The 57671-nt window shown below is 55.6% G+C and carries 49 protein-coding genes and 2 pseudogenes (2 of these 51 cut by a window edge); 31 read left to right on the plus strand and 20 right to left on the minus strand.

Going from position 1 to position 57671, the window contains the following annotated elements:
• Window positions 1-459: the start of an efflux RND transporter permease subunit gene (locus ACODS3_RS14045; RefSeq protein WP_489034822.1), read on the minus strand. The gene continues 2733 nt to the left of window position 1, outside the view; the window shows 459 of its 3192 coding nt (coding positions 1-459); the start codon lies at window positions 457-459; the stop codon falls past the left edge of the window.
• Window positions 460-471: 12 nt separating this feature from the next.
• Entirely contained in the window at window positions 472-1713 is a 1242-nt protein-coding gene (gene mexE / locus ACODS3_RS14050) for a multidrug efflux RND transporter periplasmic adaptor subunit MexE (RefSeq protein ID WP_489034824.1), read from the minus strand.
• A gap of 366 nt (window positions 1714-2079) precedes the next feature.
• On the opposite strand from mexE, the gene ACODS3_RS14055 reads away from it, so the two are divergent.
• Window positions 2080-3186 (plus strand): MBL fold metallo-hydrolase, encoded by a 1107-nt coding sequence (locus ACODS3_RS14055; RefSeq protein WP_236250237.1) that lies wholly within the window; start codon window positions 2080-2082, stop codon window positions 3184-3186.
• Between the two features lie 158 nt (window positions 3187-3344).
• Entirely contained in the window at window positions 3345-4583 is a 1239-nt protein-coding gene (locus ACODS3_RS14060; protein WP_201019602.1) for an MFS transporter, read from the plus strand.
• On the opposite strand, the gene ACODS3_RS14065 is transcribed toward ACODS3_RS14060, so the two are convergent.
• On the minus strand, window positions 4580-4915 hold the full coding sequence (locus ACODS3_RS14065; protein WP_201019603.1) for a DoxX family protein: 336 nt from the start codon (window positions 4913-4915) through the stop codon (window positions 4580-4582). The two genes, ACODS3_RS14060 and ACODS3_RS14065, sit on opposite strands and share 4 nt — an antisense overlap.
• A gap of 343 nt (window positions 4916-5258) precedes the next feature.
• Here ACODS3_RS14065 and ACODS3_RS14070 point away from each other — a divergent pair, with 343 nt between their 5' ends.
• Entirely contained in the window at window positions 5259-5813 is a 555-nt protein-coding gene (locus ACODS3_RS14070) for a TetR/AcrR family transcriptional regulator (RefSeq protein ID WP_268939678.1), read from the plus strand.
• An 89-nt stretch (window positions 5814-5902) separates the two neighbouring features.
• On the opposite strand, the gene ACODS3_RS14075 is transcribed toward ACODS3_RS14070, so the two are convergent.
• The 4 genes from ACODS3_RS14075 to ACODS3_RS14090 all read right to left on the minus strand — a co-directional run bounded on the left by ACODS3_RS14075 (window position 5903) and on the right by ACODS3_RS14090 (window position 11049).
• Window positions 5903-7054: an MFS transporter gene (locus tag ACODS3_RS14075; protein WP_489034826.1), complete on the minus strand. Its 1152-nt coding sequence runs from the start codon at window positions 7052-7054 to the stop codon at window positions 5903-5905.
• A gap of 85 nt (window positions 7055-7139) precedes the next feature.
• Complete coding sequence (locus tag ACODS3_RS14080) at window positions 7140-8375, minus strand: aromatic ring-hydroxylating oxygenase subunit alpha (RefSeq protein WP_489034828.1); 1236 nt, start codon at window positions 8373-8375, stop codon at window positions 7140-7142.
• 196 nt (window positions 8376-8571) lie between these two features.
• A complete protein-coding gene (locus ACODS3_RS14085; RefSeq protein ID WP_489034830.1) occupies window positions 8572-9948 on the minus strand; it encodes an MmgE/PrpD family protein in 1377 nt (458 codons plus the stop codon).
• Between the two features lie 141 nt (window positions 9949-10089).
• On the minus strand, window positions 10090-11049 hold the full coding sequence (locus ACODS3_RS14090) for a LysR family transcriptional regulator (RefSeq protein WP_304574051.1): 960 nt from the start codon (window positions 11047-11049) through the stop codon (window positions 10090-10092).
• A 367-nt stretch (window positions 11050-11416) separates the two neighbouring features.
• Between ACODS3_RS14090 and ACODS3_RS14095 the strand changes: the two genes are divergently transcribed.
• From ACODS3_RS14095 to ACODS3_RS14130, 8 genes are all read left to right on the plus strand, one after another.
• On the plus strand, window positions 11417-12451 hold the full coding sequence (locus ACODS3_RS14095; RefSeq protein WP_201019609.1) for a quaternary amine ABC transporter ATP-binding protein: 1035 nt from the start codon (window positions 11417-11419) through the stop codon (window positions 12449-12451).
• A gap of 50 nt (window positions 12452-12501) precedes the next feature.
• On the plus strand, window positions 12502-13455 hold the full coding sequence (gene proW, locus ACODS3_RS14100; RefSeq protein ID WP_201019610.1) for a glycine betaine/L-proline ABC transporter permease ProW: 954 nt from the start codon (window positions 12502-12504) through the stop codon (window positions 13453-13455).
• Window positions 13456-13497: 42 nt separating this feature from the next.
• Window positions 13498-14523, plus strand: coding sequence for a glycine betaine/L-proline ABC transporter substrate-binding protein ProX (gene proX, locus ACODS3_RS14105; protein ID WP_201019611.1), 1026 nt, complete (start codon window positions 13498-13500; stop codon window positions 14521-14523).
• A gap of 171 nt (window positions 14524-14694) precedes the next feature.
• On the plus strand, window positions 14695-15669 hold the full coding sequence (locus ACODS3_RS14110; protein ID WP_304574053.1) for a GlxA family transcriptional regulator: 975 nt from the start codon (window positions 14695-14697) through the stop codon (window positions 15667-15669).
• A 128-nt stretch (window positions 15670-15797) separates the two neighbouring features.
• Window positions 15798-17114, plus strand: a complete 1317-nt coding sequence (locus ACODS3_RS14115; protein WP_201019612.1) for an NAD(P)/FAD-dependent oxidoreductase — start codon at window positions 15798-15800, stop codon at window positions 17112-17114.
• 168 nt (window positions 17115-17282) lie between these two features.
• Complete coding sequence (locus ACODS3_RS14120; RefSeq protein ID WP_201019613.1) at window positions 17283-18185, plus strand: dihydrodipicolinate synthase family protein; 903 nt, start codon at window positions 17283-17285, stop codon at window positions 18183-18185.
• 1 nt (window position 18186) lies between these two features.
• Window positions 18187-19677, plus strand: a complete 1491-nt coding sequence (locus ACODS3_RS14125; protein ID WP_489034833.1) for an aldehyde dehydrogenase — start codon at window positions 18187-18189, stop codon at window positions 19675-19677.
• Window positions 19678-19863: 186 nt separating this feature from the next.
• Window positions 19864-20877 (plus strand): GlxA family transcriptional regulator, encoded by a 1014-nt coding sequence (locus ACODS3_RS14130; protein ID WP_236250242.1) that lies wholly within the window; start codon window positions 19864-19866, stop codon window positions 20875-20877.
• Between the two features lie 81 nt (window positions 20878-20958).
• On the opposite strand, the gene ACODS3_RS14135 is transcribed toward ACODS3_RS14130, so the two are convergent.
• Together ACODS3_RS14135 and ACODS3_RS14140 are read right to left on the minus strand one after the other, a co-directional pair.
• Window positions 20959-21642 carry a glutathione S-transferase family protein gene (locus ACODS3_RS14135; RefSeq protein WP_201019616.1) on the minus strand — a complete coding sequence of 228 codons (684 nt, stop codon included), beginning with the start codon at window positions 21640-21642 and terminating at the stop codon, window positions 20959-20961.
• A gap of 50 nt (window positions 21643-21692) precedes the next feature.
• Window positions 21693-22451: an SDR family NAD(P)-dependent oxidoreductase gene (locus tag ACODS3_RS14140; RefSeq protein WP_201019617.1), complete on the minus strand. Its 759-nt coding sequence runs from the start codon at window positions 22449-22451 to the stop codon at window positions 21693-21695.
• A gap of 156 nt (window positions 22452-22607) precedes the next feature.
• On the opposite strand from ACODS3_RS14140, the gene ACODS3_RS14145 reads away from it, so the two are divergent.
• Entirely contained in the window at window positions 22608-23507 is a 900-nt protein-coding gene (locus ACODS3_RS14145; RefSeq protein WP_201019618.1) for an AraC family transcriptional regulator, read from the plus strand.
• 76 nt (window positions 23508-23583) lie between these two features.
• Here the strand turns inward: ACODS3_RS14145 and ACODS3_RS14150 are convergent, their stop codons facing one another.
• The 4 genes from ACODS3_RS14150 to ACODS3_RS14165 all read right to left on the minus strand — a co-directional run bounded on the left by ACODS3_RS14150 (window position 23584) and on the right by ACODS3_RS14165 (window position 28030).
• Window positions 23584-24345, minus strand: a complete 762-nt coding sequence (locus ACODS3_RS14150; RefSeq protein WP_201019619.1) for an IclR family transcriptional regulator — start codon at window positions 24343-24345, stop codon at window positions 23584-23586.
• 111 nt (window positions 24346-24456) lie between these two features.
• Complete coding sequence (locus ACODS3_RS14155; RefSeq protein ID WP_201019620.1) at window positions 24457-25776, minus strand: MFS transporter; 1320 nt, start codon at window positions 25774-25776, stop codon at window positions 24457-24459.
• Window positions 25777-25892: 116 nt separating this feature from the next.
• Window positions 25893-27092 carry a CaiB/BaiF CoA transferase family protein gene (locus tag ACODS3_RS14160; protein WP_201019621.1) on the minus strand — a complete coding sequence of 400 codons (1200 nt, stop codon included), beginning with the start codon at window positions 27090-27092 and terminating at the stop codon, window positions 25893-25895.
• Complete coding sequence (locus ACODS3_RS14165; RefSeq protein WP_489034837.1) at window positions 27089-28030, minus strand: hydroxymethylglutaryl-CoA lyase; 942 nt, start codon at window positions 28028-28030, stop codon at window positions 27089-27091. Before ACODS3_RS14165 ends, ACODS3_RS14160 begins: the two co-directional genes overlap by 4 nt.
• Window positions 28031-28384: 354 nt before the next feature.
• Between ACODS3_RS14165 and ACODS3_RS14170 the strand changes: the two genes are divergently transcribed.
• Entirely contained in the window at window positions 28385-29311 is a 927-nt protein-coding gene (locus ACODS3_RS14170; protein WP_489034839.1) for an SMP-30/gluconolactonase/LRE family protein, read from the plus strand.
• A gap of 106 nt (window positions 29312-29417) precedes the next feature.
• Window positions 29418-30704: a CitMHS family transporter gene (locus ACODS3_RS14175; protein WP_304574059.1), complete on the plus strand. Its 1287-nt coding sequence runs from the start codon at window positions 29418-29420 to the stop codon at window positions 30702-30704.
• A gap of 79 nt (window positions 30705-30783) precedes the next feature.
• Here ACODS3_RS14175 and ACODS3_RS14180 read toward each other — a convergent pair whose 3' ends face one another.
• Window positions 30784-31812 carry an AraC family transcriptional regulator gene (locus tag ACODS3_RS14180; RefSeq protein WP_489034841.1) on the minus strand — a complete coding sequence of 343 codons (1029 nt, stop codon included), beginning with the start codon at window positions 31810-31812 and terminating at the stop codon, window positions 30784-30786.
• 340 nt (window positions 31813-32152) lie between these two features.
• Here ACODS3_RS14180 and ACODS3_RS14185 point away from each other — a divergent pair, with 340 nt between their 5' ends.
• From ACODS3_RS14185 to ACODS3_RS14210, 6 genes are all read left to right on the plus strand, one after another.
• Window positions 32153-33406, plus strand: coding sequence for a dienelactone hydrolase family protein (locus ACODS3_RS14185; RefSeq protein WP_201019626.1), 1254 nt, complete (start codon window positions 32153-32155; stop codon window positions 33404-33406).
• A gap of 2 nt (window positions 33407-33408) precedes the next feature.
• On the plus strand, window positions 33409-34194 hold the full coding sequence (locus ACODS3_RS14190) for an SDR family oxidoreductase (protein WP_489034843.1): 786 nt from the start codon (window positions 33409-33411) through the stop codon (window positions 34192-34194).
• A gap of 76 nt (window positions 34195-34270) precedes the next feature.
• Entirely contained in the window at window positions 34271-35509 is a 1239-nt protein-coding gene (locus ACODS3_RS14195) for a styrene monooxygenase/indole monooxygenase family protein (RefSeq protein ID WP_201002186.1), read from the plus strand.
• A gap of 26 nt (window positions 35510-35535) precedes the next feature.
• Window positions 35536-36078: a flavin reductase family protein gene (locus ACODS3_RS14200; protein ID WP_489034845.1), complete on the plus strand. Its 543-nt coding sequence runs from the start codon at window positions 35536-35538 to the stop codon at window positions 36076-36078.
• Between the two features lie 396 nt (window positions 36079-36474).
• Window positions 36475-37395 carry a SphA family protein gene (locus ACODS3_RS14205; RefSeq protein ID WP_489034903.1) on the plus strand — a complete coding sequence of 307 codons (921 nt, stop codon included), beginning with the start codon at window positions 36475-36477 and terminating at the stop codon, window positions 37393-37395.
• 127 nt (window positions 37396-37522) lie between these two features.
• Window positions 37523-39070 (plus strand): methyl-accepting chemotaxis protein, encoded by a 1548-nt coding sequence (locus ACODS3_RS14210; RefSeq protein ID WP_489034847.1) that lies wholly within the window; start codon window positions 37523-37525, stop codon window positions 39068-39070.
• Between the two features lie 66 nt (window positions 39071-39136).
• Here the strand turns inward: ACODS3_RS14210 and antC are convergent, their stop codons facing one another.
• The 3 genes from antC to antA are packed head-to-tail and all read right to left on the minus strand — an operon-like array spanning window position 39137 to window position 42062.
• A complete protein-coding gene (gene antC, locus ACODS3_RS14215; RefSeq protein WP_489034849.1) occupies window positions 39137-40168 on the minus strand; it encodes an anthranilate 1,2-dioxygenase electron transfer component AntC in 1032 nt (343 codons plus the stop codon).
• An 18-nt stretch (window positions 40169-40186) separates the two neighbouring features.
• Window positions 40187-40675: an anthranilate 1,2-dioxygenase small subunit gene (antB, locus tag ACODS3_RS14220; RefSeq protein WP_201002193.1), complete on the minus strand. Its 489-nt coding sequence runs from the start codon at window positions 40673-40675 to the stop codon at window positions 40187-40189.
• A gap of 1 nt (window position 40676) precedes the next feature.
• Complete coding sequence (gene antA / locus ACODS3_RS14225) at window positions 40677-42062, minus strand: anthranilate 1,2-dioxygenase large subunit (protein WP_201019631.1); 1386 nt, start codon at window positions 42060-42062, stop codon at window positions 40677-40679.
• Between the two features lie 228 nt (window positions 42063-42290).
• On the opposite strand from antA, the gene ACODS3_RS14230 reads away from it, so the two are divergent.
• The 8 genes and pseudogenes from ACODS3_RS14230 (at window position 42291) to ACODS3_RS14265 (ending at window position 50694) form a co-directional block, all read left to right on the plus strand.
• Window positions 42291-43298 carry an AraC family transcriptional regulator gene (locus tag ACODS3_RS14230; RefSeq protein WP_201019632.1) on the plus strand — a complete coding sequence of 336 codons (1008 nt, stop codon included), beginning with the start codon at window positions 42291-42293 and terminating at the stop codon, window positions 43296-43298.
• 82 nt (window positions 43299-43380) lie between these two features.
• Window positions 43381-44529 (plus strand): muconate cycloisomerase family protein, encoded by a 1149-nt coding sequence (locus tag ACODS3_RS14235; protein ID WP_201019633.1) that lies wholly within the window; start codon window positions 43381-43383, stop codon window positions 44527-44529.
• A 10-nt stretch (window positions 44530-44539) separates the two neighbouring features.
• Complete coding sequence (gene catC / locus ACODS3_RS14240) at window positions 44540-44830, plus strand: muconolactone Delta-isomerase (protein WP_201019634.1); 291 nt, start codon at window positions 44540-44542, stop codon at window positions 44828-44830.
• A 73-nt stretch (window positions 44831-44903) separates the two neighbouring features.
• Window positions 44904-45833, plus strand: a complete 930-nt coding sequence (gene catA, locus ACODS3_RS14245) for a catechol 1,2-dioxygenase (RefSeq protein WP_201019635.1) — start codon at window positions 44904-44906, stop codon at window positions 45831-45833.
• 196 nt (window positions 45834-46029) lie between these two features.
• The gene (locus ACODS3_RS14250; RefSeq protein ID WP_489034852.1) at window positions 46030-47157 is read left to right on the plus strand and encodes a hypothetical protein; all 1128 of its coding nucleotides are present in this window, start codon (window positions 46030-46032) and stop codon (window positions 47155-47157) included.
• Between the two features lie 510 nt (window positions 47158-47667).
• Window positions 47668-47781, plus strand: a pseudogene (locus tag ACODS3_RS14255) (transposase domain-containing protein); the annotation flags it as partial.
• 293 nt (window positions 47782-48074) lie between these two features.
• Window positions 48075-49283 (plus strand): hypothetical protein, encoded by a 1209-nt coding sequence (locus ACODS3_RS14260; RefSeq protein WP_489034854.1) that lies wholly within the window; start codon window positions 48075-48077, stop codon window positions 49281-49283.
• Between the two features lie 628 nt (window positions 49284-49911).
• Complete coding sequence (locus ACODS3_RS14265) at window positions 49912-50694, plus strand: hypothetical protein (protein WP_489034856.1); 783 nt, start codon at window positions 49912-49914, stop codon at window positions 50692-50694.
• 140 nt (window positions 50695-50834) lie between these two features.
• Here the strand turns inward: ACODS3_RS14265 and ACODS3_RS14270 are convergent.
• From ACODS3_RS14270 to ACODS3_RS14280, 3 genes and pseudogenes are all read right to left on the minus strand, one after another.
• Window positions 50835-51115, minus strand: a pseudogene (locus ACODS3_RS14270) (hypothetical protein); the annotation flags it as partial.
• A 289-nt stretch (window positions 51116-51404) separates the two neighbouring features.
• Complete coding sequence (locus ACODS3_RS14275) at window positions 51405-51737, minus strand: hypothetical protein (protein WP_489034858.1); 333 nt, start codon at window positions 51735-51737, stop codon at window positions 51405-51407.
• Window positions 51738-51861: 124 nt separating this feature from the next.
• Window positions 51862-52776, minus strand: coding sequence for a LysR family transcriptional regulator (locus tag ACODS3_RS14280; RefSeq protein ID WP_236124074.1), 915 nt, complete (start codon window positions 52774-52776; stop codon window positions 51862-51864).
• A gap of 309 nt (window positions 52777-53085) precedes the next feature.
• Here ACODS3_RS14280 and ACODS3_RS14285 point away from each other — a divergent pair, with 309 nt between their 5' ends.
• The 3 genes from ACODS3_RS14285 to ACODS3_RS14295 all read left to right on the plus strand — a co-directional run.
• Window positions 53086-54108 (plus strand): zinc-dependent alcohol dehydrogenase family protein, encoded by a 1023-nt coding sequence (locus tag ACODS3_RS14285; protein WP_201002348.1) that lies wholly within the window; start codon window positions 53086-53088, stop codon window positions 54106-54108.
• Window positions 54109-54693: 585 nt separating this feature from the next.
• Window positions 54694-56196, plus strand: coding sequence for a hypothetical protein (locus ACODS3_RS14290; RefSeq protein WP_489034860.1), 1503 nt, complete (start codon window positions 54694-54696; stop codon window positions 56194-56196).
• 97 nt (window positions 56197-56293) lie between these two features.
• On the plus strand, window positions 56294-57671 hold the 5' portion of the coding sequence (locus ACODS3_RS14295) for an aminotransferase-like domain-containing protein (RefSeq protein WP_201019642.1). It continues 29 nt past the right edge of the window; the window shows 1378 of its 1407 coding nt (coding positions 1-1378); it begins with the start codon at window positions 56294-56296; the stop codon falls past the right edge of the window.

Below are 57671 nucleotides of genomic sequence, written 5' to 3' on the forward strand. Positions count from 1 at the left end.
CATGTCGTAGCGGTTGTCCGGTGAGGTCAAGTGCACGACCATGGTCAGGTCGGGAGACGCCTTGTCCACCGTGATACCGATACGGGTCACTTCTTCGGGCAGTTTGGGTTCGGTTCGGGTAACGCGGTTCTGCACCTGCACCTGCGCGTTGTCCAGGTCAGTGCCCAGTGCGAAGGTGATGGTCAGGGTCAGCTTGCCGTCGGCCGTGGACTGCGAGGACATGTACAGCATGTTCTCGACGCCAGTGATGGCCTGTTCCAGTGGCGAAGCAACGGTTTCACCGATGACCTTGGGGTTGGCACCGGGGAAGCTGGCACGTACCACGACTGTGGGCGGGACCACTTCCGGGTATTCACTGATCGGTAACTGGAACAGCGAGATAGCGCCTGCGATCAGGATCAACAGTGACAACACTGCTGCGAAGATCGGCCGCGTGATAAAGAATTTGGAGAAGTTCATCGGACGAGTCCCTTAGCCGCGAGGCGCAGTTGCGCTGGCGATTTTGACAGCCGCCTTGGGCGTCACTTGTGGCAGGTTGCTGGCTTCGAGGGCCTGGCGTTGTTTAAGCAGTGCAGCCAGTGTTTCGCTGGAAGCCATTGGCGTTACTTCAGGGTCTACAGGCTGGCCAGGACGAACGCGCTGCAAGCCTTTGACGATAATGGTGTCGTCCTTGCCAAGACCGCTGCGCACAATGCGCAGGCCTTCAACCTTGGGACCCAGTTCGACGAAGCGATAGGCAGGCTTGTTGTCCTTCTCCATCACCAGTACGAATTTCTTGCCCAGATCGGTGCCAACGGCTTCGTCGTTGATCAGCATCGCGGAGTAGGTGCCGCTGCCCACCAGCTTGAGGCGTGCATACAGGCCGGGGGTGAAACTGCCATCTGTGTTGTCGAACACAGCGCGACCGCGAATGGTGCCAGTCCTCGGGTTGACCTGGTTGTCGACGAAGTTCATCTGGCCCAGGTGAGGGTTGCCGGTTTCGTTGGACAGTCCCAGGTAGACCGGAGTGGTCTGGCCGCGCTGACCCTTGCGCGCCAGTTCGGTGTACTTGAGGAATACGCGCTCGTCAGCATCGAAGTAGGCGTAGACCTTGTCGGTGGAGACCACGCTGGTCAGAGGCGTGACATCGGCAGTCACGATGTTGCCGGCAGTGATTTCCGCACGGCTGACGCGACCGCTGATGGGCGCAGTGACGCGGGTAAAGCTCAGGTTGAGTTTGGCCACGTCCAGTTGCGCTTGAATCGCCGCAACACCGGCTTTTGCTTCCTGTGCCGAGGTCGTGCGCGAGTCTGCCAGTTCAGCGGAAATCGCATTGTTGGTACGCAGACGCTCACCGCGTTCGGCTTCGTTTTCACTGCGATTGGCTACGGCGCGAGCCTGTTGCAGTTGGGCTTCAAGGCGACGAACTTCTGCCTGGAAAGGGCGTGGATCGATCTGGAACAACAGGTCGCCTTTCTTGACCAGTGAGCCGTCAGTGAAAGCCACTTGATCGATCTGCCCGGAAACCCGCGGACGAACTTCGACGGTTTCCGGCGCTTCCAGGCGACCGGTGAACTCATCCCATTCGTTGATCGGCTGCTCCAGCACTTTGGCGACACTGACTTTGGCTGCGGCTGGAGCCATGGTGGCCTCAGGTGCGCGTCCGCAGGCACTGATCACGATCAGGGCGAGGGCGGTGAGGGGATAGCGCAAATGAGAGAGAGACTGAGACATGGAAAAATCCGCCGATAGTATGAGATGGGCGGATTCTGTTGTGAGGGGGTTCTATTAACGAATCGAATAAACCGAAGGTTATTATCAGTGGGAATGATAAAGGTGATCGATGCCTCGTTTATGACCAGTCTCTTCGTCTGGTTGCTGACAGTCAACCGGCTGATGTCATAGCGTTCAACAGATTATTGAGCCGGGTAGCGGCAGTCCGTGGGACGAATTCATTTGCGACAAGACAGAAAGCAGACGCATTGTTGAATCTCATTCATAGCCGTATCAAGTAATACGGGTCTGGTTCGATACGCCTTCTCTCCCTACCATCGCGGGCAACTTTTGAACGTGGCCTGGGCCGAGATGAGAAAAATCCTGTTGCGAACATTGGCCGTGCTCACGGTCGGTATTGCCGTGCTGGTTGCGGCAGCCTTCTTCTATATGCGTCAGCCGGTTTTCGGGCAGTTGCCTCAGGGCGAGCGGCTTGCCCGCATCCAGGCGTCGCCGAACTATGTGAATGGTGCCTTTCAGAATCAGGAGGACACGCCTTTCCTGACCAATGGTGCTACCCAGTTGTCGATCCGCATCGATAACTTTTTCGCGCAGAAGGGCAAGCCTCGGCCTGCCCATGATATTCCCACGCAAAAGACCGACCTGCGCTCGCTGGACCCACAGGATGATCTGGTGGTGTGGCTCGGCCATTCTTCCTGGTACGTGCAACTGAACGGCAAACGCATCCTGATCGACCCGGTATTCAGTGATCATGCGGCGCCATTGCCCGGAGTGGTGACTGCGTTTGGCGGCACGAATATCTATTCGGTGCAGGACATGCCATGGATCGATGTATTACTGCTCACCCACGACCATTACGATCACATCGATTACCCGACGATCCTTGCCCTCAAGCCTCTGGTCAAACAGGTGGTTACCGGATTGGGCATCGGAGCGCATTTCGAGTCCTGGGGTTATGACGCGGCCAGGGTTCACGAGCTGGACTGGTATGACAGCTATGAAGTCAGCAAGGATCTGAAACTGCATGCGACACCTGCGCGGCATTATTCCGGACGCACACTGACCCGTAATCAGGCGTTGTGGGTAGGGTTTGCGCTGGAATCCCCTCAGCGGCGGCTGTTCTTCAGCGGCGACTCTGGCTATGGCAGCCACTTTGCAGAGATTGGCAAACGCTTCGGTCCGTTCGACTGGGTGTCGCTCGACAGCGGTCAGTACGATCCGCGTTGGGCTCACCTGCACATGAACCCCGAAGAGGCCGCTCAGGCTGCCAACGACCTCGGTGCCCGAGTATTGACTCCGGGGCATGTGGGACGCTTCTCCCTCGCGTCACATGACTGGAACGATCCTTTCCGACGCCTGACTGTGGCCAGCGAAGGAAGGGGCTATGCCCTGTGGACCCCCATGATCGGTCAGCCTGTTCACTTCGACGGTCGTGCCCAGACCTTTGAGGCATGGTGGAACAGCGTCGACTGAAGTGCTGACCCAGCCTCTACATACGCTTCAAGCGACTCGGCTGGCATGGGCCTGAGAATGCCCTCGGCCGAATCATCTGAGCAGGTTATGCGGATTGTGCCGACAGGTTTGTCGCGCAGTTCTCCCACTCTCTCGAAAGCCTCAGCAGGTGGAGAAATATGAATACACTGCAAACCCACCCGGAGCGACAAACGACTCCCGGCCATCCTCCGGCCTGGGGCGCCGTATTTTCAATGGCGCTCTGTGTCGTTGTACTGATCGCATCGGAGTTCATGCCGGTCAGCCTTCTTACGCCGATTGCCCAGGACCTTGGGATCAGCCAGGGGCAGGCAGGCCAGGCGATTTCGATTTCCGGCTTTTTTGCCGTCCTTACCAGCCTTCTGAATACGCCGCTGACCGGGCGATTCGACCGCAAGAAAGTGCTGCTGAGTTTCAGTCTGCTGCTGGTGATTTCTGGCGCAATTGTTACCTGGGCACATAACGGCATGCTCTTCATGACCGGGCGCGCCCTGTTGGGTATCTCGATTGGCGGTTTCTGGTCCATGTCGACCGCGACTGTCATGCGGCTGGTGCCCAAGGACTCCGTTGCAAAAGGCCTGGCACTCATTAACGGTGGCAACGCATTGGCGGCCACGGTTGCTGCGCCATTGGGCAGTTATCTTGGGCAGTTCATCGGATGGCGAGGCTCGTTTTTCCTCGTGATACCGCTGGCCGTGCTTGCATTCATCTGGCAATGGTTGAGCATTCCCGCGATGCGCAGTGAAGCGACTACCCGCTCCAGTAATCCTTTCCGTTTGCTGGGTAATCCTCAAGTCGCGCTCGGGATGCTGGCAATCATGCTGCTGTTCATGGGGCAGTTTGCAGTCTTCACTTATCTGCGCCCGTTTCTGGAAGCCGTCACCGGCGTGAGTGTCACGACGCTGTCGCTCATGCTTCTGTTGCTGGGAGCGAGCGGTGTCGTCGGTACTTACTTCATGGGCTCATTGCTGCAAACCCGTATGTACGCCTATCTCATCGCCATTCCGCTGTCGATGGCAGTCCTCGCTGCGCTGCTGATCGAGATGGGTAGCTCCATGTGGGCAGTGGGAGTCCTGCTCGCGGCATGGGGACTGGTTGCAACGCCTGCGCCCGTGGCGTGGGGGCTATGGTTGAGCAAGACTCTTCCGCACGATGCCGAGGCGGGTGGTGGCCTGATGGTCGCCACCATTCAAATGGCGATCACTGTCGGAGCCGGGCTGGGTGGCATGCTGTTCGACAGCCTGGGCTGGTGGAGTCCGTTTGCCCTGGGCGTCGTGGTCCTGCTCACATCCTCAGCCTTTGCGTGGATGGCGTTGGGGCAGGCGAGTCGGCATGAAGGTGTCGGTGGCACCGAAACTGACTCGCCCAGAGCTTGCTAGGTTGCGCTCCATCCACACACAAGGGCCAGGAAAAGCACCAGGGCAGGAAGAAGTGCATGTTTGTACTCGCGATGGAAGATCAGGGTAGCAAAGGCTCCTCCCATGATTGCAATGGCGAGGATTGAGCCTGCAATCCGTGTCTGCGGAAAAATGAAAAGTATGGCCGCGATAATTTCCAGCCCGCCAGTGACGTAATGGAACCAGCCAGGGTAGCGCCATCGCTCATAGTCTTTCCTGATCCGCGCCGGAGCGATCCAATTCACGATCCCGCCCAACAGAAAGAATGCTGCGAGCGCCCAAGGCAGAGCCTCTGTTAAATCTATGCCAGTCATTACGGTATATCCCATGAGTATCTGCTGAGCCCGGCTGATTGCGGCATGCTGAAAAATGCCTGAAAGCAGAAGCGTTAAAACAGACTGATAGTCTGTTTTTGCGATTTTTAGACTGGCAGTCTATTTTGTCAAGCTGAAGAGCGGCTCCCTCTGGCGCAGGAAGTCGTCTGTTTCGCAAGGAAGACCCCATGCGCTTGGCAAGGTAAACTGCGGGTGCTGACGGTGCGGCAGGCGCGCACAGGTGTTTTGAAATCGATTCGCGAGAAACAAATTGACACTAGAAAACGAGCCCGCTTCGAGCAAATGCACTTCCTTGCGGTCTCGCAAGCCTCAGCAACGCGGCTTGCGAAGTGCCAGGAACATTCTGGAAGCTGCGGCTGTGCTGTTTTCGGAAAAGGGAATCGCTGAAACGAGCGTGGATGATATCGTCCTGCGCGCAGGCTCAAGCAAAGGCACCTTCTATCACCACTATGAATCTAAATCGGCGCTGCTCGCGGCGTTACGCCAGAGTGTGGTCGATGAGTTCGAGGCCGATCTGGATGCCGTACTGGAAACGAGGGCAGGGCAGGACCCCGATGTCCGGCTGGATGCATGGGTCAGTGCCGCTTGTGACTGGTACATTCGCTCGGCGGACCAGTTGCACGATATCGCCTGGAGTAACTATCCCGGGTCTCGCTGGACTGTGGGAAATACCAGGATCATCACGGGGCTGACCGACCTTCTGATCCAGGGACAGAAAAAGGGAATCTTTGTCGTGAACAATCCCCACTCCACCGCGACCTTCATCCTGCGGGGGATGCTCGGTGCAATTGACGATCTCATCCTTTCTGAAAAATCGCTCAAGGAAATCAAGCCGGAGATGGTGGCGCTGGCTCGCAGGAGTGTCGGCTTGCCCTAACTGATTGATTTATATGAGTTCTGTCAGTGAAAGCTCTCTTCTGATGACAACTGTCACTCAGGCAGTGGTGGAGCAAGTTGACGGCAGATTCAAACCTTGAGTAAACGCGCGGCATAGCTGACGAACAGCAGCAGGAACACCAGTGCGCTTAACGCGATTGTCAGTGAACTGATATGTGCTGCCAGGCCAATGAATGCCGGCCCCACAAGGATGCCCGCATACCCCATGGAAATGATCGCCGGGATGGCTGCGCGCTGCGGCATATGGGTCTGTCGCCCTGCGGCGGTAAACAGAACCGGGACGATATTCGAGCAACCTGCACCGACCAGGGCATAACCGAGTAACGACGCTTGCCAGTTGTCGAATAGCAGCGAGACTGCCATGCCCGCCGCCGCGCAGATCCCGCCCAGCGCCACTACGCGAACGCCACCCAGCCTGCTGACGATCATGTCGCCAGTCAGGCGCCCGATGGTCATGGCAGCAGCGAAGCATGCATACCCCAAGCCCACGTAGCTTGGGTACATATCCTGCCGGGACGCGAGAAAGACTGCGCTCCAATCGAGCATGGCGCCCTCGGTCAGGAACACGATGAAACACAGGCTGCCCAGTAGCAGCACAATGCCTCGCGGAATCACAAACAACGGGCCACTCCTTTCAGTGCCGTAGGGCAACAGCATCGGAGCAGCCTTGTAAAGTGAGGCAAGAATCAGCGCGACCAGACACAGTACGCAGAGCAACGGCTCCAGTCCCAGGCTGAGCATGGCCGTCATCGCCCCCGCGCCGACGATACCTCCGACACTGTAGAGACCATGGAAACCGGATTGCAGGGTTTCGCCGCTGTTTTTTTCAACGATGATCGATTGGATATTGATCGCGCAGTCGAGCATGCCCATGCTGGCACCGAACAACAGTACGGATATTGCCAACCCCGGTAGCCACGCCACATGGCTCAAGATCGGCAGTAAGCTGCACAAGGCGATAGTCGAACAGATAATCACCGGGCGACAGCCAAAACGCGCAGTCAGATATCCCGCGAAGGGCATTGCGACGATCGAACCTGTGCCGAAGCCAAACAGCAGCAATCCCAGGCCGCCGTCGTCCAGCCCGGTACGCGCTTTCACCAATGGCACCAGAGGCGCCCAGGCCGACATGACGATACCAGTGATTAAAAACGTGATTCGGGTGGAAACGCGCTCGCCGTAATTGGCATTGATCGCTAAAGAAGGCGTAGAGGTACTCATTGTTGCTGACATCCTTATCTATACGGTTCCAGCTCATGGGCGTCGGTTCTTCAAGTGGAAGAACCGACGTTGCATCGAGTGGCTGTCAGCCAACGGATTTCAATGGAATCGGCCCTTTGAGCCGATCCATCATGGTGGTGCAGTACCAGTCATCAAACTGGCACACTCCGGTCTCGGCCGTTTCCGAGTACGGGCCTGGCTCGTACGACGGAGAGGTCACGCCGCGTTGGGTGCCCTCGACCAATGTCCTGTCCTGATCGTTGGTCGCAATCCAGACCTTGGTCAGGCGATCTATATCGTAGTCAACGCCTTCCACCGCCGTGTTGTGCACCAGCCATTTAGTGGTGACCAGTGTTTCAGTGGCGCTGATCGGCAGCACCCGGAAGCTCAGTGCATGGTCACCGAGGAAGTGATTCCAGGTGGACGGGTAGTGGAAATACAGCAGGGCGCCGATATCGGCTTCGCAGGTCTTGTCCAGCCGGCCGGCGACGGCTGGCTTGCCGTCCATGGTGTAGCTGACGGCACCGGATGAGAGCGGGATGCGGGTCATGCGGAACTGGCCATTGATGTCCATCACCAAACGGCTTGGCAACCCGGCTTTCTCGCACTTCGACCAGTAGGCCGACAGCTCAGGATCATCCTCGCCACTGATGCCACCCACCGAGAGGTTATCGACGAACGAATTCAGTAACTCCGGGTGGGAGCCGTCGCAGTGGTAGCATTCGCGGTTGTTTTCAAAGACCAGTTTCCAGTTGCCTTTCTCAATGATGTTCGACTCGAAGGCCACCTTGCAGTCATTAAGATAATGCGGCGCAATAAACGGGCTGACGGCTTTGCGGAAGCCTTCGAAATCCGGTGCCTTGGCGGCGACGCAAATGTAAATGTAGGTGTCGACGATTTCGCAGTGAACGCTTTTCAGGTTGTATTGCGATTTGTCGAAGTCCTGGCCCATGTTCCCGGCAAACAATAGATTGCCGTCCAGCTCATAGGTCCATTTGTGGTACGGGCAGACCATCTTCGCGACTTTGCCGTGGTCCGCCTCGCAAATCTTTGCGCCACGGTGGCGGCACGCATTGTGGAATGCCCGCACTTCACCATCTTTGCCGCGTACGACGGCCACTGGATAATCACCGACTTGCAGCGTGAAATACTGTCCTGGTTTTGCAAGCTCGAAAGTGTGGCCGGCAAATATCCAGTCCTTGTGCCAGATGTGCTCAAGATCCTGGCGATATACGCTTTCACTGCTGTAAAGAGCGCCGGGGAGCGAGTGCCATGGTTTGCGTTGTGCGATCAGGTCAAAAACGGTTTCTTTATTATTCATTTTTATCCTCCCGGGACATAGATCTTGAGCGGTCACCTTTTAATGTGACTGGTAGAGTCTTGAAAAAAACAGCGTGTTCTTTATTGCCTTGAATGCACATGGCGCAGCTGCCATACGCATGACCCAATAAGGAGACGATAGTCCTCAGCCTATAGGGGGGATGACGGTCGTCACAAACGACATTTGCTATGGGCAATCAATGATTGGAGGTTATGGATGCCGGGCATTCAGCCAGGTTTGAAACCCCTTGGAAAATCGGTGCGAGCGCATCAATGGCAGACGAAGCGTGCCCAAGGTTCTTGATCGCCTGCTTTACTGCAGCACTGCGCTCAAGGCCCAGGCCGGAGGCGAACAGGTCAAATTTCTGATTCAGCTCCTGCGCACTCATCGGGGTTTGCGGGTCCCCTCGGGCTGCGGTGATCGGGCTGACAAGCACTGCTCTGTTCTTCAGGGTGATGATCAGCCGTGAGAGGATCTCGCCGGGAAATCTGGCTGAGAGATCCGCCGCTTCGACAATTTCGATTCGCCCGCTCAAGGCCAGAATGTCGGCTGAGTGAATGGATGCACCGGTCACTTCATCGGGCCCCAGTTTTCCTCGAACGATCAGCGCCGCCAGCGGAAAGGCGAGGGCGTACTGCGCTTGATCGGCATCGGCCGGGGAGTGCCCCTGGAGGCACATCGACTCATGGAAAGTCTCCACACGAATGGCTTCAATCGAATCAGCGTCCAGTTGCGGATGGGTTCGCTGCATTTCGAGCATCGCCGTCAAGGCAGGCTGTGCCCAGCGGCACACCGGCCAGGGTTTGAAATACTGGCTGTCAATCTCCCAGCGCTGACCCATGTCACGCCAGTACTCGGTAACCGAGGCATCTTCCACGGTTTCAGCCGGGGCACCCGTCATGCCTTCCCTGGCCATCAATAGGGCGTTCAAACCGACAAAAGCGCCGGAACCATGGGCGTCGCGCAACATGGTTGGCGCTTGCACGACGCGCATCATCGGGCAGCGTGCGCTGAAGTATTCGGCGATGCCGAGGGCGTGGCGAAAGGTTTGCTGGTCCAGGCCGAGCAGTCGCGAGCCGGCACACACCACACCCATTGCCGAAAAACCACCGGAGGCGTGATACGTGGGCGAGGTCCCCATCAGGGCAGAACCGGCGCGCAGTGCGGTTTCATAACCGATGCACAGGGTCGTCAGCAATTGGTGCCCGCTGATATCCCGGCCGTGGTCGTGCAGTGCGTCTGCCAGCGCGAGCAGTGCCGGAACTACCGTTGCACCTGCGTGGCCCTTGGATTTGAAGTGGCCTTCATGGGCATCAAGGCTGTCGGCACTGAAGCCTCCGGCCCATGCCGCGCCGAGCAGGTTGACACGTTGTCCGTCGAAAATCAGGCGGCTGGTGTAGGTCCCGGCGGGGTAGTGCAGTGTGGCGTAACGCCGAATTGCCATGCTCGTTTCGTTGGAAGCTGCGCCAGCCATGACGCCGACGATATCCAGCAGGCTGTCCTGCACGATTGACCGGGTCTTGAGCGGGGCGTTGAGGAAATCAAAGTCGCGACAGAACTCGAAGAGTGACATTCAACCGTCCTTTCCTGGTGAGTAACCCCGGACCCCTTTTGGCCGGTGCTGCTCAACAATGAGCCAGGAAGGTTGTGTTGCTCTAGCAACATTTTCGTTGGGCAATTGATAACCAAATCGCCCGATGATTGAGGGGGCTGGTTAGCGGCGGGGAAACTTCGACAGGATCCACTCGCGAAAGCGCCGTAGCTCTTCTTCATTGTCCGGGTTTTCACGGCAACTCAAATAGTGCCAGCTGTTTCGCAGTTGAACCTTCTGTTCGATCGGTCGCACGAGCAACCCTTGCTCTACCAGCGGCGTGACCAGGTGATTCCAGCCAAGCGCGATGCCTTGGTGGGTCAGTACCATGCTGATCAGCAGGTTGTAGTCATTGGCATTGAATATCTGCGGGCTGTTGGCCGGGCGGTCGTCGATGTCAATCGCCTGGAAAGCCAGCCAGACGCCCCAGTCGACATGCTCGGCCACTTGCGAACGACCATAGGGGCTCAGGTTCAACAGTGCGGAGTCGCGCACGCCTTCAATGGTCGATATTTCCGGGTGCTGTTGCAGATACTGCGGGGTACATACGGGGTAGATGACGTCATGACATAACGGATAGCTTCGATAACCTTCTCTGATGCGAGAGATCTTGGTGATAAAAATGTCAGGCTGAACACCAGGTTCCATGGTCAGGAAATTCTGGGTAGTGATCAGGTTGAGTTCGATGCCCTCGCTTTGCGCGAAAAATTCCGGCAGGTGATTGGCCAGCCACAGTGCGGAAAAGGCCGGGGAACAACATACCGTCAGGACCTTTTTACTGGACTGACTGTTGCGGATCCGTTCGGCGGCCTGAGCGATATTCACGAATGAAAGCTGTGCAGCATCAAAGAACACCGCGCCGGCGGCCGTCAGTTCCACCGCACGTCCTACCCGGGTAAACAATTGCGCCCCCAGGTAACTTTCCAACTCGCGAATCTGTCGACTGATGGCTGCTTGCGAGACGCACAGGGCTTGTGCCGCACGGGTAAAACTTTCGTACTTGGCGGCCGCGACAAATGCCTTCACAGCCCTCAAGGACGGCATCTTCAGCAAGATGGTGTCAGGGTCGACATGCTTGGTCATTCAAACGCTCTCTTAACGATACAGCTCCCCAATGAAGCGGGAGGAGGGTAACGGAACCCGACATGGAGGGCTACGCCAGCGTCGCTGGCAGGATAGCGTCAGTCGTTCATGGGCGGCAGTTGCCACACCCCGAGAGACGCAACGGCAATCAATAACCTGACGTTATCAAATTGTCCCTGTAAATGTAGTTGGATTAAGCGGGGTGATGCTAATAAATTTGAAACATCCCTTTTTCCTAGGGCCCCAAAAATAATAAAAGGAAGCCCGTCGTGAAGACATCTATTCATTACCGCTGCCGCTTAATTTTATTTTCGCTCGTTTGCATGTCGCTTGATGCGAATACTGCACAACGCGAGGGAGGCAAGGTATGACAAGCTCCGACGAGATCATCTGTGTGCAGAATGTATATAAGGTCTTTGGTACGCAGCCAGCACTTGCAATGAAGATGATTGAAGAGGGCGCTTCAAAAGCTGAAGTGTTCAAAAAGACTGGCCAGGCAATCGGTGTATTTGACGCTAACTTTTCGGTTCGCCGCGGTGAGATTTTCGTGATCATGGGGTTGTCCGGTTCCGGAAAATCGACCATGGTCAGGTTATTCAACCGGTTGATAGAACCCACTTCCGGCAGCATTTTTTTAAATGGAAAGGAAATCACCGGTCTAGCCGACAAGGACTTGTTACAGGTTCGTCGCAAAGACATGGGCATGGTCTTTCAGTCCTTTGCCTTGATGCCGCACATGAGCGTCATCGACAACGTCAGTTTCGGCCTGGAAATCAGCGGTGTCAGCGAAAAAGAGCGTTACTGCCGCGCGATGGGCGCGTTGGAACAGGTCGGGTTGTCGGGACAGGAACTCAGTTTTCCACATCAACTGTCTGGCGGCATGCAACAGCGGGTCGGTCTGGCTCGTGCTCTGGCCAACGATCCGGCCATTCTGCTGATGGATGAAGCATTCTCTGCGCTTGATCCGATGATTCGCAGTGAAATGCAAGGCGAGTTGATCAAGCTCCAGGCCGAGCAGGATCGAACCATTATCTTCATTTCCCACGACATCGAAGAAGCCGTTCGGATCGGTCACCGGATTGCGATCATGGAAGGCGGAAAAGTTGTGCAGATCGGCACGCCGCGTGAGCTTCTGTGCAATCCGGTGAATGATTATGTACGTGATTTCTTCAATGGATTCGATGCCAGCCGGATTCTGAAAGCAGGTGATATCGCTCAGCACGACGCCGGCATCGTTTATCAGCCTGGGTATCAAACTCCCATCAAGGCGGAAGCCTCTCTTCGAGAGATCTTTCATATCGTTGCTGCCTCGGCCACTCCCATGCCGGTTGTAGATGAAGTCGGGTTGTATAAAGGCTCGATTTCACAAGGTCATCTTCTTAGCTGCCTTTGTAGCAACTGAACTCCGAATAATCAGAATTGATAAGCCATTTCTGAGGGCGAGGTAGCACCATGTCTGACTTCAATTTTCTAGACCCCTTTCAAAGTATCAATATCCCTTTGGGCTCATGGGTAGAAACCGCCCTTAAATATTTGGTGCACAACTTTCGGGATGTATTTCGCTCGATCCGCTGGCCGGTCGATCAAGTCCTGGATGGTGTTCAGTGGGGACTGCTGTCGGTGCCTCCCACCGTATTCATCATCATTGCCGGGCTGATCAGTTGGCAGGTCGGTGGCAAGCGCATTGCGATTTTCAGTGTGGCGACGCTGACGGGGCTTGGGCTGATCGGCGTCTGGGCCGATGCCATGGTCACGCTGGCACTGGTACTGACGTCATTGCTGTTCTGCGCCGTCATCGGCATACCGCTGGGCATCCTTTGTGCCCGCAGTGACCGCATGGAAGTGATCATCCGCCCGGTGCTGGATGCCATGCAGACACTTCCTGCCTTCGTGTACCTGGTACCGGTGGTCATGCTGTTCGGTATTGGCAACGTGCCCGGCGTGATTGTCACCATCATTTTCTCCGTCGCGCCGCTGGTGCGGCTGACCAACCTCGGTATCCGCCAGGTTCCGGCCGACAAGATCGAGGCTGCCCGCGCTTTTGGTTGTACGGCCACCCAGATGCTGGTGAAGGTTCAACTGCCGCTGGCGGCGCCGACGATGATGGCCGGGCTCAACCAGACATTGATGCTGTCCCTGTCGATGGTGGTAGTCGCCTCGATGATCTCGGTCGGCGGGCTTGGCTTGATGGTGTTGAGCGGTATCGGTCGCCTGGACATGGGGCTGGCGAGCGTCGGTGGTGCTGGTCTGGTGCTGTTGGCGGTGTTTCTTGATCGACTGACCCAGGCGATGGGGGAGCGCAGCAGTGATTTGGCGACCGGCCAACGCTGGTATGAAACCGGGCCTTTGGGGCTGGTCATGAAACTGAAGAAAAAGAAGAACGTTGTACGTCCAGTGACGAATTAAGTTTGCCTGCTCACCCATTAAAAATTCCAAGCATGGTGAAAAATGAAACTAGCAAATCTGAAAAAAAGCGTCGTTGCGGGCCTGATTGCGTCGGTGTTCGGTACGGTGCTGTGCTCGGCGGCTTTCGCGGCTGATGCCACTAAACCCGGTGCCGGTGTGTCCATTACGCCGATTTTTCCGACTATTGCCGAAGAGCGCTTTCGCGGTGAGGTGGTGATTGCCGGGCTCAAGGAGCTTGGCTACAACGTGAAGCAGCCCAAGGAGACCGACTACCCGGCGATGTTTCTTGCGCTGTCTTATGGCGACGCAGACTTCACCGTGCATGAGTGGGAACACCTGCACGAAGCGTTTTACAACAAGGCCGGTGGCGATGATGTGATGGTCAAGGTCGGTCAGATCATGAAGGGCGTGCTGCAGGGCTACATGATCGACAAGAAGACCGCAGAGGCCTATCAGATCAAGGATCTGTCGGACTTGAAAAGGCCAGAGATCGCCAAGTTGTTCGACAGCAATGGCGATGGAAAGGCCGACCTGACCGGCTGCAACCCCGGCTGGGGCTGCGAAGTCATGGTTGAACATCACATGAAAGCCTATGGCCTGGGGCCAACGGTGGTCGATAACCGCGGGTCTTACTTCGCGCTGATGGCCGATACCATTGCCCGCTATCAACAAGGCAAGCCGGTGCTGTTCTTCACCTGGGTGCCGCAATGGATTGCCAGTGTGCTGGTGGAAGGGCGCGACGTGGTCTGGCTGCCGGTGCCGTTTACCTCGCTGCCGGATGGCAAGGACAGCAAAGATACCTTTCACGACGGCAAGAACCTCGGTTTTCCGGTGGATACGGTTAACGCCGTCATGAACAAAGAGTTCGCCGAGAAAAACCCGGTTGCGCGCAAATTCCTGTCCGAAGTCAGCCTGACCACCGCCGATGAAAGTGCGCAGAACCTGCGTATGCAGAAGGGTGAAAAGTCCCTTGCCGACATCAAGCGCCATGCCGCGGAGTGGATCAAGGCCAACCAGCAAGCCTACGACGGCTGGCTCAGCGATGCGCGTGCCGCAGCGGTGAGGTAATCGGTCCAGGTCCGTGTTGGCGGAGGCCACGTCCCTCGCCAGCACGCCGGTTGTACCTTGTTTCAAGTCATGGGTTTCGGATGGTGCAAGATGGAAACTTTTCAGAGTACGTTGAAGCTACAGAACATCGGGTTTCGACAATCCAGGGGGGCGTCGGGACATGAGCGTATCGTGCGGGTGGCCTTTATCCTGCTCGATCATTTCTCGCTGACAACCTTCTCAACGGCGATGGATGCCCTGGCCACCGGTAATCTGATCAACTGCGACACGATTTATAAAGTCTCAACCTATTCGCTGTCGGGGGGCCTGGTCGAGAGCGATATCGGCGTGCCGCTTTCTTCGGAAAGGCTGGTGGCTGAGGGGTTCAATCACGATGCGGTTATCGTCGTGGGGGGGCAACGTGTCAGGCTTTCGGCCAATCCGCTGCTGCGACGAGTATTGAAAAAAACAGCGGCCAGGGGCGTTGTTGCCGGGTGCTGGAATGCCGCGTTTTACCTGGCTGATGCGGGGTTTCTCGATGGGCTGGACTTCGCGTGTCACAGCGACAGTTGCGGTCTGATCAGCGAGTATTTCCCACAATTGAGCGTGTCCGGCCTCGACTTTACCTTTGAACAGCGCCGCGCCACCTGTGCCAACGCCCATTCAGCGCTGGATATGACCTTGGCACTCATGCAAGAGCTGGGCTCCTGCAATGACGCTTCCCTGGTGGATGAAATCAGACGGGTTCATCAACCCAGGCAACTGGCGCACGATTTTGCGTTCAGTAATGAATGCATTCGATCGGTCGCTATTCCAAAACCGTTGAATGTCGCCCTCAACTTGATGGAAAAACACATCGAGGAGCCGATGGAGATTGATCAAATCGCCAGTCACGTCGGCGTGTCACGACGACAACTTGAAAGACGGTTTGCACGTTATTTGAACGTTGCACCCAATCGATATTATCTGGAGTTGCGCCTGACCCGGGCTCGGCAACTTATTGTGCAAAGTGATCGATCGTTAACGGATGTGGCACTTGCCACCGGGTTTGTCAGTTATCCGCATTTCTATAAGCGTTTCAAGGATCTGTTCGGATTACCGCCAATGACATTCAGGGATAACTATTACGCCAGTGCAGGTCGTTACGCCATTGCTGCGAACTTTTGACTTAATTCATCAAGTGCCAGCGTATTAGCGTCCCGTCGATTAGGTAGCTGTTTTTAATCAACGCCTCTCTGTGCGTTCGCCTCGTGCCGAGTCCGGTTTGTCATTTCAACGATGAATGGTTCAACACTATGAAAGTCAGTTCATTGCCCGCCGATGATGATAGTTGTGGCTGGTTTCATTTGAGCCTGCCACGTAATCCCGAGCCCGCTCACCGAGGCCACAGCGCTGCCCGGTGGGTCATTGTCGGAGCCGGATTCACCGGGCTGGCGGCTGCCCGGCAACTTGCACTGAATTTCCCCGATGACCATGTGGTGCTCATCGAGGCGCAGGAAGTCGGGCTGGGCCCCTCGGGCCGCAATGCGGGTTTCGCCATCGATCTTCCCCATGATATCGGTGCAGAGGATTACATCGGCGATATCGACCTGGCCAGAATGAGTTTGAAACTGAATCTCGCTGGCCAGTCGATCCTGCGCGACCTGGTCGATCAATACAGCATTGATTGCCAGATGAAAGCCTGTGGCAAATATCAGGCCGCGGTGGAGGATCGTGGCATCGCAGTACTCGACGCTTATCGCCGAGGGCTGGAAAAGCTCGATCAGCCATACCAGATGATCGACGCAGAGGGGTTGGCAGAACATTTGGGTACTCGTTTCTACCGTAAGGCGCTTTACACCCCGGGGGCTGTCTTGCTGCAACCGTCGGGCCTGGTCAAAGGGCTGGCGAACCATCTGCCGGCAAACGTCACGTTGTATGAACACACGCCGATCCTTGAAGTGGAATACGGCCAAAAGACTGTTCTGAAGCACGCCCATGGAAGCATTACAGCGGAAAAACTGATCCTGGCGAATAACTCGTTCGGCATGCGTTTCGGATTTCTGCAGGGACGCATGCTGCCCATCTACACCTACGCGAGCATCACCCGACCCCTGACCGAAGAAGAGCAGGCGCGCCTGGGTGGAAAACCCTTCTGGGGCGTGATTCCGGCAGACCCCTTCGGCACTACGGTACGGCGTACTCCGGATAACCGTCTGCTGATTCGCAACAGTTTCAGCTTCAACCCGGATGGTCGCAGCAACAGCAAATACAACGAACGTTTTGTACGCCGGCACAAGGCCTCTTTTGACGTGCGTTTCCCGATGCTGCCGGACGTGACGTTCGACTACACCTGGGGCGGGGCGCTGGCCATGTCGAGAAACCACAACGGATTTTTCGGTGAGCTGGCTGCGAATGTGTATGGCGCGCTGGGCTGTAACGGCCTTGGCGTTACGCGCGGCACGGTAACGGGCACGTTGCTGGCCGACTGGCTGGCGGGGCGGCGTGACGGGTTGATTGATTTCTTGTTGCAAGCGCCTGGACCTAACAGCAACCCACCAGAACCTTTCCTTTCGCTGGGAGTGAACATGAACCTGAAGTGGGGGCAGTACCGTGCCGGACGAGAGAGCTGAGGCTCTATCCATCGGGCACGCCGGGCCGAGTTTGCTGGTGCTGTTTCTCTTCGCGTTCTACGCGCTCACTCAAGCTACAAGAAGCCGCATCGCTGAATTGACCACTGTCTGTGTCCGGCTCGTAACCGGGCGTGCGGATTGAACATTGCAATCACTGGAGAAGACGCTATGAACTTTGACGGAATTTTCACCCCTGCCATTACCCCGTTGTCAGCCGATGGCCAGATCGATTTTTCGGCGTTCGCTGAAGTGCTCGAATACCTGATCGAGTCCAGGGTTCACGGCATCGTGATTGGTGGCTCGACGGGCGAGTACTACGCACATACCACCGCCGAGCGTGTTGCCGTGGCTGAGCGTGCGAAAGAAGTCATCCGGGGGCGCTTGCCGCTGGTGATCGGCACAGGTGGTATCCGCACCGAGGACTCTGTTTACTTCGCCGAGAAGGCCAAGTCGCTTGAGGCCGATGCCATTCTGGTCGGGTCGCCGCCTTATGCACTGCCGACGCAGAAGGAAATTGCCACCCATGTGCTGGCAGTGGACAAGGCGGCCGGTCTGCCGATCATGCTCTACAACTATCCGTCGCGAATGGGCGTGGCGATGGGCGACGAATTCTTCGAGGCAATTGCCAGCTGCAAGAACATTGCCGCCATCAAGGAGAGTTCTGGCGAGATGGCCCGCCTGCACCGCATTGCCAGCGCGCATCCGTCGATTCAGTTGTCCTGCGGTTGGGATGATCAGGCGCTGGAGTTCTTCGCATGGGGCGCACGCAGCTGGGTTTGCGCGGGCTCCAACTTCATCCCGCGTGAACACATCGCGCTGTACGAGGCCTGCGTTATCGAAAGGAACTTCGATAAAGGACGTCGCATCATGTCGGCAATGTTGCCGCTGATGGACTTCCTTGAGAGCGGCAAATTCGTTCAATCGATCAAGCATGGCAGCGAGCTGAGCGGTCTGCGCGCTGGTGGCGTACGCGCGCCGCTGCAACCCCTGGAGGCGTCCGAGAAACAGGCGCTGGAAGATGTGATCAAAACCCTGAAACAGAATGTGGCACGCATCGTCGAGGAGGCTTGAAATGGCAGACCTGTTGAATAAAGAGCAATACCTTGAGTTGGCCGCGAAGCTTGAGTTTCGCAATCAGGCCTTTATCAATGGCAAGTTTTGCACGGCCAGGTCGGGCAAGACCTTTACCACGACCAATCCAGCCACCGGACAGGTATTGACTGAGATTGCCGCGTGTAATGCGCAGGATGTCGATGATGCGGTTGCAGCAGCCAAGGATGCGTTTGAAGACGCCCGCTGGCATTCGCTGGCACCTTCGGCTCGCAAGTCGGTACTGCTGCGTTTCGCCCTGTTGCTCGAAGACAATGCCCATGAGTTGGCGGTTCTTGAGAGCCTGGACAGCGGCAAGCCGATTCGTGAGTGCCAGAACGTCGACGTGCCCGAGACGATCCATACCCTTCGCTGGCACGCCGAGCTGATCGACAAGATTTACGATTCGACCGCGCCGGTAGGTTCTGGGGCGGTGACCATGGTTGTGCGCGAGCCGATTGGTGTCGTCGGTCTGGTACTGCCATGGAATTTCCCGCTGTTGATGCTCGCCTGGAAAATCGGCCCGTCGTTGGCTGCCGGTTGCTCTATCGTGGTCAAGCCAGCCAAGGAAACCACGCTGAGTACGCTGCGCGTTGCTGAACTGGCTCATCAGGCAGGAATCCCGGCCGGCGTGTTCAACGTAGTGCCCGGGGGCGGCAAGGAGGCCGGTGAGCCGTTGGGTCGGCATCCGGACGTGGCCATGGTCAGTTTCACGGGGTCTACCGACACCGGTCGGTTGTTCCTCAAGTACTCCAGTGAGTCCAACCTCAAGCGTATTGTGCTTGAGTGTGGTGGCAAGAACCCCGCAGTGGTGATGAATGATGTCGAAGACATCGATGTCGTCGCCCAGCATGTGGTGAACGGCGCCTTCTGGAACATGGGCGAAAACTGCTCGGCCTCGTCACGGCTGATCGTGCATGCGGATATCAAGGACGCTCTGTTACAGCGCGTACAGGTCCACCTGGATGACTGGAAAACGGGTGATCCGCTGGACCCGGAAAACCGCTTGGGGGCGATGGTCAGCAAGGCGCATTTCGAGAAAGTACGTTCTTACCTCGACGTAGCCAAAGAAGAAAAGCTCAAGGTGCTGGTGGGTGGCAACACGGCCAAGGATATTTTCGTCGAGCCGACCATTGTTGATGGCGTGAGACGTGACAGTCGTTTGTTCCAGGAAGAGATCTTCGGTCCTGTACTGAGCGTGACCACGTTCCAGTCGGTCGATGAAGCCATCGTCCTTGCCAACGACACCGCCTATGGCCTGGCTGCTTGCGCCTACACTGGCAACCTGCGTCATGCTTTGAAACTGGCGCGTGGCATTCGTGCCGGCATCGTCACCGTGAACTGCTTCGGTGAGGGCGACGCTTCCACACCTTTCGGTGGATATAAAGAGTCCGGTTTTGGTGGCCGCGACAAGTCAATCTGGGCGCACGACCAATACACCGAGTTGAAAACCATCTGGATTGATGCCTCCTGATGGCGTCTTGATGCTTGATCCAGAATTGTCCCGGTCAATTGATGTTTCGCGCGGGGCGATTCTGGTTGATGATTGAAATGACCGTTCTGGCTGAAAGCTGTGCTTTGTAAGTTGATGCGGTCATGGCAGCGGGATTTTTTGCAGCTCAACTTTATCGTGCAGGCGTCTGACATCAAGGTGGTTGAAGTGATAGAGCCGCGAAGTTTTTGTGGAACCCTCAAAGGGAAAAACCTCAGGTATCTTAAAAACGAGAAACCTGTAACGAGCACTTATTGTGCAGTGGGCTTCATTTTACTCGATCATTTTTCCCTTCCTTCTTTTACCAACGCTCTGGATGCGCTGGTCACTGCCAATTTATTGCGACCTGATCTGTTCACCACCTGCACCTTTACCTTGAGCGGGGAAGAGGTGATCAGTGACTTGGGAATCCGTATCCGTCCTGATCAGAATCTTTCCAGCTATCCCGTCACCGAGCTTGATCTTTTGGTGGTTTGTGGCGGCTTGCGCACGCCATTAAACGCTGATGCGGGTTTGCGCCTGTTACTCAAGAAAGCCTCAGAAAGGGGAGTGGCCCTGGCGGGGCTGTGGAATGCGGCATGGTTTCTCGGGCAGGCGGGCCTTCTGGATGCCTACAGGTGTGCGATTCACCCCGAGCATCGTCCCGCACTCGCAGAAGCTGCGCCTTACAGCCAGGTAACGAGTGAGAACTACATTGTCGATCGTGACCGTTACACCTGCGCCAGCCCAAACGGGGCGTTCTATCTGATGCTGGACTGGATTGGTCAATCTCAGGGAGCCACCCTGGTCGACGGTATTACAGATATCCTGGCGTTTGAGACAACCCGATATCGTCGCCTGAGTCCGGCGATTCACATCAAGATGGCAGCGCCGTTGAGAGAGGTGGTCAAGTTGATGGAGGCGAATCTTGAGGAACCGTTGGATCTGGAACAGATTTCGGGGTGGGTCAGCCTGTCAAGGCGTCAGATAGAGCGGTTGTTCAGGGCTCAGCTCGGCACCACTCCTTCGCGCTACTACCTTGAGCTGCGTGTGACGGAGGCGCGCCGTTTGCTCCAGTACTCCAGGCTTTCAATCGTTCAGGTTGCTGTGGCGTGTGGATTCATATCGCCTAGCCATTTCAGCAAGTGTTACACCTCCTACTTCGGTTATTCCCCCTCCCGAGAGCTGCGGATGGAGTTTTAAATACTGAAAGCACGCTCTGTGCCGAAGTTAGCTATCGGAGATCTTTTGAGCAAAGTTGATATCGAAATCCCACTGAAGTTTTTAACGAACCGAGCCTGAAAGTATTGCCTGCTGTCTGACAAGGTACTGCTTGAATCGGTCAGCGTAATCGCCTCCTACGGCCGAGATGACGCTTGGCCTGTTTGCCAGTGAAACCCGCCAGGCAGATACACGGGGAAGGTTATCGAAGATCGGCTGGGAGACAACCGGGCTCAGCAAGTCGAAATAACGAAACACAGGGGCAAACACTGCATCGACCATGCCGAACGCTGACCCTGCAAAATACGGCGTTTGATCAAGCTCGCTTTCAAGTCGTTGCAATTTATCTCGAAAGGCCGCTTTTTTGTTCTCAGCAATCGCGAGGTCCTTGGCGTTGAGGAACTGCCAGGCATCGGAGAGCATCGCCACGCCGAATTCTGCCCAGGCGCGCTGGCGCGCACGGGAGAGCGCATCGTTGGAGTAAAGACTGACACCCTCCTGCGTTTCGTTGAGATATTCGCAAATGGCCATGCTCTCGAAGAGTACCGCGTTCGTCCTGTCCGGCAGCGCCACCTTGAGTAACGGCACTTTTCCCGTCGGTGAAAGCGCCAGGAACCAGTCTGGTTTGGCTGCGAGGTCGACATCGATCCTCTCAAAGGGCACATTCTTTTCCAGCAGCACGATAGCCGCTCGCTGAACGAACGGGCACAACGGATGACTGATGAGCGTAAGTTGAGCGTGCGGCATGGTGGTCTCTCGACAGGGGCGGCGATGTGATGGAAGTAATGCTGCTGTGACTAGAGCAATTGCCCGCCAGAAATATCAAAAGTCGTCCCGTTAGCCCAGGCCATGTCATCGGACAGAATGGCGGCAACCGCACCGCCTATATCGTCCGGCAGACCGACACGGCCCAGTGCGATGCCTTGTGCTACGTAGGCGTTCACATCCTTGTTGTCGCGCACGGCACCACCGCCAAAATCGGTTGCGATGGCGCCCGGGGCAATTGCATTCACCCGAATCTGGCGTGAACCAAGTTCTATGGCCATGTAACGGGTCAGTACCTCGACGGCTGCTTTTACCGCCGCATAAATGCTGTATCCCGGCAAAGTGAAGCGCACGAAACCGGACGAAACGTTCAGGATACGACCGCCGTCTTCCATGATCGGTAGCAGCTTCTGCGTCAGAAAAACCGGGCCGCGAAGGTGCGTGGCGACCAGTGAGGCAAACTGGTCCTCGGTCGCGTCAACGAAGTTTGAAAAGAGGCCATTACCGGCATTGTTGACGAGGAAATCGAAGCGCTCGCGGCCGAATCCGGTCTTCAGCGTATCAGTCACCGCGTTTGAAAAAGCCTGATAGCTGGCGGTATCGGTGATATCGAGCGGCAGCATCGCGGCCTTGCCGCCCAGCGCTTCAATCTCTTGCTTCAGCGTCTCGGCTTCTGTTGCACTGCTGCGATAGGTACCGATGATATGAACGCCGCGTTTGGCGAGGTGAAGAGCCATGTTGCGGCCAAGGCCGCGGCTGGCGCCAGTGATGAGTGCGATCTGATTGGTCATGGACTGTCTCTACTAGGTTAGGCGCACCGCTTGGTGCTTTCTGACCTGCTCAAGATAGGCAATGACCTGTTTATAACCCACGCCCGATACGCTCAGTTTATTGCCTGATTGTCTCAATCATCTTGCGTGGTGGCGGGGCATTGGCATAATCGGCCCATGAATAACGATCTTGCACCGCATCTTGATATAGCCCTGCGCCATGCGCCACCGGGTTTGACGATTACACGGATTCCGCGTGTAGACCTCTGCGTCGGGCAAGGTACTACAGACAAGGCACCATGCCTGTATCGATCGATGATCTGCTTCATCCTGCAAGGCTCTAAGCGCGTTTCGATCAACGACAATCTTCTGAACTACGACAGTGAACAATATCTCATCAGCGCCCTGGACCTGCCTTTGAGCGGACAGATTCTTGATGCTGAGGGTGGGCAGCCTTACGTTGCGGTATCGCTCGTACTGGATCCGGCCATACTGGCGGAATTGGCGGCGACCATGCCTGCGGTTCGCGAGAGCGAACAAAAAGGGATTGGCATCACGATAAACCCGATGACCGCGCCGCTGCGCGACACGTTATTGCGCTTATTGTCGTTGCTCGACACGCCTGCCGATATCCCGGTCCTCGGCCCCATGGTCGAACGGGAATTGCTCTATCGTCTCCTGCAGGGGCCACAAGGGCGGCTGCTGCGTCAGATTGCCCAGCCCAATGGCGCACTGGGCAGCATCCGGCGTGCCGTTGCCTGGATCAGGGACAATTACAATACCCGGCTTCGCATCGAAGCCTTGTGTGATGCAAGCGGCATGAGCCGGGCGAGCCTGCATCGTCATTTTCTGTCAATGACAGGTTTCAGCCCGATCCAGTATCAGAAACAGCTCAGATTGCAGGAGGCTCGCCAGCTTTTGCTTGCCGGTGAGCATCGCGCCTCTGACGTGGCGTTCGTTGTCGGCTATGAAAGCGCATCACAGTTCAGCCGCGAATATCTCCGACAATTCGGCGCATCGCCTGCACGCGACGTGCGGGAGATACGGCAGGCTATTGCCACTTCAACAAGGGCGTAAACAGCAGACTTGTCTATGGATTGCAGGCGTTAGCGTTCAGGGGAGGGTGGCTCCCTAAAGACATTATTGGCAGCATTCAATCTGTTGCATTGATAGCGGTGACATAAGTTTCGGCTACTCCGCCCAATGCAGCAGTCGCTTGCGCTGCTTTTCTCAAGACAGTGGAGCGTACGCGCTTGATTTGCTCGGCGTTAAATCGATCTGCCGGCCCAGATAAAGTCAATGCGCCGGCAAGTATGTTTCCAGCGCCAAACACCGGAACAGAAATAGCAGCCGTGTCTGGGTCCCGCTCTCCGAATGAGGCTGCCCAGCACTGCTCGCGGACTGCTTGAAGAGATGGGTCTTTAGCTGCGCCAAATGCTCGGAGGACCTTGCCTGAAGCACCCGCATTGATGGGGAATCGATCCCCTTCATGAATGGAAACACGTACCGACCGTTTCGGTTCAACACGGAGTAAGACGACCCGGCTCGCTCCTTGCGCAACATAAAATGATGAGGTTTCCGCGCATTCCTGAGACAGCGCTTCGAGGATGGGCAGTAGCGCATCACGCAGATTGAAAGAGCCCTGATAAAGCTGGGCGAGACGAAGAGGTTCGTGCCCGATAGCAAATTGACCATCCGCCAACCTGCGTACGAAGCCTCCCCGCTCGAGGGACGTCATCAGGCGCAAGATCGTGCTTTTATACAGACCTGTGCGCCGTGATATTTCTGCCAAGGGCAGGCTGGGGCGATCGGAGTCGAAAGCTGCAAGAATCGCGAAGGCACGATCTACAGCGGCGACACCGCCTGCTGTTGCTTCAGTACTGTCGTCACTTTCTGGGGTGCTGTTGGTAGGCATAGCGTCACTTTTGTTGCTTGAAAAAGGCCTGCCATGAGACAGGTCAACCAGAGTTGCTGTAATCGCAACATAGAGAATCCAGCCTCTGGGCGCAACAGAACACTGTTCTGATCAGGCTTCTCGCATGAACAGCTTGAGCACCAGCGCCATCACGGCAGCGAACAACAGAATGCATCCCATCACCATCAGTCCTGCCGTGAAAGATTGCGTAGTTTCTTTCAGGTAACCCATCAGGTATGGCCCAACAAAACCGCCGAACGCTCCAATCGAGTTGATGAGAGCAATACCACCTGCTGCCGCCTGACCACTCAGGAATTTGGCGGGCAATGTGTAGAAAATGGTTTTGGCCGAAATAGTGCCTACCAGCGCCAGCGTGATACCGATCAGCGCAGGAATCAAAGCGCTCATCTGAAGAGCGAACAGCAGGGCCAGCCCTGCCAGAACCAACGCAATCACAAGGTTCAGAATGCCTTTACCGGTACGGTCTACATGCCTGGCCCAGAACAGCAATCCTATGGTTGAGAAGAAGTAGGGGATGGCTGCAATCCAGCCAATCATGCTCAACTCGACGCCTTGCGCCTTGAGCATTTGTGGCAGCCAGATACCGATCCCGTACGTACCAATCGTGAAGCTGAAAGTGATCGAGCTGAGAATCCATACACGAGGATCCTTGAGCGCACCCTTGAAGGCATGACTCTTCTGAGTCTTGCCCGATTCTGCTGCCAAGAGTGTATCCAGTGCATTACGCTCCTCAGTACTCAGCCACTTGGCTTCGCTTGGCCGGTTGGCGAGTACCTTTAGAGTGATCAGCCCTAGAACGCATGCTGGAAGCCCTTCGATGATGAACATCCACTGCCAGCCGGCCAATCCAAGGATACCGTGCATCTGCAGCAGCCATATAGACAGTGGACCGCCGACCAGAAACGAAATCGGTGTTGCTACGGTAAACCAGGCCAGCACTCGGGTACGGTACTGAAGCGGGAACCACAGTGTCAGGAAGAAGATGACGCCCGGAAAGAACCCTGCCTCAGCCACGCCGAGAATGAAACGAATGATGTAGAAGCTGTAAGGTCCGACGACAAGAGCGGTTGCAGCTGCTGCCAGCCCCCAGGTGATCATGATCCGTGCCATCCAGAGTCTGGCGCCATACCGGTACATGGCGAGATTGCTGGGTACTTCGCACAAGCAGTATCCGACGAACATGATGCCTGCACCCAGCCCGAACTGCGCGGCTGTCAGGCCAAGCTGATCCGTCATTTGCAACGCGGCATAGCCAACGCTCGTACGGTCGAGATAGTTGAAGAAGTAAGCCAGAGCCAGAAGTGGGATCAGCCGCCATGCAGCTTTGCGCAGAGCGCGTTGCTGCAGTTCGGAAAGCTCAAGTGGTTGCGTCAGGGGGGTAGCGTTTGCTGGAGTCGTGACGTTAGCCATGACGGGTTCCTCGATATTGTTCTTATGCAGGGCCAGACGGTGTCGTCAAAGTCGATGCAATGCCAACGCACCGTGGGCATTGCACATTCATTTGCGCCGGTTCTTGTGCTGATCTATCAGGTTTGAATCAAACCGGCGGATGCGAGGTCATCGATTGCAGTACTTTCGTACCCCAACTCGGCCAACAGCTCCCGCGAATGACTGCCGATTTCAGGCACTGACAGTCGTGCGCCAAAGCGCTGACCATCCATTTCAAATGGCAGCATCGGCACTTTTGTGATTTGCCCGTTGCTGAGCGTCAGCTCAGTCAGTCCACCCGACTCATTCAGGTGTTTATCATCGAAGAGATCTTCAGGGCGTTGGATGGGCGAGAAAGGTAGACCGGCCAGTTCGCACAGTGCCATGACGGACGCTTTATCCATTGCCTGGATACGCTCACGCACAATCGGCATGATTCGCTCACGTGCCTGCACACGCTGGTTGTTGAGGGCTAACGAGCCATCATTGGCAAAATCCGGAAAATCGAATGCTTTGCAGAATGCGGCCCATTGGCTGTCGCTCACGACCCCCAGGAATATTTGCTGACCTTCTTCAGCTGTCTCGAAAACGTCATAGATAGCCCAGGCAGAAATGCGGCTAGGCATTGGCGCAGCGGCCGCGCCGGTTACCACTTTTTGCATCATGTGCTGTGCGACCAGGAAAGCGGAGTTTTCGAACAAACCGGTCTGGACAAACTGCCCCTTGCCACTGTCTTTGCGCTGGAGGAGGGCGGCCAATACGGAGATAGCACTGAACATACCGCCCATGACGTCGTTGACTGAAGCTCCTGCGCGCAGTGGACGGCCAACCGGACCGGTCATGTATGCGAGCCCGGTCATCATCTGAACGACCTCGTCCAGCGCTGTCCGTTTTTCATAGGGGCCAGGCAGGAAGCCTTTCATCGAGCTGTAGATGATATCTGGCTTTATCGCTTTGACATCGTCGTAGCCAAGGCCCAGTTTCTCCATGGCACCTGGGCGGAAGTTCTCTGTCACCACATCTGCGGTGGCGATCAGTTTCTTGACCGCTGCCATTCCTTCTTTCGACTTGATGTCGACGGCAAAGCTTTTCTTGTTGCGGTTGTAGGTCAGCCAGTAGCCCGCGCCGGACCCCATCAGGCGCCGGGTGTTGTCACCTTCAGGAACCGGCTCTACCTTGATCACCTCTGCGCCAAGATCTGCAAGCAGCAGGCCACAGGTTGGCCCCATGACCATGTGAACGAACTCAACGACTCGGATGCCGGCAAGTGGCAGTGCTTTCTCCGGGGACTGGCTCATACTGCCTCCTTCGCATAGGTGAAGTTTTTTCCAACGCCGGCATCGGGGATAAAGCCATACAAGGCCTCACCTGGAAGGCCTTGGCGGAGCCACTCGCGTGCAGCGACCAGACGATCAATGTCGACGCCGGTCCGCAAACCCATGGATTCGAGCAGATAAACCAAGTCTTCGGTCACGATGTTGCCTGAGGCCCCTGGAGCGTATGGGCAGCCGCCAATACCGCCCTGCGACGCATCGAAGGTCGTCACGCCAGCCTCGAGCGCCGCTACAACATTGGCCAGGCCTTGACCTCGCGTATTGTGGAAATGCGCGCTTCCAGCCAGGGCTCCAAGCTCATTTTGCAACCGAGTGAAGATTCGACGAACCTGGGCCGGGTTGGCGTAGCCGACTGTGTCTGCAAGCCCGACTTCGTCGACGCCCAACTCAGCCATCTTTACGGCCATGGCGATGCTCTCGTCATCAGTAACCACGCCTTGAATGGTGCAACCGAAAACGGTGGAAAGGCCGGCCTCGATTTGGACCCCTGGGAACTGTTCATTGCGCAGCGCCACCACAGCCTTGACCTCTTCGAAGACCTGAGCGTGCGTTTTACGAACATTGGAAAGGGAATGAGGTTCGCTGACGGAGATCGGCAACGTGATTTTCTGAACCCCAGCATCGAATGCGGCCTGGGCGCCCTTGAGGTTCGGCACCAGCGCGGTGACGAAGAGGCCGGAAATCTTACGAGCGTGAACAACCAGTTCAGCGCAATCGGCCATCTGGGGAAGAAGTTTTGGCGGTACGAACGATCCCACTTCGATCTCACGCAATCCCGACTCGGCCAGTGCTGAGATCCAGCGAAGTTTCAACTCGGTAGGCATGGTCGCCTTGATGCTTTGCAGGCCATCGCGGGGGGCGACTTCACTGACCAATACATCGATATCTGAATCGTGGTGCATGGAGGTTCTCCTCATCGGCTGGAGAGCCTTTGGAACATTCACGCGGCAGGCTATTGGGTAGCGCTGATCCGTATTTTTATGATTGTTCTGTCAGGCAGAATAACGTTCTGTCAAATAGTATCTGCGCCAATTTCTCATGCTGTCAATGCCCGCTCGTTCTTCCAGAAACCCACGAGGAGGAAAAACGCCCGTGAATGAATACGGCTTGACATGTGCCGTTAGATTTTGAAAAAGTGTTCCACAGAAAGAAACAATGTTCTGTCAGGTAGAACGATAAATATAATAATCGCGTACTTGGGTGCTCACTCATCACATAAGATGGGTGCAGTGCTTGCACGCCTTGCGGAGATGCCCATGAGTCTGTATGCCCCTCCCCAGGACCTCCAAACCGAGGTTTTCAGTCGCATGCCCGAGAAATTCTGGCGCGATGGCGATTCGGATTGGGTAAGAGCCAACAAACCCGGCCAGGTCGTAAGTTCCTTCCTTGAAGGCCCGTCATTCGACAAGGCCGGAAATCTCTATGTGACGGACATTCCCTATGGGCGGATTTTCCGAATCTCTCCTGCTGGTGAATGGGAGTTGGTAGTCGAGTACGATGGCTGGCCAAACGGGCTAAAAATCCATGCCGATGGCCGTATCTTTGTCGCGGACTATAAGCGCGGCATCCTGAAACTCGATTCTGTCACCAAGACCATTGAGCCTTTCCTCACCCATCGCCGTAGCGAGGGTTTCAAAGGGGTCAACGACCTGTTCTTCGATCAGGCGGGGTGCCTCTATTTCACTGACCAGGGTCAATCAGGCATGCACGATCCGTCCGGTCGCGTATTCCGATACGACCTGCAGGCGCAGCGGCTGGACTGCCTCATTGATAACGGCCCGAGTCCTAATGGCCTGGTGATGGATCTGAAAGAGCAAGCACTGCTCGTAGCCATGACCCGTGGAAATGCAGTGTGGCGACTACCTATTCAGAAAGACGGCTCTACCTCGAAGGTGGGTATCTTCACCGCCATGGCGGGAGGGGTCAGTGGCGCAGACGGTATGGCTCTGGACGATGAAGGCAATTTGTACGTCTGCGATGCCGGTAACGGCTGCGTCTGGGTATTCGATGCTCATGCCGTGCCGCTGTACCGGATTCGGGCATGCTCGACCGGCAAGACCGTTACCAACCTGGCTTTCGGAGGAGAAGGCAACCGCACGCTTTTCATCACCGAATCGGCTACTGGCCACATTCTGAAAGTGACCCTGCGTCACGCAGGGAAAAAACTCTTCTCTCACGCTTGAGCTGACATAGCCCGGCACGTCTATGCGCGATCGCGTAGGCGTGCGCTCGTCCAGAGGATGAGCACACGAAAGTCTTCACTATAAAACCGATAAAACGAGGGACTTCATGATCACGATCCTGAGCTACACCATGATCATCTGCTTCATGTACCTGATCATGTCAAAGCGGCTCTCTCCGCTGGTGGCATTGATACTGGTACCTGTTGCATTTGCCTGCGCCGCCGGTTTCGCTGGCGAACTGGGCTCTATGATGTTTGATGGCGTGAAGATGCTCGCTCCCACGGGCATCATGCTGACATTCGCCATCCTGTACTTCTGCATGATGACCGATGCAGGACTGTTCAATCCGCTCATCGAAACCGTGGTTAGAGTGGTCAAGGGTGATCCGCTGAAAATCGTGTTAGGCACAGCTGTTCTGGGTGTCTGCGTTGGCCTGGATGGCGATGGGGCAACCACTTACATCATTACGACAGCCGCTCTTTTGCCACTCTACCGCCGGACAGGGATCCGCCCACAAGTCATGGCGACTGTGCTGCTGCTTACGATCGGTGTGATGAACATACTGCCCTGGGCTGGCCCATTCTCCCGCGCCGCCAGCGCCATGCATGTCGACATCACGGAACTATTCATCGAGATGCTGCCTATCATGCTTGCGGGCCTGGCCTGGGTTCTGATGGCGGCCACCATCCTGGGGCGCCAAGAACGCAAAAGACTCGGGGTGGTACAAATTGATCTGGAGCATCTCATGGCCGAACTGGAGCAATCCAGGCTCACCGGCTGGCGATTCATCTTCAGCGTCGTGCTGACTGTCACGTTAATCACCCTGATGATGCTGAATATCATGCCTCTGCCGACGCTGTTCATGATCGCTTTCGGTTTGGGACTCGTCGTCAACTACCCTACGCTTAAAGCGCAGAAGGAGGTCATCGACAAATATGCAGGAAGCGTCCTTTCGGTAACCTTGCTGATCTTCGCCGCTGGCATATTTGTAGGGGTTATGTCGGGTACCGGGATGATCAAGGCCGTCTCTGCAAGCCTTGTACAGATAATTCCGGAGTCGACTGGCCATTTCATGTCGGTCTTCACCGCATTTATCAGCATGCCATTCACCTACATCCTCACCAATGACGCATTCTACTTCGGTATTCTGCCCATCCTGGCTGAGACCGCTGCGCACTATGGTATCGATGGGAAAGAAATGGCCATCGCCGGATTGATTGGGCAGCCTGTTCACCTGTTGAGCCCGTTGGTTGCATCAACCTACTTGCTATGCGGCCTGCTTGACATTGACTACGGAGATAACCAGCGTGCCTCGATTGGCTGGAGTATCGGTACCTGTCTGGTCATGTTCATTGCGGCGGTAGCTTTTGGTTCGATCACTGTTTTAGCCTGAGCCGCGGGTAGATGGTGATTTCTGTCAGGATATCCAGGTGGTACAGGGTTCTTTCCGTATGACACCACGTCCGTGAGCCTCAGCCGCGAAACCTCAGGGTTGTCGACGGCGCCTGGCCGTAGCGCTTTTTATACTCCTGGGCGAACCGGCCCAAATGGGCAAAGCCCCACTTGAAGGCGATGTCGGTGACTGAAACATCCTGGCTTTGGTTGAGCAATTCCTCGTGGGCATGTTCCAGTCGCAGGTTGCGCAGATAAGCCATCGGCGTGGTGCCGCTGAAATCCCGAAACCCGGCAAACAAGGTGCGCACACTGACTCCGGCATGATCGGCCAGTTGCTCGATGCTCAACGGCTCGTGGGCATTGACGCGCATGTACTCTTCAGTACGTTTCACAAAGTACGGCAACGGTGCCTTGGGCTTGCTGGCGCTGTCGATCTGTTCCTTGAGATTGTTCGGTTGTCCGTAGATCAAGGCATTGATCAGCATCGACTCGAATTGCTTGAGCGCCAGCGCGTGGTGCAGCGGATGCTCATCGGCGGTGATGGCATCGACCAGCAGTGTGATCAGATGTAGAAAGTAGCTGCCGCCCGAGGTGTTCAGGTCGAGCATTGGCTGAAATTCCACAGGGCGGTCCAGCGAATGTCCCAGATGCTGCGTACAGTGATACTCGACTTCACTGCGCTCGATGCGCAGCGCCAGTTGCGGCGAGTCGGCATCCCAGCGCATCGACACCGGCAGGTTCGGCGAGATCAGCGATGCATGGCGGGCATCGGAGGTGAAGTCATGCCGACCGCAAATGATCTGTGCGCTGCCGCTGAGCGGCACCTGAATCAGAAAGAAGTCCTCCAGGCGACCAGGATCAATCTGCACCCGTGCACCGTATTCCAGGCGGTTCAATGACAGCCGGCCACGGCTGACATGGTGCATGCGCGCGCTGATCCGCTCGCCTTTATCCGTGCAGCGCAGCTCGTGGTTTTTAAACACGCTGCTGACGCCGTCACGAATGGCGTTCAAGTCGTCAAGCATGAACAACTGGTTACGGGCGGTGAACAGCGGCGACAGTTCAAAGCGACTGCCGCTACGCTCGGCATTGAGATTCTGATTCATAGTCACCTCACTTGCGTGCACGGTTTCAAGGCATTGCGCACCGCAGCGTTACCGAGGTTTTGCAGCATCTGGACAGGCGCTGCAGTTTCTGGATAAGCGGATGGCATGTCTGTTTCTTTTTGCGCCCTCGACGGGGCTTATGCCGTGATACAGCAATAAATACGCCACATTGCCCGGCGTTGGCCCGCTGCTGACTGCCAGCGTTTTTACGCATAGTTGATAAAAGCCACGGCCTGAATTTACTGCATGTCACGGACAGGCTTTGCACTCAGCGGATAGTCGTCGCCGTGTCGGATACTCAATATCGTCTCCAACGTTCCTGCGTTTTTGGAGAGTCGATATGAAAGGTCAGTATGTCAGCGTGCCAGCCGCCAACGGCGGCCAATTCCAGGCTTACCTGGCAACCTCCGTTGACGGGCGCGGCCCGGGTGTAGTGCTGTGCCAGGAAATCTTCGGCGTCAACCTGGCCATGCGCGAAGTGGCGGACTTGCTCGCCGAAGAGGGCTACAGCGTTCTGGTGCCTGATCTTTACTGGCGCCAGCAGCCGGGCGTCCAGTTGGGTTACACCGAAGCGGACTTCGGCCGTGCATATGAGCTTTATCAAGGCTTCGACGAGGCGTTGGGGGTCGAAGACATCCGCGCCAGCCTCAAGGCGTTGGCTGAGCTGCCGCAATGTGCGCCCGGCGCGTTGGGTGTGGTCGGCTACTGTCTGGGCGGCAAGCTGGCCTATCTGGCGGCCTGTCGTCTACCAGAGGTGGCCTGCGCCGTCGGCTATTACGGCGTAGGTATCGAGAACGCCCTGGCTGAAATCGAAGGGCTACAAGGGCGTCTGGTGCTGCACATGGCCGAGCGCGATCAGTTCTGTCCGGCCGAGGCGCGCACCGCAATCCAGCAGGCTTTGCTGAGCAAGCCGGGTGTCGAAATCTATGTCTATCCTGGCGTTGATCACGCCTTCGCCAGACCCCGCGGCGATCATTATCACAATCCATCGGCGCTGTTGGCGCATGACCGCACGATTGCAGCACTGCGTCGCGTGCTTGGCCCGGATTACAACCTTTCCGACTTGTGGGAAGAGCACATTCGGCATGAGTTCGAGACTCGCGATGTGCCAGCGACCATGGCGACCATGGTGGACGAGCCTTACGTCAATCACATCCCGACCATGACCGGTGGCGTGGGTGCCAAGCAACTGAGCCGTTTCTACCAGCATCATTTTGTACACGGCAATCCCAAGGACATGGCCCTGACGCCCTTGTCGCGAACCGTTGGTGCGTCGCAGATCGTCGACGAATTCATCATGACTTTCACCCACGACACTGAGATCGACTGGATGCTGCCCGGTGTTGCTCCGACCGGGCGTTACGTCGAGATCCCGATGCTCGGCGTCGTCAAATTCCGCGGCCCCAAGCTGTATCACGAACACATCTATTGGGATCAGGCTAGCGTGCTGGTGCAGATCGGCCTATTGGACCCTAAAGGCCTGCCGGTCGCAGGTGCTGTCACCGCACACAAATTGCTCGATGAATCGCTGCCTTCCAATACCTTGATGCCGAGCTGGGCGTCCAGCGCAGAGCTGTCTGCGGAGGGGCAATAACCATGACTCGGATAACAGACAAAGTCGCAGTGATCAGTGGTGGTGCGACGCTGATTGGCACCGCAGTGGCGCAGGCCTTGATTGATGCCGGGGCGCGTGTGGCGCTGTTTGATATTGATCATCAGGCAGGCATCAAGGCAGCCGCCGAACTGGGTGAAAACGCAGCTTTCTTCGCTGTGGATGTAACCGATGACGCGCTGCTGGCTGATGCTGTCGAAGCCGTTCGTGGGCGTTTTGGTGGCATTGATCTGCTGATCAACCTGGCCTGTACCTACAGCGATCAGGGCTTTGCTTCCAGTCGTCAGGACTGGTTGCAAGCGCTGGATGTGAACCTTGTGTCGGCGGTGTCCTTGACTCAGGCGGTGCATCAAGACCTCAGGGCGCGCAAGGGTGCGGTCGTCAACTTCACCTCGATTTCCAGCAAATGCGCGCAGACCGGGCGCTGGCTGTATCCGGTGTCCAAGGCAGCCATGTTGCAGTTGACTCGCTGCATGGCCATGGACCTGGCCGCCGACGGCATCCGGGTCAATTCGGTATCACCGGGCTGGACCTGGTCGCGTGTGATTGCCGAGGCCAGTGGCGGCAATCGCCAGAAAGCCGATGCGGTAGCCGCCGACTATCACTTGCTGGGCCGCCTGGGGGATCCGGCCGAAGTCGCCAACGTAGTGGCTTTTCTCTGTTCGCCTGCCGCGAGCTTTGTCACCGGAGCCGATTACGCAGTCGATGGAGGCTACTCGGTGATGGGCCCTGAGCAGAACCGGCCAGCGATTCCGCGCCTGGCCGAATAACTTATGGCACCTCTGAACACCCGTTCGGAAGGTGCCGAATGCTGCAGTTGTAACCGTCGATAACCAGGAGATGACAATGCGTAGAATCGCTATCGTTGGCGCCGGCCAGGCTGGCCTGCAACTCGCTCTGGGCCTGCTTGCCCAGGGCTATCATGTGACCCTGACCACCAATCGCACGGGTGAGGACATTCGCAATGGCAAAGTAATGTCCAGCCAATGCATGTTCAACGCCGCGCTGCAAAGCGAGCGTGATCTGGGCCTGAATTTCTGGGAAGACCAGTGCCCGGCTGTCGAGGGCATCGGCCTGACCGTGACTGACCCGCAAAGCCCCGGTGAAGCCTTGTTCGGCTGGAGCACGCGGCTGGATCGTTACGCTCAATCCGTTGACCAGCGCCTTAAAATGCCGGTGTGGCTTGAAGAAGTCGCCAAACGTGGCGGCGAAGTAGTGTTTCAGGATGTGGGCATCGCTGAACTGGAACAACTCTCCAGCAGCCACGACCTTGTGTTGCTGGCGGCAGGCAAGGGCGAAATCGTCAACCAGTTCGAGAAAGACCTTGAGCGCACTCAGTTCCAGCAGCCGCAACGTGCGCTGGCACTGACTTACGTCAAAGGCATGCAGCCGATGACACCGTTTTCCCGGGTCAGCTTCAACCTGATTCCAGGTGTTGGCGAATACTTCGTGTTCCCGTGCCTGACAACCACTGGCCCGTGCGAAATCATGGTCTTTGAAGGTGTGCCGGGTGGTCCGATGGACTGCTGGCAAGGCATTCAGTCGCCTGAGCAGCATCTGGAAAAAAGCCTGGAACTGATCAAGCGTTATGCACCTTGGGAAGCCGAACGGTGTGGGTCGGTGCAACTGACTGACGACAAGGGTTTCCTGTCGGGTCGCTTCACACCGATGGTGCGCAAGCCGGTGCTGACCTTGCCCTCCGGTAACAAAGTGTTTGGCATGGCCGATGCGCTGGTGGTCAATGATCCGATCACGGGGCAGGGCTCAAACAACGCGGCCAAGTGCAGCAAGGTGTATCTGGACGCGATTCTCGGCCGTGGCGCGCAAGCCTTCAGCCCGGACTGGATGCAGGACACTTTCGAGACCTACTGGAGCTATGCGCAACACGTGGTCAAGTGGACCAACAGCTTGCTCACTCCGCCACCGCAACACGTCCTGGAGTTGCTCGGCGCTGCCAGTCAATCCAGGCCACTGGCCTCGGCCATCGTCAATGGCTTCGATGACCCGCGCAACTTTGCGCCGTGGTGGTTCGATGCCCAATCGTGCCAGGCCTTCATCCAGGAAAAAAGCCGTCAGGCTGCCTGAATCGCCCACAGAGCGAGGAGTTGATCATGAATGCATTTACCAGCCAGTCCCTGCAGTACGAACTTACTGAAGCCGCGGGCAGCGACCCGCGTGAACTGCGTAACCTGCTCGGTCAGTTTGCTACCGGCGTCACTGTCATCACTACACGCACTGCAGATGGTCGCAATGTCGGGATGACTGCCAACTCGTTTTCGTCGGTGTCCCTCGATCCGCCACTGGTGTTGTGGAGTATTTCCCGAAACGCACCGAGCCTGCGTGACTACCAGACGTGTGAGCATTTTGCGATCAATGTGCTGGGTGCCGATCAGCATGATATTTCCGGACGTTTTGCTCGTCCCGCACCCGACAAGTTTGCCGGTGTGGCTTTCACCCATGCCGACTGTGGCGTGCCATTGCTCGACGGGGTAATTGCCACGCTGGTGTGCCGCAATGTCACGCAATACGAAGGCGGCGATCACCTGATCTTTATCGGGAAAATCGAGCACTATCGGCACGGTGCAGGCGAGCCATTGGTGTTTCATGGTGGTCAATACCGGGTTGCTGCCGAACACCCCGGGCTCAATCGTTGAAACAGTGCGTTGGCTGTTCAAAATAATAGTTGCTGTGAAAGCAGTGCATTTTTACTTGGATACTTTGCATTGAATGCAATCAATGTTTGTCCACGTTCCAGGGTGTAAGTTTTTTGCATTAAATGGATAAGTCGCGCAGTCAGTGGATCGCTGTGTGCTGCGCGAGTTGTCATGCTCCGACAGGCCGAACAATAAAAACAAACCAGCACAGGATTCAAGTTATCTGCCGAGTCTATCAGGGGGGTATTGGTTATCGCAGAGTGTCTGTCATCACAGTATTCAATGTGCCTCGTGTACTGGAAGTTGTGATGCAGGTCGTGCGGTTTATTGATACGCCGGCATTAGTCTTGATTCGAGGAGGGGAACATGATGAAAAGAACAACAACATGGTTGTCGATGTGGGCGCTGGGCAGCGGCTTGTTAAGCGTGAGCACGGCGCAGGCTTACGACTTGCCGGTGGTGAATCTTGGCTTGACCAGCTTTCTTGACGGTGGTGTACCGGCGGGTTCCGGTTGGTACTTTCAAGAGTACTTCCAGAACTACAGCGCCAATCGTCTGCGCGATGAAAACGGCAAGGCACTGGGGTTGCCCAAACAGACCCTGGACTATCAGGTGGCCGTGACCCAGATTACTTATCTGTCGGATGTGCGCGTGGGCAATGCGAGCCTGGGCATGAATGCCTTGTTGCCCTTCGTGACGCGCATGGACGTGGATGATGGTCTGAATAACGCGGCACTCAAGGCACAGAGCGGCTTGGGCGATCTGCTGTTGGGACCGATGATTCAGTTCGACCCGATCATGGGCCCGGATGGGCCGCGCTTTGTACACCGTATCGAGTTGCAGGTGAATTTGCCGACCGGAGAATACGACAGCAAGCATGACATCAACCCCGGCAACAATGCCTGGTCGTTTGATCCGTACTGGGCCGCGACTTACTGGTTTACACCGAAGTGGACAGCCTCGCTGCGAGCACATTATCTGTACAACGGCAAAAATGACGATCCGGGTCCGGGGTTTGCCGGGGCTGACGATATTCAGGCCGGACAGGCATTGCATGCCAACTTCGCGACAGAATACGCCGTCACTCCGCAATTGCGTCTGGGTATGAACGGTTATTGGTTGAAGCAAATCACCGACACTAAAGCTGACGGTCATGATGTATCCGGGCGTCGTGAGAAAGTGTGGGCGATCGGGCCAGGTGCCATGTACAGTTTTTCCAAGGATGACCATGTTTTTGTGAACGCCTACTTTGAGCAGGATGTAGAAAACAGGCCGGATGGCAGTCGGATACAGATACGTTATGTTCATCACTTTTAGAACCGGGTTAGTCTTTTAGCTCCTTGGCTTTAATAACTTTGGTCTTGAGCTTGCCCGCGAAGACAGTGTGAACATCATTCACGCTGTCTTTCGTGGGCAGGCTTTTTTTGTCAGGGGAATATGTATTATGTCTGCCACCTCTACACACTCTACTGTTGCGCCGCTGATATGCCGTACCGATCTTCGTGGCCTTATAACGTTTGGCAGCGATGCTTTTGTTTCCTTGAGCGGATATTCCGCGACAGAGTTATTGTGTCAGCCTTGCGTGCTGTTGAAACACCCGGACATGCCGGCGCAGATATTCGACAGCCTGTGGTCGACCCTGAAGCAAGGCAAACCCTGGATGGGGCTGTTGAAGAATCGCCGCAAGGACGGTTCGGCCTACTGGCTGAGTGCCTATGTCAAACCCATCTTTGGTAACGAGGGTATTCAGGCCTATGGCGCTGTGTACAGCACGCCGACGGATGTGCAGCGTCTGCGTGCGGAAAAACTCTACACCGGTCTTAAAGGCAGCTCTTCGTCGCTCGGTGCAGGACAACGGGTCGCAGCGCTGTTGAGTAGCACGCTGCCTGCATTGCCTGTGGGGCTGCTGGCCGGTGCCGGTGCCTGGCAACTGGATGGTTTCGCTGCGCAGGCCGGGTTGATCGTCGCCGCAGTGGCGGCGATGGGCGTTATACAGCAGTGGCGTCAGGCTCGGGCGTTCCAGCGTGTACTGACAGCTCATCATAAGTCCTTCGCGGATCCACTATTGGCCAGGGTCTTCAGCGGCGAATCAGGCACTGCCGGACTGCTGGGTCTGGCGCTTCTGGCCGAACAGAGTCGATTGCAAAGTGCCTTGTCGCGGATCGGCAGTACCGGCAGCGTGGTAGAGCAGCGCATCAATGAGCTGGGGCAACTGATCCAGGCGGAAACCCATCGTCTGGAGCGCCAGCGCGACGAGACGGATCTGTCGGTGACGGCGCTGGCCGAGCTGGGCGCGACCATTCAGGAAGTTAGCGGCAATGTGCAGGAAACCAATCTGGCCACTCAGGAAGCCTTGCGCCTGGCCAGCCACGGTGAACAGCTGTCGGAGAAAAGTCTCGGCGCGATGCAGCAATTGAGTTCGTCTGTTGATCACATCGCGCTGGCGGTCGAGCAGTTGGCTCACTCGACGGAATCGATTGGCAATATCACCGAGATCATCAGCGCGATTGCCGGGCAGACCAACCTGCTGGCATTGAACGCGGCCATTGAAGCGGCACGGGCAGGCGAAGCGGGGCCCGGTTTCAGTGTGGTAGCTGATGAAGTGCGGCATCTGGCAACACGCACGCAAGAGGCAACCCGGCAGATCCAGCCATTACTGCTGCAATTGCGTACCGCCACCGAGCGCACAGTGCAATTGACCGACGAAGGCCGCGAGTTCGCCCGTCACAGCACCCGTGAAGTCGAGTCGGTGCAAGGTAATCTTGCCGGGGTCAATGCTTCACTGGGGCAGATATCCGGGATGAGTGAGCAAATCGCATCTGCCATGCAGCAACAGTCACAGGTCGTGGAAAGCCTTTCGCAGCAAGTGCTACAGGTTGCACAGCTATCGACACAAAGCGTCGACAAGGCTCTGGATGGGCAGCGCATCAGCAGCGATATCCAGGACCAGGCCGTTGCATTGAGGCATTTGGCAGAGCGTTTTGATCGTTGAGATGTTTGTTATTGAAAGGAGATAGCGGCTCAAACCGCTACCTCCTTGTTGATGTGCCAGAGGTTGTTACTGGCGGGAGTTACTCTCGATGAACTTCTCGTAATACATCTGGAAGTTATCGATCTGTTGTTCTGTGAACCAGGTGCGGACTGCTTCGACCATGGGCGGCGGGCCGCACAGGTAGATGTCGAAGGGGGCGCTCTGCAAGGCCTGGCGATCAAAGTGATCGGGAATCCAGCCGGTCTTGCCTTGCCATTCCGGAGACGGTCTGGACACCACCAACTGGTAATCAAAACCCTCGATGTGGTCCCGGTACTCGGCCAGACGCGGCAGCTCACACAAGTCGTTGTCCTGGGTGACGCCGTAGAACAGTTGAATGGGCTGCTCACAACCGCCTTGTTCAGCGATCGTGTCCAGCATTCCGAGAAACGCCGACAAGCCGGTGCCGCCTGCAATCATCACCAGCGGGCGTGTGATCTGGCGCATGTAGAAGCTGCCCAGTGGCGCTTCAAGTTCGATGCCTTGCCCCGGTGCGCAGCGCTGGCGGATGAAGTTGCTCATGACCCCGTCAGGCAGCAGGCGAATCAGGAACTGCAATTGATTGGCCGGGTTGGGCCGGTTGGCGAACGAGTACGAGCGCCATTCATCCGTGCCCGGCACATGCAGGCGTGCGTACTGGCCGGGCAGGAAGTCCAGCTGTCGCGGGTGCGACCCTGCATCAATGTGCAGAATCGCCGTGGTCGCCGATACCTGCTCGACCTGAGTCACCGTAGCCTGCAGCAATTGCGTGCCGCCAGCATTGCACAGGCTTGAGTCGAAGTCGAAATAGAATGACGCATCCGACTGCACACGGGTCTGGCAGGAGAGCATTTTGCGTTGGGCCAGATCGTGCTCGCTGAGCGCCTCGTCATCGACATAATCCTGAGTGTACTGGCCGGATTCGCAGCGCCCCTGGCAGGTCCCGCAGACGCCTTCGCGGCAGTCCAGCGGGATATTCACCCCGTTGCGCAGAGCGGCATCGAGCAACAGTTCATTGGGCTTGATCTCAAAAAACGAGGTCTTGCCGTCGGCGAAGCTGAAAGCAACTTTATGATTCATGACAGCCTGCTCCGCAGCTCAGAGGTGGTAGAAATCAAGCACTGAGTTGATGGTGTCGTTGAGCAACACAATATGTTTCCGGGTGATCTTCCAGCTGTCGGCGGTGGCTTTGAGGTGGTATGTCACGTGACCGTAAAACTGCTCGGACAACCCTTGTCGGGTGTACAGCGTGACCCAGGCCGCCTTGACCTGGAGCTGGCCGTCAGGCAACTCACTGATCCGCACATTGCTGATCTGGTGCAGCGTTCTAGGCATTGGCGTCGACGCTGCGGACTTGCCGGTGCGAAGGCGAAAGACCCGGTCTTCGAGCCCTGAACGATTAGAGTAATAGATCAGCGACATGCCACGTTTAGGGTCGGTGGTGTAGACATGCTCCGACTCCCATTGCGGCAGATGGAATTCACTCTGCTCATCAAACAGAGCGATGTAGGCATCCCAATCCTGCTGGTCACACAGCTCGGCCTTGCGATACAGAAACTGTTCTACAGCGTGTTGCAGTGCGCTCATGTCACACCTCCTTCAACTTCAGGGCTTTTTGTTCCAGGCCTTGCAAGAGGAAGCGCTGCCAGGATCCGTGTTGATTGATGTACAGGCCTTCATGGGTGAACTCGGTGCCGGTCAGCACCGGCTTGATACCCAGTGCCTCGCTGTTCGGCGTTGGGCCTTCGACCCATTTTCCGCTGCCGCGAGAGACTTCGTTCCAGCGTTCCAGACGTGCCTGGAAACCCCGCTGGGCTTCACGGAATTCCACCAGGTCATCGGGCGTGCCCATGCCGGACACGTTGAAGAAGTCTTCGAACTGGCGAATGCGGTTTTCCCGGTCAGCGTCGGATTCGCCTTTGACGCCGATGCACTGGCTGACGATTTCAGTCTTGTTCCAGGCCACCGGCCGCACGATGCGCAACTGTGAGCTGATCTGATCCATGAAGAACAGGCTGGGGTAGATATTCAGGTTGCGCAGCCGATGCATCATCCATTCGGCTTGCTGCTGGCCATACTCTTGCACCAGGCGCGGCATGACCGTGGCATAACCGGCGCGCACGGTCGGGTTGGGCATGTCGCTGAACAGCAGGCTGTGGCCGTTCTTGAACGAGAACCAGCCGTCGTCGGTTTCAGCATCGCCTGCGCCCAGCTTGCTGTAGTCCAGTGTGCTGGAGCCGCCGCCATTGGCTGCGTTGACTTGCTGACGATGCTGTACGGTGGACACGTAGTTGTAATGCACGGTACTGACGTGATAACCGTCCAGCCCATTTTCGTGTTGCAGTTTCCAGTTGCCGTCGTAGCTGTAAGTCGATTTGCCCGGCAGGATTTCCAGTTCACCGGTAGGGGACTGCGCGACCATCATGTCGAAGAAGATTTTTGCGTCGCCCAAATAGTCTTCCAGGCTGTTGCTGGCATTCACGTCAAGGCTGATGAAGACAAAACCTTTGTAGCTCTCGATCCGGGCTTTTTTAAGGCCACGGGTGGCTTTGTCAAAATCTTCCGGGTATTCCCCCGGTGCCTTGACCTTGACCAGGCGCCCGTCGCTTTTGTAGCACCAGGCGTGGAACGGACAGGTGAATGTCGACTGATTGCCCTTGCTGACCCGCGTCAGGGTTGCACCCCGGTGCTGACAGGCATTGATCAGTGCATGCAACTGATTGTTCGTGTCGCGGGTAATGATCATCGGCTGACGACCTGCACGCAGGGTCAGGAAATCATTTGGCTTGGCGATTTCACTTTCGTGGCAGGCGTAGATCCAGTTCTTCTCGAAGATCAGTTCCATCTCCAGGTCGAACAGTTCCGGCTCGGTAAACATGTCTCGTGCCACACGATAAATGCCTTCTGCCGGCCGAAAATCCAGACACCCCTGAATATAGTCCTGCCACTGCGCAATGCTCTTTGTGCTGTTCATCAGGTAGACCCTTTTCTAGTGTTAGGCTCATACCGATTGAAAGCATTTCCGGCACATTCATCTATCCGGATTCGTGGTGATATCTGTCCACTTTTTTACAGGCCCGAGCGCGTTCTGCCGGCCGATTTCTTTTATGCGTTTTTCTGCTCATTTCTGCACGATGCGGATAGTTGCCGGGTGCCGCGCTCATTAGGCTGAAAGCTAATCGGCAAGTCGTGTGGTGTTGTGATGAACCTGCAAACTCATGTACGGAGCGAAGACCCGTTTCAAGGCATTCATGCGGCGTGCAATGACGCGCAGAGTGCCCAGGCGTGGATGGCCAATATTTGCGGACCGCACGGGCTCAAGGTGTCTGCACCGCAACGTTTGAACTTCCAGCATGCGGGCAATGTGCTGAAGTCCATGTCCACAGTGATTGGCTGTATCGAATACGGCACGGATGTGACCATTGATATCGATGCGTCGGCGCTGTGCAGTTACAGCATCAGCCTGCCACTCAACGGTCAGCAGGCGTTGCGTCGCCCGGAAGGCTTGTTGCTCTCTGACAGCCTGACCGGTCTGATCGTGTCGCCACATGCTCAGCAAGAGCTGTCTATCGCCGGTGACTGTCGCAAGATCCAGGTCGCAATCAAATGTGCAGCCATGCGCCAGGTGCTGGAGGAAATGCTGCAGCGCTCGGTCGATGCACCGGTTGTGTTTGACGCACAGATCAGCACTCACGATGGCAGCACAGCCGCCTGGTGGCGCTGGGTAAAGCATCTGCTGGCGGAAATGGAGCAGTCCCGGGACTTTTTCGCGCATCTGTCCATGGTGCGCGATATCGAGCGGGCCTTGATAAAAGGCCTGTTGTTGTCACAGCCCAATAATTATTCGTGCGAATTGCTGAGTCTGTCTCAAGCGCGCTGTCCTGAATATCTGTCCAGGGCCAAACAGTTCATCCATCAACACGCCGACGAAGGCATCACGCTGGAAGATATTGAGCACGCGGCGGGTATATCGCGCTTCAAGTTGTCATCGGACTTCAAGAAGCATTTCGGCATTTCACCGCTGTGCTACTTGAAGCGTTATCGACTTGAAGCCGTCAGACGGGCGCTGTTGGAGGAGGGCTGTAACCAGAATATTTCTGCCGTTGCCATGCGCTGGGGATTCAATCATCTGGGGCGCTTCTCATCGGACTATAAAAAGTTGTTCCTGGAAATGCCGTCGACCACCGTTGAGCGTCGACGGCTGTATTGATTGAGTTCAGGAATCAAGTTTTATCGCTCGTTAAAGAGGGCGATAGCAGCCTCGGAACACTAATAACTTTAAAGGTATCAAGATGCTGTTTTCTGCGATTGAGACAATCGAGACGATTATTGTCGATCTGCCGACTATTCGGCCGCACAAGCTGGCCATGCACACGATGCAGAACCAGACGCTGGTGGTGATCCGCGTGCGCAGCGCCGATGGTATTGAGGGCATCGGTGAGGCCACCACTATTGGCGGCCTGGCCTACGGCAATGAAAGCCCTGAAAGCATCAAGACCAATATCGATCGCTACTTCACGCCACTGCTGATCGGGCAGGACAGTGCCAACGTCAATGCGGCCATGCAGCGCCTTGAGAGCTGCATACGCGGCAACACGTTTGCCAAGTCCGGGGTTGAAAGTGCATTGCTTGATATACAAGGCAAGCGCCTGGGCTTACCGGTCAGCGAGCTGCTTGGCGGGCGAGTACGTGATGCATTGCCAGTGGCCTGGACCCTGGCCAGCGGTGACACCGACAAGGACATCGCCGAAGCGCAGAAAATGCTCGACCTCAGGCGCCATCGTATTTTCAAACTGAAAATCGGTGCGGGGGAGGTCAACCGTGACCTGGCCCATGTCATCGCGATCAAAACCGCGCTGGGCGACCGCGCCAGCGTGCGGGTCGATGTCAATCAGGCCTGGGATGAGGCCGTCGCGTTGCGTGCCTGTCGGGTATTGGGCAGTAACGGCATTGACCTGATCGAACAGCCCATTTCGCGTAATAACCGTGCGGGTATGGCGCGTCTCAACGGGATCAGTCCGGTGCCGATCATGGCCGATGAGTCCATCGAGTGCGTGGAGGACGCTTTCAATCTGGCGCGTGAGGGCGCGGCTTCAGTCTTTGCCCTGAAGATCGCCAAAAACGGTGGCCCGCGCGCCGTGTTGCGCACTGCGGCGATTGCCGAAGCCGCAGGTGTCGGCCTGTATGGCGGCACCATGCTTGAAGGCGGTATCGGCACAGTGGCTTCGGCGCATGCCTTCCTGACCCTGCAGGCGCTGGCTTGGGACACTGAGCTGTTCGGCCCGCTGTTATTGACCGAAGACATCCTCACCGAGCCGCCGGTGTATCGCGACTTTCAGTTGCATATTCCTCGAACACCCGGCCTCGGTCTGAGCCTGGACGAACAGCGTCTGGCTTTTTTCCGTCGCGACAAGACTTCCATTTCCGTTCAACAAGCCTGAGGTGAGCAGCATGCTGTTCCACGTAAAAATGACGGTGAAGTTACCGGTCGACATGGACCCGGAACGTGCCGCACAACTCAAGAGTGACGAAAAGACCCTGGCCATGCGCCTGCAACAGCAAGGCAAATGGCGCCATCTCTGGCGGATCGCCGGGCTGTATGCCAACTACAGCGTCTTTGATGTGGACAGCGCGCAGGAACTTCACGATCTGCTCACGCAATTACCGTTGTACCCGTACATGGCGATCGAAGTTGACGCCCTGTGCCGACATCCTTCTTCCATCCATGAAGATGATCGCTGATCTGTGATCGGCCAAGTGCAGCACGTTAATAACCAAGTGCAGCACGCTAATAACTACAAGATGAGGATTAATCATGAGCGTCAGAATCTCCCGGACTGCAGGCGTTAAACAGTTTCTAGAAGAGGTCAGCGGGCAACTCAATGACAATGGCAACCCGCGTATCAAAACCCTGATTCACCGGATCTTGCGTGACTCGGTCAGCATCATCGAAGACCTGGAAGTCACCCCTGAAGAGTTCTGGAAGGCAGTCAACTATCTCAATGTGCTGGGTGCGCGCCAGGAAGCAGGCTTGCTGGTGGCTGGCCTTGGGCTGGAACATTATCTGGACCTGTTGATGGACGCCGCCGATGAGCAGGCTGGCAAGACCGGCGGCACGCCACGCACCATCGAAGGGCCGCTGTATGTGGCAGGCGCTCCGTTGAGCCAGGGCGAGGCCCGGCTGGACGACGGGCTTGATCCGGGCGTGCCGCTGTTCATGCGCGGGCAGGTCAGGAATACACGGGGCGAACCCGTTGTCGGGGCTGTGGTGGATGTCTGGCACGCCAATACGGGTGGCGGTTACTCGTACTTCGATGTCAGTCAGTCGGAGTTCAACCTGCGTCGTCGCATCGTCACCGATGCTGAAGGGCGTTACCGCTTTCGCAGCATCGTGCCGTCCGGCTACGGTTGCCCGCCCGATGGCCCGACGCAACAGTTGCTCGACCAACTGGGCCGTCACGGCCAGCGCCCGGCCCATGTGCATTTCTTCGTTTCTGCCGCCGAGCATCGGCACCTCACCACCCAGATCAATCTGGACGGCGACCAATACCTGCATGACGATTTTGCCTACGCCACACGTGACGAGTTGATCGCTAAAATTACCTTCAGCGACGAGCCCGCGCGCGCCAAGACACTGGGTATTGAGGGCCGCTTTGCTGAAATCGAATTCGACTTCACCTTGCAACCTGCGGTTGTTGTAGAAGATGAACAGCGTGGCGAGCGGTTGCGTGTGCTGGAGGATTAAGGGGGGAATTGAACCAGCAAGGCCTGCTTTAGAGTAGGCCTTGGTGGTTATGGTTGATTGGTGTTGTTTTGTTGTGCAGATCGGCTGGACTGCGAAGTAGCTTGAGCGAAACCTTCGCAAGTACTGATAATTTTGGTGGGCTCTTTAGCTATAGCGTTCTATAGTAACGGCTGAAGCAGTTTAGGAGTATTTGTGATTGAGCGAAAGATCGGTAATTAATTTTATAAAACCATGCCGTGATCCTGTAGAAAATCATCGAATCCTTACTCCTCAGTACGCAATGGCCATGCTGGAGCAAGGACATATCGTTCAGATAGGATTGGATAATTGCACGCTGCAGAGAATGGAGGAGCTGCCGGCCAGGCCTTCCCAAGCAGCGGCTGAGGCGGTGGGACTTCTTCCCCTCGTTGAGTTTCTACAGCGTGCTCCTGGTGTTGCCCTTGCTGCCATAGGAACGCATGAGATGCCTGACAGGCGTGTCGCAAAGGCAAAGTGGGCGTACGAAAACTTTTGCTCGACCTTTTGGCCGGACCACCAAGACGATGTTGAAGCTACACACAGAGAGTTCGACGAGAACTCTACAGAACGTTGGGTCGAACTGACTGAGCTGAGCGAAGAAGCCAGATGTGTCTACGGTCCGGCATACATTGCTCTTCTTCAAATGCAGAATATACAAAGAACATATTCGTCATTGGGCCCCGAAGAGAAATTTGAGGTGTATCTCCACAGCATCGCTGGCATGCTGGACCTAGTCAGCGCGTTTGAACTCGAGATCGCTAAGTACGCGTTCTGGCAAATCTCGCATATCAATATAGATAAGCTTCCTGATAGCGTGCGTGCAAGAAGAGTGGATATAAAGGAAAACTTTACAAAACAGCAGTCCACTGTCAGCAAGTGTAAACGGGCCGCTTTTAATGGCGCTATGGATCTACACTGGCTCAGTGGAGCTAATTTATCGGAAGATCTTGGCGCAACAATCAAAACCGACGTAGGAGAGTTTGTGCTTGATAATTGGGTAGGGACCAATGACCTCAAGCTCTACCGAATATCTAGAGACCTGCATTCGGTACCCCACGATGGTTCGAGAACTATGCGTTTTGTGCGCGCACGTGAGCCTGTTCTGGAAGCACTTCCTTACTGGCGCAATGTCGATCGCATGTCACAGGATGTGATGCTTTACCGGCATGCTAGCGGTTACCGATCTCTTGATAAGAGTTTGCTACCTAACGTTGACGCTGCCATCAAGCACCTTGAAGGAGAGTTATGCAAAGTGCTGCCCTACTGTAAGGGGGCCGCAAACACACCTTCCGATCCCGGCCAATAAGGGCGATTGTGTCCGAGATCATTTTTAAGTGGACGCAATTACCCTTAACGTCAGGATCACCATGCGCCAATATAAGTCCTACTCCAAATCCTTCAAAATCCAGTTCGTCCAGAAGTATGAGTAGTCCAGTGTTTCCGTGGCGGTTATTGCGATGAGGCACGATATCAACGCAAACGTCGTTCTCCGGTAGATACCGCTTCACCGCGATCAGCAGGCAGTCGCGCTGCCAATTTTCATTTTTTTGGAAGTCACGGCGGTTGAACCCAAGCAAAAAACCGAAGCGTCAGTGATTATTAAATTACCACTCTGCCAGCAAGTGTTGACGATCAAGTGGGCCGCTTCAGATCCCGGCGGCTGCGCTCGTTTCATTCGAGGGGTTGCTCGATGATCCGCATCGACGCCATCTGGCTCGCTGTACGCCGTTTGAATCAAGGCAAGTTTCACTGGCCTGGCATTCGGCACGGTTGTGAGATAGAGCTGGACATCGAACAACCTCATGCCTTGGTGCTCGAGCGGGCAGCGGCGATCATGAGTTTGATTCAGTCGGCTCTCATGAATAGGCATGATCCGTATGCTTATCTGAAAGATGTGCTGACACTGTTGTCGATGCATCGGGCGAGTTAGATTGAGCAACTATTGCCGTATCGGCGTATGACTGCCTGATCATGTAAGGAGCAAGATTACATGCTGACCGGGGTCTTCGTTCGACTCCTAAGCCGAAATCGACAGGCGTTTCGTTCTATGATTAAATCATAACTACAACACTTTTGGCTTGCTGACAGCTGCTATACAAGGAGATAACCCTGCTTGGACCGGGCTTGTTGGCTCCCGTGACAACAATTTTTAAAGCAGCGAGTCGACCACGCGATTTAACCGACAGCCACTGCGCTGGATAAACCAACCGAATGGAGCGGTTTATGTCAGATCAATTAAAGAAGCTTCTTGAGCAACAAGACTATATTAAGCGACTCATCAATCCGTATGGCGACATACAGAGTCAGATGACTGCGATGGTAAACAACGTCAGCAAGTCGTACCTTTTCGGTTCTCATAATGTTCTCGAAAGCGAGCGACTAAAGCTCCTTGCTAGCCTGGATACGCTGGGTGATTCAGCTTATCACGGCTTGGATAACCGACTCCGGATCGGTGCGGGAGGGGCGCTTGAGGAAGCGAGATATCTAGGTCTTATAGGTCAAACATCAAGTTTAGCCGAGATGAGTGCTTCTGTACTCAGTGCGCAGGACGCTTACGCACATCAGTTCAGGTTGCCGAAAATCTTGGAATTGAGCGATATTGCAAAAACAGCATTTGAGACAAGCTTGGCCCGCACTGTCTTTTCATCTGCAGAACCCCTTCAGGCAGTGATGGCCGGCATGTCTTTCCCTTGGCTCCTCACAGGTTATAGTGAGATCTCTGCAAAGGCACTATGTAATATTTTGGCGATCGGAAAGGGGATTGACGGGCCGCACTCATTCCAGCGTTCCTTTACAGAATCGCTGCGCCAATCACTTGGAGACTGGCGCGATGGCTTCACACCGGATGTTGAAACTCTCAAAAATCCTGCTGAACGTATCCGCTTGTACGCAGAGCGTGGATTTGACTCTGAATTAACAGATTTCACACCTGAAGCATTTGATGAGGGACTACGTGCCGCAGGTTTAGATATTTTTTACCCTGAACAAGCTAGCAATAATTGCGAAGCAGATGGTACCCGCTCCAGTATGGCATTCAACTGTCTATGGCAGCTAGAAGTCGCTATTCGCAGGTATATAGAACGGGTCATGCTTGAGAAATGTGGCCCCAAGTGGATGAAACAGCGAATTCCCCAAAAGCTTCTGGAAAGCTGGATTGCCAAAAGGGAGAAGGCGGTCAATGCAGGCCAGGCTGAGTGTCCTCTTATTGACTATGCAGACTTCACTGAGTACAGCATGATCATCGAAAGAAATGATAACTGGCAGGATATTTTCCAAGTAACGTTTGGTCGTCGTGAAGACGTACGTGAGTCCTTCCAACGTCTCTTTCCGGTAAGGATTGCAACCATGCACGCGCGAATCATAACCCTTGATGATGAGTTAATGCTTAGGGTTGAGTCTAAGAGGATATTGAACGCTATCAGTCGGCATTGAAAGCAGGCCAAGCCGCGGATGAGCTTGAACCGAGCAGGCAGCGGTTCAAGCTGAATCTTTTGGCAACACGTCAAATCACACCGCGTAAATATAATCCGCGACAGCATTGGCAATAGGTGCAGGAAATAAGGTTGCCGGAATCCGCTGCCCATAAACTCAACCATTTGGGCTGGACATGTGCAAGAGAGTAGAGGGATAGAGCATGTCGTGGAGAGACACAGTGTACTAATTATCGCTCAGGTGATACCTAGTATAGGTCGAAGTGACATGAAGGTGTTGCGCAAAGCTTTGGGCGATGCTTATCTATGGTGTTAGCAGGAAAGGTATCCATACAAAGCTTGGCTGGCCGAGATACGACACCAGATGGGGCGCTCCTGAACAGGCCCAGAGTCGATCAGGAAAGTACTCAAGCCGGCATGTTAAATTAATAGTCAGGTACCAGCAGAAGGCAATATGATTGATGCCGCTAGCATACGAGATGAACTTTAGGCTTGTTGATAGAAAATGTGTTATTGGTATCAGAGGCCCTTCATTTGTCGTGGGCTGAGATAGTAAAATTAGATAGTTTCAAAGAGAGGGCAATAGATGCCCGTGTCATAGTTAAAATGGAAAGCGATAAGGGATATTTATGTTCGGATTAAGAGCTCGTCACTCAATCGCTCAGCTTTTGGGTCTTCAAGAGATACCTACTATTCGAGTGATTTTGGAAAAGCACGGAATCGATGCTTCGGAAATTCATCCCAGAGCAATGTTAGGTAGCCTAGACCTCCTCATTACCGAGGCAGACGATAAAAAGCTGAAGTATGTAGTCGATGAAATCATGCGAACATATAAGGATCTTCGATCACATGTCAGTCCAAAGGAGCGATTTGATGAGCGGTACGATGACCTTAAAAAATGCCTTCTTCTCGATGGTTTCGCGGTAGAGAACAAGCAGCTTCTTACTCTCGATCCGTCTATCCGAGACGCCACTCCAGTTGATGACGAGCTCATCGCGGTACTTCAACAACTGTGCCTGCCACGCTGTGATGGAGTGATCCAGAAAATCAATGATTCAACTGACGCCTTCAGGCGACCGATCCCCGATTTCAATGCCTCCCTCGCTAATGCGCGAGTGGCTTTGGAAACACTTGCGGGTGATATCGCTCATGCAAGAATTATAGGTATGCAGTCGCCTCCCAGCCTAGACCCTACGTCCTGGGGTAGTATTTTGAACTGTCTGAAGAAGATTAGTTTTATCACCAATGAGGAAGAACTGGGCCTGGCGGGGGTTTACAGATTCCTCAGTCCTGGAGCCCATCGTCCAATAGGTTTGCCCCAAGATCAAATGACGAGGTTAGGTCGAACTCTCGCGCTAAACATGTGTTGGTTCTTGGCCAAGCTCCACCAGGCGAATATTGTGAGAACCTAGAACGCGCCAAGGTGCATGGTGAAAGCGGCTGTTTTGGGGGGGATTTGGAGTCCCATTCACTCTGTCAACGAGTTATGTCCGCAATTGAAATCTATTAGTTCTGTTCCATGAACCCACCTACCGAAATATAGGTAACTCGTTTACAGTAGCATTTCCGGTGAGAAGTTCCACGGCAACAGCACTTCGTAATCTTCTACCGATTTAGTATGCGGCAACCGCTCAAGTGCGCTGTACAGCCACGTATATCGGGGTGTGACCTGCGGCTGCGTTTTTTTCATCCGCGTTTTCAGTTTGGCCAACACGAGTGGATTTTTTCCTGACGTGCAATAGAGCACTGTTCATCGCTGGTATCCTTGAGTTCACGCTCGGTGCCATACAACTTGTTGATCAATGTCAGTGCGGCATCGACGTGCACTGTCTTGCGTGTCTCGCAGACGATTTAGCAAGCTTGTTGCTGGGTAGAAGAGGGAAAGTTATTTTGCAAAGGGATATTTTTGTCTCCTCCGCAAAATAGCCATCCCTCCTTTATCTTTATTTTTTCATTGGACAGTTACGAGCATCATGATTGCGTCCAGTGCAAATACTGCAGCGTCTGGCATCCGGGCACGTTTGAGCATTATGCCCAGATTTATTGCATACAGAGCATCGATTAACGTTAGGGCAGTTACGCTTTGTGTGATTGCCTGCTCCGCATTGACTACACGACATATCTATACCTCTTGATCAGTTCCTTGGCGATTTTTTAAAACAGCGTTGGCTGCCATTTTTTCTTCGAGCCTACCTGTGTCGCGCAGTTTGTGTAACTGCTTATCCGGCAAATCTTCATAGGTTTCTTTCAGTCCATTTGCTTCACGTACTTTATTTACTGCCGAAGTACCTGCGTAAAAGACGGAGTTGAACAGCCCCTTTCCGAAAAGCTTGGCTCCAGCCAAAGCAGTGTCTTTAGCACCTATCGCTCCAGACACCTCTTGATAAGCTTCTTTGAGATCGAAATAGGGAGATTTCGATTTTTTTTCCTGTTGTGAAGCCTCGTCGCTATCCATTGCTAGCATCCTGCGAGCCACTGAAAGGAGGCGATTTTAACTATTTTGAGGTTATAGTGCCACTAATCTGGATTGCAACACACATCCAATAATCGGTGGATCTTGAGGGCGACACTGGTCGATCTCAAAGACTATCCGGATCCCCAAAGAACATCTGAATCCGCGACCTCAACCACCGTTCCCCCGGATCATTATCCTGCGCCCCGCGCCAGGCCATGTGCAGTTCAAAAGTCTGAGTTTCAAGAGGCAGGTTCTCTGCTCGAACCCCGCCAGCGGCCGTCAGCACCTGTGCGGCATAGTCCGGGACGGTGGCGATGATGTCGGTGCCTGTCAGGAGGGTGGCCAGGCCGTTGAACTGCGGGACGGCCAGGACGACGTGGCGTTTGCGGTTTATTGCTTCCAGGTATTCATCGATAAAGCCGCTCAGGTCGCCTGCGAATGACACCAGGGCGTGAGGGCGTGAACAGAAGTCGTCCAGGGAGAGGGCGCCGGGAATCGAGTCGGCGCGCAGCAGTTGCGGCTTGCTTCTGCGCAATACCTTGCGTTTGGCGTTGGCGGGCAGGTCCTGGGTGTAGCTGACGCCCACGGAAATTTCGCCCGAGGCCAGCAGGGCTGGCATCAGGATGTAGTTGACGCGCCTGACCACCAGCACGATGCCGGGTGCTTCGGAGCGCAGGCGTTTGAGCAGCGTCGGCAGCAGGGCGAATTCCACGTCGTCGGACAGGCCGATACGGAAGACGTTGGTGCTGGTCGCCGGGTCGAACTCCGATGCCCGGCTGACCGCAGTGGAGATCGAGTCCAGCGCGGGGGAAAGGAGGGCGAAGATTTCAGTGGCGCGGGCAGTCGGCTCCATGCTGCGGCCGGTACGCACGAACAGCGGATCATCGAACAGCCCGCGCAGGCGTGAGAGGGCCGCACTGATTGCCGGTTGCCCCAGGAACAGTTTTTCGGCCGCGCGAGTAACGCTTCGTTCATGCATCAGGGTTTCAAAAACGATGAGCAGATTGAGGTCAACGCGACGCAGATCATTGCGATTCATGCGGAATATCTCGGGCCATTTGTCGATTTGATGCTTTGAGAGGTTGCGATAGTACGAGCAAACGCCGATGACGCGCATCGAAAATTCGTTGTCATGGCTTAAATGTCCACACTGGTTGCAATGTTTCGTCGACATGCCAACAATGGCCGCCCATGAGTGCATGGGGATTCAGGGATTGTCAGGCGTTGCCGCCCGGCCCATGAGGCACAATCGATGACAGGCATGTCGACTATTAATAGCCACTGATAGTGTTGTCGGCAGAGCCCGGATAGAGTTCACGGCATCAAGGTATACAAGGCGAGGTTCTAAATGTCCCGCACGATCCGTTTTCACCAGTTTGGCCCGGCCGAGGTGCTCAAGGTCGAAGAGCATCCCGACACGTTGCCCGCACCCGGCGAGGTGCAGGTGCGTGTCCAGGCAATCGGTGTCAGTTGGTATGACGTTCTCTGGCGGCAAAATCTTGCTTCCACCCAGGCGCGTCTGCCTGCCGGTCTTGGCTATGAGATGGCCGGTGTCGTAACCGCTCTGGGTGATGGCGTCAGTGATCTGGCCGTAGGCGACAAGGTCGCCAGTTTTCCGGCTGCCGATGCCAACAAGCATCCAGTCTATGGCGAATCCATCGTATTGCCACGCTCGGCATTGACCCGTTATCCCGACGTGCTGAGCCCTGTCGAAGCCAGCGTGCATTACACGCCGATGCTGATTGCCTACTTCGCGTATGTCGATCTGGCGCGGATCAAGGCGGGGCAAACCGTGCTTGTCACCGATGCCAGTCACTGTGCCGGCCCGTGCTTTGTCCAGCTTGGCAAGGCGCTGGGTGTTCGTGTCATCGCGGTGACCAAGACTGACGATGCGCGTGATTACCTGTTGGCTCAAGGTGCTGACAAGGTGGTGGTCACCGAGGAGCAGGACTTGCTGATGGCTATCAACAAGTACACCGACAATCGCGGTGTGGATGCGGTCTTCGATGGCCTGGGCGGCCCACAGATGTCGATCATGGGCGATGTGCTGGCTCCGCGTGGAAGCCTGGTGCTATATGGCCTGCAAGGTGGTAACCAGACGCCGTTCCCGGCCTGTGCAGCGTTTCAGAAGAACATCCAGTTCTTCGTACACTGCCTGGGCAATTTCACCGGCAAGCCTGAGCTGGGAATTGTTCCTGACACCGAGGCACTGCAACGTGCCCTGCGCGAGATCAATCAGTTGACGGCTGATCGGGTACTGGTGCCGCTCCAGACTCGCAACTTTCCGTTCGAGCAAGTGGTTCAGGCTCATCGCTACATGGATACTTGCCCGATTGGTGGACGTGCCGTGCTGGAAATCGCTCAGGCATAGTTTTTCACCCGTCTATCAAGTTCTGCACGAAGCCTTCCTTTTCAGGAGGGCTTTTTTATATCTGCAAGTTTGTGCGCTTCGGTGGGCAGGGCTGCTTTCACGAAGGCAGAATTAGTTGTTTAAATTTTTTCCGTTTTACAGATGAGCGGTTGTTTGTCGTCGTGAATTTAAAAATCCTCATAATGAGTAGTCATGTTTAATTTGTCTGTCGGATGTCGCTTTCATTGAACAGCGTTTCCTACGGGCAAAAAAGCATTTTTTGTCGGCTGCTTCAGGTGGTCTGGTGTGGAATCCATTTCTAGAGCGTTTGCCTTGTCGGGGGCGGCGCACAATGCTGGCAAGACAGGGTCTGGGCTGTGACGTTTTGCGTTGAGCGCAATGTTTATTTATGGCGCTTGTTTAAACCGAGTGTATTGCTTTTGGTGTCGATCTGTACCTTGTAATTGTTTTAGGGATACCGATAATAGTTTGGTAATTCTTACTCAGGGAATGAGTCATGATTGATTATAAACTCGCGTATAAGCCTGATATTAAATGCCGCCCTTACATCATGTTTTTTCTTGATAAAGGCGTGGGTGAAAAAGTATGAGCTCCATTCACGAACAAGCAATGAATTATGTCTACCAGCAAGTGTTGCAGCGTTTGCTGGGTTACTTCACGAGGGCTGAGCGTACGGCTTTGCAACTGTTGATTCAGCGGCTGATCGTGGCGGCGGGCGGTATCGAGCGTATTTCCAGTTTCAAGGTGCTGATCGCTTTTGGAGGTGGCAAGGACAGCGCTTACACACTGGCGTTCCTGAGAGCGGCACAGTTAAGCATTGCAGGTCGATCCCCTGGCACTTTCAACCTGCGGGTGGCCAACATGCGCCATGTAGGGCTTACGCAGGCAGTGATGGATAACATTCACCGCACCTACTCGGCGTTGTTTCTGTATGACGATCCGCGTGTGGAAATGCTCGTGGTCGACAATCAATATACTCAGGTGTTCGAGCCGGACCTGCCGTTTTCCAGTGCCGGGCGCGAGCAGAACCGCTCGGACATGTTGCTGGCCGGCCATCTGACGGCAGGCGATGCACGCACGACCTTCTGCAATCGTTGCTACCTGGGGCTTGCCGAGTTTCTGGGGCGGGCTTCGAGCTGGGGGAGCGGTGTGGATGCTGTCGTCAATGGCGACTCCCGCAAGGAGCAGAAACACTACGTTACCTGGGCAATGCGTCTTGCCCAGCGCACGGGGCAGGGCAAGGCTAACTGGAGTGGCCAGAACCTCAATGGCATCCTCAGATCAATCGATACTATCGGGCAGGCTTATTTCCATGAGCTTTATGGCGAAGGGGATGAGCCTGCCAAGTCGCCTCGAGCCACCGTTTATCCCAATCAGTCGATTGTTCCGACATTCATCAGCATTTGCGATCTGGTCAACTGCAAGGTTGAGGAGCACTGGAACCTGCTGACCGAGTTCCTGGGGTTTCGCTTCGATGACCTGGCGTTTGCCTTCAGCGAGTCGGACTGTGCCAATCCACTATTGATGGCCCATATACGAGGCCTCAAGGCGCAATACCTGCAAGGACGCAGCTATGCCGATGGAATTGCCGAGTACCTGACTCTGGCGCGCATAATGATGCGCCGCAAGCAAATGCCGTCACGGCTGGTCAAGCAGGCCATGGATGCCTATGAAGGGCCCGAGGGCATCGAAGCGCGTCATGAACTGGCCGCCAGTTACGCTCAGGAAGGATTTGGTCTGAGTGAGGCGCAACTGGTCTGCATGATTTTCTCGCCCTTCGTAGATCGGGGGCGTGGGCTTGAAGCGTTCCTGCGCGGTTGTCACCCGGGCATGCTGGTGGCATTACCGGATCTTCATAAAGTGCTCTCGGGCCTGACGGCACCTGAGCAGGTCGTGCAATGGCTTGTCGATATCAGCGGCTTGAGCCTGAAGGGGTTACAGAGCCTGTACTGCAAGGTGCGGGTGGACTTCGACAGTGAAAGCTCCATCATCGCCCGGTTTCGCGCCTCCGACCCGGACAAATGCCGGATCGTGACAGTTGATCCTGAGACCGGCGGTGTTGTGGCTGAAGTGCTCTCCGGACGTTAAGCCCTCTTGTCTGGCGAATGGCTGTTGCCGTGGATTCGGTACCAGCCATGTCGCTATCGCCTGGAAAATCTTTTGGCCACGCGCCGGATTGCCTCCCATGAAAAACAAAACGGATTTCGCCTATCAGGCGGTTTACCGCTATCTCGTTCGCCTGATTGACGAGGTGCAAACCGATTCCACGACCAGGATGCCGTCCTTGCGCCAGTTGTCCCGGCGTCTGCGTGTATCGATCTCGACCGTACAAAGCGCCTATTCGTTGCTGGAGAAGGAAGGGCGTGTGTGCTCCATGCCCAAGTCCGGCTATTACGCCTTGCCCAGCGCAAGCAGCGACGAAACGCCAGAGCCGGTATTCGAGAATGGCAACCTGCTGGAAGCGTTTTACCGGCATATCCGTCGCCCCGGTGTATGGGTGCTGGGTAATGATGAACCCACACTGCTGCAATCGATGGAAAGCCCATTGCTGGCCATGGAGCGTGAACTGCTCAGGTATTACCCGCGCCCACTGAGTTCCGGGTTTCAGCCTTTTGGGGATATCGAACTGCGTACGGCCCTGGCGGCTCGCTATACCCAGGATGCCCAGCGCTGCTGGCACCCGGAAAATGTCTACATCGGGCCGGATATGCCGGGCATGCTGGCGGCGGTTGTCGAGGTCTTGAACCTGCGTGGCGCAACCGTACTGGTTGAGTCGCCTTGCACCTGGACGTTGTTGCGCTTGTTACAGTCCTTCGACATCCGGGTCATCGAGGTGCCGCTGGACGAGGCGGGCGCTATCAATCTGGCAGTGCTGGATCAAGTGCTGCTGACAGAGAACATTGGCCTGGCGCTGTTACCCTCGCTGCTTAATCCGGTTCAATGCAGCACATTGCCTGCTGCCAATCTTCAGGCCGTCGCTCAACTGCTCAATCGGTATCGGGTCTGGGTGCTGGAAAACGACAGCCACGGCGAACTGGTTTTTGTGCCGAAGCAAGCCCGCCTGCGGGATTTGATCGATCCGCAGCGTCTGTTGATCCTCGGCAGCTTCGACAAGGTTCTGGGGCCCGAAGCTCCTTATGGCTACCTGCTGTGCAAACACTTCGACGTCCAGTGGCAGCAGTATTTCCTGCTGCGCGCCTTCGAGTTGCCGCCGATTCGTCAGAAGGCGGTTGCCAGGCTCTGTAGCAGCGGGCGGCTGGATGCTCATCTGGTTGAACTCAGAGAGTTGCTGGCGCAACGCATGCAGATGATGGTGCAGTTGCTGGACCGGGATCTGGGGCAACTGCTGCGTTATGAATTGCCTGAAGGCGGCTGCGGAATATGGGTGCAAAGTGTGTATCGCGTGGACATGCGCCAGGTTTTCGAGAGCCTTTTGCAGCAGCGCATTATCGTTACCCCCGGCGAGTTGTTCAGTCTGCAAGGCCTGCACCGCCAACACCTGCGCATCGGTTACGCCATTGACTGGACCCAGAACATCGCCCGGTTGCTGAGCGCACTGGCCG

It is taken from the genome of Pseudomonas sp. FG43 (assembly GCF_057809175.1).

Coding starts and splice junctions, on each gene's coding strand:
- ACODS3_RS14140 (WP_201019617.1), bottom strand. CDS start 22,451: ATGACCAATCAGATCGCACTCATCACTGGCGCCAGCCGCGGCCTTGGC.
- catA (WP_201019635.1), top strand. CDS start 44,904: ATGAGCGTCAGAATCTCCCGGACTGCAGGCGTTAAACAGTTTCTAGAA.
- ACODS3_RS14290 (WP_489034860.1), top strand. CDS start 54,694: ATGAGCTCCATTCACGAACAAGCAATGAATTATGTCTACCAGCAAGTG.
- ACODS3_RS14125 (WP_489034833.1), top strand. CDS start 18,187: ATGGCAGACCTGTTGAATAAAGAGCAATACCTTGAGTTGGCCGCGAAG.
- ACODS3_RS14235 (WP_201019633.1), top strand. CDS start 43,381: ATGCTGTTTTCTGCGATTGAGACAATCGAGACGATTATTGTCGATCTG.
- ACODS3_RS14210 (WP_489034847.1), top strand. CDS start 37,523: ATGTCTGCCACCTCTACACACTCTACTGTTGCGCCGCTGATATGCCGT.
- ACODS3_RS14190 (WP_489034843.1), top strand. CDS start 33,409: ATGACTCGGATAACAGACAAAGTCGCAGTGATCAGTGGTGGTGCGACG.
- ACODS3_RS14120 (WP_201019613.1), top strand. CDS start 17,283: ATGAACTTTGACGGAATTTTCACCCCTGCCATTACCCCGTTGTCAGCC.
- ACODS3_RS14265 (WP_489034856.1), top strand. CDS start 49,912: ATGTTCGGATTAAGAGCTCGTCACTCAATCGCTCAGCTTTTGGGTCTT.
- ACODS3_RS14185 (WP_201019626.1), top strand. CDS start 32,153: ATGAAAGGTCAGTATGTCAGCGTGCCAGCCGCCAACGGCGGCCAATTC.
- antA (WP_201019631.1), bottom strand. CDS start 42,062: ATGAACAGCACAAAGAGCATTGCGCAGTGGCAGGACTATATTCAGGGG.
- antB (WP_201002193.1), bottom strand. CDS start 40,675: ATGAGCGCACTGCAACACGCTGTAGAACAGTTTCTGTATCGCAAGGCC.
- ACODS3_RS14280 (WP_236124074.1), bottom strand. CDS start 52,776: ATGAATCGCAATGATCTGCGTCGCGTTGACCTCAATCTGCTCATCGTT.
- ACODS3_RS14165 (WP_489034837.1), bottom strand. CDS start 28,030: ATGCACCACGATTCAGATATCGATGTATTGGTCAGTGAAGTCGCCCCC.
- proW (WP_201019610.1), top strand. CDS start 12,502: ATGTCTGACTTCAATTTTCTAGACCCCTTTCAAAGTATCAATATCCCT.
- ACODS3_RS14095 (WP_201019609.1), top strand. CDS start 11,417: ATGACAAGCTCCGACGAGATCATCTGTGTGCAGAATGTATATAAGGTC.
- ACODS3_RS14085 (WP_489034830.1), bottom strand. CDS start 9,948: ATGTCACTCTTCGAGTTCTGTCGCGACTTTGATTTCCTCAACGCCCCG.
- mexE (WP_489034824.1), bottom strand. CDS start 1,713: ATGTCTCAGTCTCTCTCTCATTTGCGCTATCCCCTCACCGCCCTCGCC.
- ACODS3_RS14275 (WP_489034858.1), bottom strand. CDS start 51,737: ATGGATAGCGACGAGGCTTCACAACAGGAAAAAAAATCGAAATCTCCC.
- ACODS3_RS14180 (WP_489034841.1), bottom strand. CDS start 31,812: ATGAATCAGAATCTCAATGCCGAGCGTAGCGGCAGTCGCTTTGAACTG.
- ACODS3_RS14200 (WP_489034845.1), top strand. CDS start 35,536: ATGAATGCATTTACCAGCCAGTCCCTGCAGTACGAACTTACTGAAGCC.
- ACODS3_RS14175 (WP_304574059.1), top strand. CDS start 29,418: ATGATCACGATCCTGAGCTACACCATGATCATCTGCTTCATGTACCTG.
- ACODS3_RS14065 (WP_201019603.1), bottom strand. CDS start 4,915: ATGACTGGCATAGATTTAACAGAGGCTCTGCCTTGGGCGCTCGCAGCA.
- ACODS3_RS14160 (WP_201019621.1), bottom strand. CDS start 27,092: ATGAGCCAGTCCCCGGAGAAAGCACTGCCACTTGCCGGCATCCGAGTC.
- ACODS3_RS14075 (WP_489034826.1), bottom strand. CDS start 7,054: ATGAGTACCTCTACGCCTTCTTTAGCGATCAATGCCAATTACGGCGAG.
- ACODS3_RS14285 (WP_201002348.1), top strand. CDS start 53,086: ATGTCCCGCACGATCCGTTTTCACCAGTTTGGCCCGGCCGAGGTGCTC.
- ACODS3_RS14090 (WP_304574051.1), bottom strand. CDS start 11,049: ATGACCAAGCATGTCGACCCTGACACCATCTTGCTGAAGATGCCGTCC.
- ACODS3_RS14230 (WP_201019632.1), top strand. CDS start 42,291: ATGAACCTGCAAACTCATGTACGGAGCGAAGACCCGTTTCAAGGCATT.
- ACODS3_RS14115 (WP_201019612.1), top strand. CDS start 15,798: ATGAAAGTCAGTTCATTGCCCGCCGATGATGATAGTTGTGGCTGGTTT.
- ACODS3_RS14150 (WP_201019619.1), bottom strand. CDS start 24,345: ATGCCTACCAACAGCACCCCAGAAAGTGACGACAGTACTGAAGCAACA.
- catC (WP_201019634.1), top strand. CDS start 44,540: ATGCTGTTCCACGTAAAAATGACGGTGAAGTTACCGGTCGACATGGAC.
- ACODS3_RS14080 (WP_489034828.1), bottom strand. CDS start 8,375: ATGAATAATAAAGAAACCGTTTTTGACCTGATCGCACAACGCAAACCA.
- ACODS3_RS14155 (WP_201019620.1), bottom strand. CDS start 25,776: ATGGCTAACGTCACGACTCCAGCAAACGCTACCCCCCTGACGCAACCA.
- ACODS3_RS14145 (WP_201019618.1), top strand. CDS start 22,608: ATGAATAACGATCTTGCACCGCATCTTGATATAGCCCTGCGCCATGCG.
- ACODS3_RS14260 (WP_489034854.1), top strand. CDS start 48,075: ATGTCAGATCAATTAAAGAAGCTTCTTGAGCAACAAGACTATATTAAG.
- antC (WP_489034849.1), bottom strand. CDS start 40,168: ATGAATCATAAAGTTGCTTTCAGCTTCGCCGACGGCAAGACCTCGTTT.
- proX (WP_201019611.1), top strand. CDS start 13,498: ATGAAACTAGCAAATCTGAAAAAAAGCGTCGTTGCGGGCCTGATTGCG.
- ACODS3_RS14135 (WP_201019616.1), bottom strand. CDS start 21,642: ATGCCGCACGCTCAACTTACGCTCATCAGTCATCCGTTGTGCCCGTTC.
- ACODS3_RS14205 (WP_489034903.1), top strand. CDS start 36,475: ATGTGGGCGCTGGGCAGCGGCTTGTTAAGCGTGAGCACGGCGCAGGCT.
- ACODS3_RS14060 (WP_201019602.1), top strand. CDS start 3,345: ATGAATACACTGCAAACCCACCCGGAGCGACAAACGACTCCCGGCCAT.
- ACODS3_RS14170 (WP_489034839.1), top strand. CDS start 28,385: ATGAGTCTGTATGCCCCTCCCCAGGACCTCCAAACCGAGGTTTTCAGT.
- ACODS3_RS14195 (WP_201002186.1), top strand. CDS start 34,271: ATGCGTAGAATCGCTATCGTTGGCGCCGGCCAGGCTGGCCTGCAACTC.